Here is a 56,434-nt window from a genome sequence, read left to right on the forward strand (position 1 = left end):
TTGGCGGTGCCGTAGAACGTGCAGGTGCCAGGGCTGTGATAGGACTTCATCTCCGATTCCAGCAGCTCTTCGCGGGTCGCCTTGCCTTCGGCGTAGCGCTGACGCACATCGGCTTTCTGCTTGTTGGAGATGCCCGACACCATCGGCCCGCCCGGCACGAAAATCATCGGCAGATGACCGAAACGCAACGCGCCCATCATCAGGCCCGGCACGATCTTGTCGCAGATGCCGAGCATCAGCGCGCCGTCGAACATGTTGTGGGACAGCGCCACGGCGGTGGACAACGCGATCACTTCACGGCTCGGCAGGCTCAGTTCCATGCCTGGCTCGCCCTGGGTCACGCCATCGCACATGGCTGGGGTGCCACCGGCGAACTGGCCGACGGAGCCGATTTCGCGCAGGGCTTTTTTGATCTGTTCAGGAAAGACTTCGTACGGCTGGTGCGCCGAGAGCATGTCGTTATATGACGAAACAATTGCGATGTTGGCGGAGTTCATCATCCGCAAGCTGTGCTTGTCGTCGCTGCCACATCCGGCCACGCCGTGGGCGAAGTTGGCGCATTGCAGCTTGCCACGCATCGGGCCGTCACTGGCGGCGCCACGGATCAATGCAAGGTAAGCCTCACGTGTGGCGCGGCTGCGGGCGATAAGCCGTTCGGTGACCTCAAGGACGCGGGGATGCATGTGTAGAACTCCAGGCTAACGGATGTGGCGACCTGATTGTCTATGCTGATCAATTGCCGGTGTGATCGGGATGACAGACGGCTTTGTTGACCATTCGGACCAGTTGATTCAGGTCACTCGTTGTAGATAAAACAAAATATTGCCACTAAAAAGGCTTGTTTTCTATTTTTTTGCGAATAATCTTGTAATTCCAACAACAAAACGACGGCGGCGCTGTAAATGACTCTTCGAATCGCAATCAATGGTTTTGGCCGTATCGGCCGTAATGTCCTGCGCGCACTGTATACCCAAGGCTATCGCCAGGATCTGCAGATCGTGGCAATCAACGACCTGGGCGACAGCTCGATGAATGCTCACCTCCTGAAATACGACACCGTTCACGGCACATTCGATGCCGATGTCCAGCACGATCAGGAAAGCCTGACCGTCAACGGCGACCGTATTTCGGTCAGCGCCATTCGCAACCCGGCCGAATTGCCTTGGGCCGCGGAGAAGGTCGACGTCGTATTCGAATGCACTGGTCTGTTCACCGACCGCGCCAAAGCCGCCGCCCATATTACGGCCGGCGCACGTAAAGTGATCATCTCGGCCCCGGCCAAAGGCGCCGACGCCACTGTGGTTTATGGGGTTAACCACGACATTCTGCGCCAGTCGCACCAGATCATCTCCAACGCCTCGTGCACCACCAACTGCCTGGCCCCGGTGGCCCAGGTGCTGCACCGCGAGCTGGGCATCGAAAGCGGTCTGATGACCACCATTCACGCCTACACCAACGACCAGAACCTGACCGACGTCTACCACACCGACCCGTACCGCGCCCGTTCCGCCACCCAGAACATGATCCCGAGCAAGACCGGCGCCGCTGAAGCGGTAGGCCTGGTGCTGCCGGACCTGGCGGGCAAACTGACCGGCATGGCAGTGCGTGTTCCGGTGATCAACGTGTCGCTGGTGGACCTGACCGTGCAGCTCAAGCGCGAAGCGTCGGCCGATGAAGTGAATGCGCTGCTCAAACAAGCCAGCCAACACTCGAAGATTCTCGGCTACAACGCCCTGCCGCTGGTATCCAGCGACTTCAACCACAACCCGCTGTCGTCGATCTTCGACGCCAACCACACCAAGTCCAGCGGCAAGCTGCTCAAAGTGCTGGCCTGGTACGACAACGAGTGGGGCTTCTCCAACCGCATGCTCGATAACTGCCTGGCGCTCTGCAACGCCGAGTAAACCGTGGAGCAGCAACCGATGATCGGTATCAGCTTTACGCAAAAGACCATGGCAGCGCGCAAGCGTATCGCCCTGGTCGCCCATGACCACTGCAAAGTGTTTTTGCTGGACTGGGCCGAGCGGCAGAAAGACAAACTCGCGCAGCATGAACTGGTCGCCACCGGCACCACGGGGTTGTTGTTGCAACAACGCCTCGGCCTGTCGGTGGAAAGCATGATCAGCGGTCCACTGGGCGGCGACCAGCAACTCGGCGCGCAAATCGCCGAGCAGCGGGTCGACATGCTGGTGTTCTTCTGGGACCCGTTCGAACCGCAACCCCACGACCCGGACATCAAGGCATTACTGCGGGTCGCGGCGGTGTGGAACATCCCCGTGGCCTGCAACGAATGCAGCGCCGACTACCTGCTCAGCAGCCCGTTGATGGATCAGGCTCACGAACACCGCATCCCGGATTACGCAACCTATCTGCTGGGGCGTGGGTAAAGCTGTGGCAGCAGGCTCGCTCCTACAGGGGAATGCACATCCCTGTAGGAGCGAGGCTTGCCCGCGAAGGCATCATTTCAGGCAACACAACTCTCGAACTCAGCCAACAATTCCCCAATCCTCGGGGGATTACTCAGTCGGCACTACCTTATCCAACACCTGATTCACAGCCAGTTCGGCCAGCATCACCACCTGCGCGATACCCAGCAAGGTTTTGCGGTGAGTGCCTTCAAGCAAAGCCGCGAAGTCGTTGAGCATGACGGTGGCCGAGCCCAGGGTTTCGCTGGCGTTGACCAGCATCGGCTCGGTGGCGGCCGCCGGGTTGGCCATGTACAGCTTGTTGGGTTGGTAGGGTGAGGCCATGACCGTGGCCGCCGGCTTGAGGTAATGGTCGAGGGCGCGCTCGGCGGCTTCGTTGAGTTTTCTGGAATCGGGGGATTCGTAGGGGGAGACCGGGTCGGTGAGCGGTGGGTTTGGCGTTACTTTGAACATGGGATACTTACCTCTAGTAAGGCCGCGTCCGTCTCGCTGCTAAACGGATGGGTGGCGGCTATGCGCAAGTTAGCAGACCGGTAAGCTCCCAAAACCCGGCGCACCCGAAGGTGCCATGCGCACAGCCACCATCGAGCACAGGCGAATGCCTGACTGGATGAGACTTATGCAACCGGGAGCTAACACAGCCGGGCTGCTAAACCCGATCACTGGGAATCAGTGATGCGAATCAAGTTACCGACCGGCCCCAAGGCGCACAAGCCGGCGGATTCTGGCGCAGGCGTAGGCAACGGCGCAAGGTTTCGTGGGCTTTAGGACGTAACACAGGGTGTCGTTAAACATTCATTCTGGATCGTGTGTATTGGCGCTCGGAAATCGATGAATACCCTGACAGATCGGTCTTGCTCCCACAGGATTTCATCTGGCCGAGCCGTCTTTTTGAACTATGCTCGGGCTCTCGCTCCGGAGGGCCTTCGATGACTGATTTACTCACGTCCATTCAAGCCGCACTCGGCTTGCCCCACACCCCAATCCCGTTCACCTCGAGCGGCGCCCTGCCCTCGGCATTTGCCGTGACCGACCTGGCCTGCGCCAGCATTGCTGCCGCCGGCCAGGCCGCCAGCGAACTGCTGCATCAACAAACCGGTCGCTTGCCCAGCCTTGAAGTCGACCGCCGGCTGGCGTCGTTCTGGTTCGCCACCTCGATCCGCCCCGTGGGGTGGAGCGTCCCGCCGCTGTGGGATCCGGTCGCCGGCGACTACGCGACCAAGGACGGCTGGATCCGCCTGCACACCAACGCGCCCCATCACCGCGCCGCTGCGGAATCAGTGCTCGGCGCCTGTGCCGACCGCGCGGCGATGGCGAGCAAAGTGGCTCAGTGGGCGAAAAGCGATCTGGAACAAGCGGTGGTCGAGGCCGGTGGTTGCGCCGCCGAGATGCGCAGCTGGAAGCAATGGCAAGCTCACCCCCAAGGTCAAGCCGTGAACGCCGAACCGTTGATCCAATTCAGCGCCGATGGCAGCCAGAACGCCAAACCGTGGCAAGGCTCGGTGGCGCAACCGCTGGCCGGAATCAAGGTACTGGACCTCACGCGGGTGCTCGCCGGCCCGATCGCCAGCCGCTTCCTCGCCGGGCTCGGCGCCGATGTGCTGCGCATCGACCCACCGACCTGGAACGAACCGGGGGTGGTGCCGGAAGTCACCTTGGGCAAACGCTGTGCGCGCCTGGATCTGCACGACAAAGCCGATCGCGCGGTATTCGAAAGCCTGCTCAAGGACGCCGACATTCTGCTCCACGGCTACCGCGCCGATGCTTTGGAACGCCTGGGTTACGGCACCGCCCAACGCCAGGCACTGGCCCCCGGCCTGATCGATGTTTGCCTCAACGCTTACGGCTGGAGCGGCCCCTGGCAAAACCGCCGCGGCTTCGACAGCCTGGTGCAGATGAGCAGCGGGATTGCCGACGCGGGCATGCACTGGAAGAAGGCGGATAAACCGACACCGCTGCCGGTCCAGGCCCTTGATCACGCCACCGGGTATTTAATGGCGGCCAGTGCGATCAAGCTATTGGGGCACGGTGGTTCTGCGCGGTTGTCGCTGGCACGGACGGCGAAGCTGTTGATCGAACATGGCGCCGGAACCAACGAGCCATTGCGCGCAGAGGATGACCTCGATCAAGGGATGTTGATTGAGCAAACGCCGTGGGGACCGGCCCATCGGTTGCAGGTGCCGTTGAAGATCACCGGGACGCCACTGCAATGGGCGCTGCCGGCCGGGGAACTGGGCGCCCATCGCGCGCAGTGGTGGTGATCATCAGATAGCTTTCGCGGGCAAGTCCGCTCCCACAGGTACAGCGTGATCCTGTGGGAGCGTGGCTTGCCCGCGATGAGGCCAGAACAGTCATTGCAAACACTGTCACGTAGTTATTTTTAACTAAACAGATAAAACGAAATAACGTTTATTCATTAATTCCAGTACCGCGCACCTGATAAATCAAATCTGTCATATAAACAGTTATCAGAAAATTGGCGAAACCGCAGAAACACACTAATTTCAAAGCCCAAGCAATACCGCTTACGCCCACCTGACTTGCCCCCTCTGAACAGGGCTTCCCCGGTAATACCGCTATGTCCGAGAAAGATACATAAGTCTTTCATTAACAATGGAATGTGCCCATGCACTGATCTATGTCAGCTGATTGAACAGCCAGCAGAACTACTCTGTTGTCTCTCTTCTCCTGCACTGGAGTCATGCGATGTCTGAATCCCCCGGAAAACTGAAACTCGGTGCGCTCGTTGCTTTAGTGGTCGGTTCAATGATTGGTGGCGGAATCTTCTCTTTGCCCCAGAACATGGCCGCCAGTGCTGATGTCGGTGCTGTTCTTATTGGTTGGGTAATCACCGCAGTGGGCATGTTGACCCTCGCTTTCGTCTTCCAGACCCTGGCCAATCGCAAGCCTGAGCTGGATGGTGGTGTTTATGCCTACGCCAAGGCCGGTTTCGGCGACTACATGGGTTTCTCGTCTGCCTGGGGATACTGGATCAGTGCCTGGCTGGGCAATGTGGGTTACTTCGTTCTGTTGTTCAGCACCCTCGGTTATTTCTTTCCGATCTTCGGCGAAGGCAACACCGTTGCTGCCGTCATCGGCGCCTCGCTGCTGCTTTGGGCCGTGCACTTTCTGGTGTTACGGGGAATCAAGGAAGCGGCGTTCATCAACCTGGTGACCACCGTCGCCAAGGTCGTACCGCTGCTGCTGTTCGTGTTGATCGCCTTGTTCGCGTTCAAACTGGAGATCTTCACCGCCGACATCTGGGGCATCAAAAACCCAGACCTGGGCAGTGTGATGAACCAGGTGCGCAACATGATGCTGGTCACCGTGTGGGTGTTCATCGGCATCGAAGGCGCGAGCATCTTCTCGGCCCGTGCCGAAGTACGCAGCGACGTGGGTAAAGCCACCGTCATCGGCTTCATCACCGTGCTGCTGTTCCTGATGCTGGTGAACGTGTTGTCTCTGGGGATCATGACCCAACCTGCGTTGGCGAAACTGCAGAACCCGTCGATGGCCGCGGTGCTGGAACATGTGGTCGGTCATTGGGGCGCGGTGCTGATCAGCGTCGGCCTGATCATATCCTTGCTCGGGGCGTTGCTGTCGTGGGTGCTGCTGTGCGCGGAGATCATGTTCGCTGCCGCCAAGGACCACACCATGCCGGCGTTTTTGCGCCGTGAAAACGCCAACCTTGTACCAGCCAACGCGCTGTGGCTGACCAACGCGATGGTGCAGCTGTTTCTGATCATCACACTGTTTTCGGCCAGCACTTACCTGTCGCTGATCTACCTCGCCACTTCGATGATTCTGGTGCCGTACCTGTGGTCGGCGGCTTATGCCGTGCTGCTGGCGGTACGCGGCGAGAGCTATGAAAACGCCCTGGCCGAACGCAGAAAAGATTTGATCGTCGGTGGCATCGCGTTGATCTACGCGATCTGGCTGCTGTACGCCGGCGGCGTCAAATACCTGCTGCTCTCCGCCCTGCTGTATGCCCCCGGTGCGATCCTGTTCGCCAAGGCCAAACTTGAAGTCGACAAACCGGTTTTCACTAACGTCGAGAAGCTGATTTTCGCCGCCGTCGTCGTAGGCGCCCTGGTGGCGGCCTATGGGCTGTATGCCGGCTTTCTGACCCTTTAGCACTGTAATGAAAAGCAGCACCTGAATGTTTTGATCTGGAGGAACACGGTAATGACCACGGAAAAAGTTAAGTACGGCGTCCATTCCGAAGCCGGCAAACTGCGCAAAGTCATGGTTTGCTCCCCCGGCCTGGCCCACCAGCGGCTGACCCCGAACAACTGCGACGAACTGCTGTTCGATGATGTGCTGTGGGTCGCCCAAGCCAAACGCGACCACTTCGACTTCGTCACCAAAATGCGCGAGCGTGGTGTCGACGTGCTGGAAATGCACAACCTGCTGACCGACATCGTCGCGATGCCTGAAGCGCTGGACTGGATTCTGGAGCGCAAGATCACCGCCAATTCGGTCGGTCTCGGCCTGGTCCATGAAGTGGGGGCCTGGCTACGTAGCCTGGAGCCACGCAAGATCGCCGAATTCCTCATCGGCGGGGTTTCCGCCGATGACCTGCCGGACAGTTTCGGCGGCAAGACCATTCAAATGTTCCGCGACTTCCTCGGCCACTCCAGCTTCATTCTGCCGCCGCTGCCCAACACTCAGTTCACCCGCGACACCACGTGCTGGATCTACGGCGGCGTGACCCTGAACCCGATGTACTGGCCGGCGCGCCGTCAGGAAACCCTGCTGGCCACCGCCATTTACAAATTCCACCCGCAGTTCACCAACGCCGACTTCCAGATCTGGTACGGCGACCCCGACCAGGACCACGGCAACGCCACCCTTGAGGGCGGTGATGTGATGCCGATCGGCAACGGCGTGGTGTTGATCGGCATGGGCGAGCGCTCGTCCCGCCAGGCCATCGGCCAATTGGCGGTCAACCTGTTCAAGAACAAAGCCGTGGAACGAGTCATCGTCGCCGGCCTGCCGAAATCCCGCGCGGCGATGCACCTGGACACCGTGTTCAGCTTCTGCGACCGCGACCTGGTGACGATTTTCCCGGAAGTGGTGAAGCAGATCGTCGCCTTCAGCCTGCGCCCCGATGAAAGCAAACCGGGCGGCATCGACGTGCGCCGTGAAGAAACCAGCTTCCTCGACACCGTGGCCAAGGCCCTCAACCTCAAGGCGCTGCGTGTCGTCGAAACCGGCGGTAACGCCTTTGCCGCCGAACGCGAGCAATGGGACGACGGCAACAACGTGGTGGCGGTGGAGCCAGGCGTGGTCATCGGCTACGACCGCAACACCTACACCAACACCCTGCTGCGCAAGGCCGGCGTCGAGGTCATCACCATCAGCGCCAGTGAGCTCGGGCGCGGGCGTGGCGGTGGCCACTGCATGACCTGCCCGATCATTCGCGACCCTATCGATTATTAACTTTCGAGCCTTGGCCGATGCTTATCCAGCACGGCCGAGGGGATAACCGAAACCCAAGGAGATCCAATCATGGCTTTCAACATGCGCAACCGCAGCCTGCTCTCGCTGATGCACCACACCACTCGCGAGTTGCACTACCTGCTGGACCTGTCCCGCGACCTCAAGCGCGCCAAATACACCGGCACCGAGCGTCCGCACCTGCAAGGCAAGAACATCGCGCTGATCTTCGAAAAAACCTCGACCCGCACCCGGTGCGCCTTCGAAGTCGCGGCCCATGACCAAGGCGCCCACGTCACCTACATCGACCCGGTGTCGTCGCAGATCGGCCACAAGGAAAGCATGAAGGACACCGCCCGCGTGCTGGGGCGGATGTTCGACGCCATCGAGTACCGTGGCTTCGAACAGGAAATCGTCGAAGAGCTGGCCAAGTTCGCCGGCGTACCGGTGTTCAACGGCCTGACCGCTGAATTCCACCCGACGCAAATGATCGCCGACACCCTGACCATGCGCGAACACAGCGACAAACCGCTGCACGACATCAGCTACGCCTACCTCGGCGATGCGCGCTACAACATGGGTAATTCGTTGCTGATGATCGGCGCCAAACTCGGCATGGACGTGCGCATCGCCGCACCGAAAGCGCTGTGGCCGCATCAGGACTTCATCGATCAGTGCAAAGCCTTCGCCGAAGAGAGCGGTGCGCGCATCACCATCACCGAAGACCCGAAAGCCGCGGTCAAGGGCGTGGACTTCATCCACACTGACATCTGGGTGTCGATGGGTGAGCCGGTGGAAGCGTGGGACGAGCGCATCGAGCAACTGCTGCCGTACCAGGTCAACGCCGACATGATGAAGGCCTCGGGCAACCCGCGCGTGAAGTTCATGCATTGCCTGCCGGCGTTCCACAACAGCGAAACCAAGGTCGGCAAGGACATCGCCGCACGCTATCCGCACCTGGCCAACGGCGTCGAAGTGACTGAAGAAGTCTTCGAATCGCCGGCCAACATCGCCTTCGAGCAAGCGGAAAACCGTATGCACACCATCAAGGCTATTCTGGTATCGGCGCTAGCGGATATCTGAGGCTGAACACTGGTTGCGGTGATCGTTCCCACGCTCTGCGTGGGAATGCATCCACTGACGCTCCGCGTCACATGGGACGCGGAGCGTCCCGGGCGGCATTTCCACGGGGACCGTGGGAACGATCATCGTGTTGTACGCTCCCTCTCTGAAAGGATCTGCATTATGCGTATCGTCATTGCTCTGGGCGGTAACGCCCTGCTCCGCCGGGGTGAGCCCATGTCCGCGGACAACCAGCGCGCCAACATCCGGATCGCCACCGAACAGATCGCCAAGATTCATCCCGGCAACCAACTGGTGATTGCCCACGGCAATGGTCCGCAGATCGGCCTGTTGTCGCTGCAAGCGGCGGCCTACAGCCAGGTTTCGCCTTACCCGCTGGACGTACTCGGCGCCGAAACCGACGGCATGATCGGCTACATCATCGAACAGGAACTGGGCAACCTGCTGGACTTCGAAGTGCCGTTCGCCACCCTGCTGACCCAGGTCGAAGTCGACCCCAACGACCCGGCGTTCCAGGCCCCCAGCAAACCGATCGGCCCGGTCTATTCCAAGGCCGACGCCGAGAAACTCGCCGCCGAGAAAGGCTGGGCCATCGCCCCGGACGGCGACAAGTTCCGGCGCGTGGTCGCCAGCCCGAAACCCAAACGTATCTTCGAAATCCGCCCGATCAAGTGGCTGCTGGAAAAAGGCAGCATCGTGATCTGCGCCGGTGGTGGCGGCATCCCGACGATCTACGACGCCAACGGCAAACTGCAGGGTGTGGAAGCGGTGATCGACAAAGACCTGTGTTCGGCGTTGCTGGCCGAACAGTTGGAAAGCGATCTGTTGGTGATCGCCACTGACGTCAATGCGGCGTTCATCGATTTCGGCAAGCCCACCCAGAAAGCCATCGCCCAGGCTCACCCAGATGAAATGGACAAACTCGGCTTCGCCGCCGGCTCCATGGGACCAAAGGTCCAGGCGGCCTGTGAGTTCGCCCGCCATACTGGGAAAGTCGCGGTAATCGGTTCACTCTCTGACATCGAAGCGATCATCCAGGGCAAGGCCGGCACCCGTATCAGCACAGCGACGCCTGGCATCAGTTATCAATAGAAAGAAACGAAAGAAAGAAACGCAGGGGGGCAGGCGTGAGGTCTGCCCTGATTCAATGCCTTTGAAGGAGAGACGCCAATGGCTACGTTCGAACCCGGACACCTGCACATCGAGCGCCATGCGCTGAACAAGGACGATTACAGCTACAACCTGCACATCGAATACAAAATTGCTCAGGATCCCAAGGAAGGCCAAGGCATGCTCTTCACGCTGCGTGGTTCGGTCGAGGGCAAGGAGCTGAATGAAGCGTTTTATCTGCCCAAGGACCAGGCCTTCGACTTTGCCCGCCACGCCACGCGCATCGCGCAAAAGTACGGCATGCCCAAGACCGCCAACATCGGCGCCATGCACAAGTACTACGACGAAATGTTTGAAGACGTGCGGGCCCAACTCGACGTCAAATCCGGCGACCCGGTCAAACCTGAACACCTGGGATAAAACGGTGAACGCTGAACCTGTGGGAGCGGGGCTTGCCCGCTCCCACAGGAGATCATCGTTGTCATGAAGTCCCGTACAGGATTTCACCATTGGCCCGCCCCAAGGCATACTTGCCACCCTCCGCACTCCAGAACCAAACCGCCCCATGCGCATCCACGTCAGTTTCATCGACCGCGTCGGTATCACCCAGGAAGTCCTGGCCCTGCTCGGTGGGCGCAATCTCAATCTGGATGCGGTGGAAATGGTGCCACCCAACGTCTACATCGACGCCCCGACCTTGAGCCCGGCCGTGCTCGAAGAGCTGCGCGATGCGCTGTTCAACGTGCATGGCGTGCAAGCGGTGACGGTGGTCGACATCCTTCCCGGTCAACGCCGTCACTTGCAGCTCGATGCGCTGCTCGCCGCCATGACCGACCCGGTGCTGGCCCTGGACAGCGCCGGCAAGGTGCTGCTGGCCAACCCGGCACTGATTGCCCTGTACGGTCGCGAACCGGCGGGTGAAAGCATCAGCGAGCTGTTTGCCGACCCGGCGCTGCTCGACACATTGCTGGAAAACGGCTTCCGCCTTCCGCTGCGCGAGATCACCGTCAACGGTCAAACCCTGCTGCTGGATGCCACGCCGATCACCGACGCCGGCGCCCTGCTGACCCTGTATCAACCGAACCGCATCGGTGAACGCCTCTCGGCGCTGCACCACGATCACGCTGAAGGTTTCGATGCCCTGCTCGGCGAATCCCCTGCCATTCGTACGCTCAAGGCCCGCGCCCAACGAGTCGCAGCCCTTGATGCACCGTTGCTGATCCAGGGTGAAACCGGCACCGGCAAAGAACTGGTGGCCCGTGCCTGCCACGCCATCAGCACCCGCCACAGTTCGCCGTTCCTGGCCTTGAACTGCGCGGCACTGCCGGAAAACCTCGCCGAAAGCGAACTGTTCGGCTACGCCCCCGGTGCCTTCACCGGGGCACAGCGGGGCGGCAAGCCGGGGCTGATGGAACTGGCCAACCAGGGCACGGTATTTCTCGACGAGATCGGTGAAATGTCGCCGTATTTGCAGGCGAAACTGCTGCGTTTTCTCAACGACGGCAGCTTCCGTCGGGTTGGTGGCGATCGCGAAGTGAAGGTCAACGTGCGGATCCTCAGCGCGACCCATCGCGACCTGGAAAAAATGGTCAGCGAAGGCACTTTCCGCGAAGACCTGTTCTATCGACTCAACGTGCTGAATGTCGAAGTCCCGCCCCTGCGCGAGCGCGGCCAGGACATTCTGCTGCTGGCGCGTTACTTCATGCAGCAGGCCTGCGCGCAGATCCAGCGTCCGGTCTGTCGCCTGGCCCCCGGCACTTACCCGGCACTGCTGGGCAATCGCTGGCCAGGCAACGTACGGCAATTGCAGAACGTGATCTTCCGCGCCGCGGCGATTTGCGAAAGCAGCCTGGTGGACATCGGCGACCTCGACATCGCCGGCACCTCTGTGGCGCGCCAGAGCGACATCGAGGTCGACAGCCTCGAACAGGCCATGGAAGCGTTCGAGAAGGACCTGCTGGAAAAGCTCTACGTCAGCTACCCCTCGACCCGCCAACTGGCCAGCCGCCTGCAAACCTCCCACACCGCGATTGCCCATCGGTTGCGCAAGTACGGGATTCCCAATAAGCCGTGAGGCTTGTGGCTGAAAGGCTATCTCTCTAAACACCATAGACCGCCGCTCCCGCAGGTTTTTGCCGCCTTCAAAACCATGCCAAAAAGCGACCTCCATCTGTACTGAAAGCGCTACAGTGGAATGATATCGATACACCCTCTCCCAATCAGCGCCGTGCAAGGCTTTGATCCACCTAGGCTTTTTTCTTTGCTTCAAGCTGTAGCGATTTCGCTACAGCCGCAGAAACACAACGGTTTACGCAAACATCTAAGTTGCTGTTTTTAAACATAAAAATAACATTGGCCGCCTTTTTGCTTAGTAACCTCCTATAAAGCAGGGTTTTTGCCCCTGCATTCCATCGCGTCCACCAGACGAGTCTGGCCCCCTTAGGAGTTTCCATGAGCGAGTTGCGTTTTACTGAAGATCACGAATGGCTGCGCACCGAAGCTGACGGCACCGTTACGGTCGGCATCACCGCTTTCGCACAGAACGCACTGGGCGACGTGGTTTTCGTACAACTGCCTGAGCTGCAGTCCTACGACAAAGGCGCAGAAGCCGCCACAGTGGAATCGGTAAAAGCTGCCAGCGGTGTGTACATGCCTCTGGACGGAGAAGTGGTCGAGACCAACCCGGCCCTCGATAGCAGCCCTGAACTGGTCAACGAAGATCCGCTGGGCGAAGGCTGGTTCTTCCGCTTCAAGCCAACCGACGCCTCGGCTGTCGGCCAACTGCTGGATCAAGACGCTTACGACCGTCTGATTGCCCAAGCCTGAGGAGCGCTGACATGACTCAAGTCAATCTGACGACCGCCAACGAATTCATCACCCGCCACATCGGCCCGCGCGCAGGTGATGAGCAAGCCATGCTCAACAGCCTGGGCTTTGATTCCCTGGAAGCCCTGAGCGCCAGCGTGATTCCCGACAGTATCAAAGGCACCAGCATCCTCGGCCTTGAAGACGGCCTGAGCGAAGCCGATGCCCTGGCGTTGATCAAATCCATCGCCGGTAAAAACCAGCTGTTCAAGACTTACATCGGTCAGGGCTACTACGGCACTCACACGCCGTCGCCGATCCTGCGCAACCTGCTGGAAAATCCGGCCTGGTACACCGCCTACACCCCATACCAGCCAGAAATTTCCCAGGGCCGTCTCGAAGCGCTGTTGAACTTCCAGACCCTGATCAGCGACCTGACCGGCCTGCCGATCGCCAACGCCTCGCTGCTGGACGAAGCCACCGCTGCTGCCGAAGCCATGACCTTCTGCAAACGCCTGAGCAAGAACAAAGGCAGCCACGCCTTCTTCGCCTCCGTTCATTGCCACCCGCAAACCCTCGACGTTTTGCGCACCCGTGCCGAGCCTTTGGGCATCGACGTTGTGGTGGGCGACGAGCGTGAACTGACCGACGTGACGCCGTTCTTCGGCGCCTTGTTGCAATACCCGGCCAGCAACGGTGACGTATTCGACTACCGCGAACTGACCGAGCGCTTCCACGCGGCGAATGCGCTGGTCGCGGTCGCTGCTGACCTGCTGGCCCTGACCGTGCTGACCCCGCCGGGCGAGTTCGGCGCCGACGTGGCCATCGGCAGCGCGCAACGCTTCGGCGTTCCGCTGGGCTTCGGTGGCCCGCACGCGGCGTACTTCTCCACCAAGGATGCGTTCAAGCGCGACATGCCGGGCCGTCTGGTCGGCGTTTCCGTGGACCGTTTCGGCAAGCCGGCCCTGCGCCTGGCCATGCAGACCCGCGAGCAACATATCCGTCGCGAGAAAGCCACCAGCAACATCTGCACCGCCCAGGTTCTGTTGGCCAACATCGCCAGCATGTACGCCGTGTACCACGGCCCGAAAGGCCTGACGCAGATCGCCAATCGCATTCATCACCTGACCGCGATCCTCGCCAAAGGCTTGAGCGCACTGGGCCTGAGCGTCGAGCAAGCCAGCTTCTTCGACACCTTGACGATCAAAACCGGCGCGCAAACGGCGGCCCTGCACGACAAGGCTCATGCGCAGAAGATCAACCTGCGCGTGGTCGATGCTGAGCGTCTGGGTCTGTCCCTCGACGAAACCAGCAGCCAGGCTGACGTCGAAACCCTGTGGAACCTGCTGGCCGACGGCAAGGCACTGCCGGACTTCGCTGCATTGGCCGCTTCGGTCCAAAGCACCCTCCCGGCCGCACTGGTTCGCCAATCGCCAATCCTCAGCCACCCGGTGTTCAACCGTTATCACTCCGAAACCGAGCTGATGCGCTACCTGCGCAAACTGGCGGACAAGGACCTGGCCCTGGATCGCACCATGATCCCGCTGGGTTCCTGCACCATGAAACTCAACGCCGCCAGCGAAATGATCCCGGTGACCTGGGCTGAATTCGGTGCCCTGCACCCGTTCGCTCCGGCCGAGCAAAGCGCCGGCTATCAGCAACTGACCGATGAACTGGAAGCGATGCTCTGCGCCGCCACCGGTTACGACTCGATCTCCCTGCAACCGAACGCCGGTTCCCAGGGTGAATACGCCGGTCTGTTGGCGATTCGTGCCTACCACCAGAGCCGTGGCGAAGACCGTCGCGACATCTGCCTGATCCCGTCGTCCGCCCACGGCACCAACCCGGCCACCGCCAACATGGCCGGCATGCGTGTGGTTGTGACCGCGTGCGATGCCCGCGGCAACGTCGACATCGAAGACCTGCGTGCCAAGGCCATCGAGCACCGCGAACACCTCGCCGCGCTGATGATCACCTACCCGTCGACCCACGGCGTGTTCGAAGAAGGCATCCGTGAAATCTGCGGCATCATTCACGACAACGGCGGCCAGGTGTATATCGATGGCGCGAACATGAACGCCATGGTCGGCCTCTGCGCACCGGGCAAGTTCGGCGGCGACGTATCGCACCTGAACCTGCACAAAACCTTCTGCATCCCACACGGCGGTGGCGGCCCGGGCGTCGGCCCGATTGGCGTCAAGTCGCACCTGACGCCATTCCTGCCGGGCCACGCCCAGATGGAACGCAAGGAAGGCGCGGTCTGCGCGGCACCGTTCGGCAGCGCGAGCATTCTGCCGATCACCTGGATGTACATTCGAATGATGGGTGGCGCCGGCCTCAAGCGCGCTTCGCAATTGGCGATCCTGAATGCCAACTACATTTCCCGTCGCCTCGAAGAGCACTATCCAGTGCTGTACACCGGCAGCAACGGTCTGGTGGCGCACGAATGCATCCTCGACCTGCGTCCACTGAAAGACAGCAGCGGCATCAGCGTCGATGACGTGGCCAAGCGCCTGATCGACTTCGGCTTCCACGCCCCGACCATGTCGTTCCCGGTGGCCGGCACGTTGATGATCGAGCCGACCGAAAGCGAATCCAAGGAAGAACTGGACCGCTTCTGCGACGCCATGATCCGCATCCGCGAAGAAATCCGCGCGGTGGAAAACGGCACGCTGGACAAGGATGACAACCCGCTGAAAAACGCCCCGCACACCGCTGCGGAAATCGTCGGCGAGTGGACTCATCCGTACAGCCGCGAGCAAGCCGTTTACCCGGTAGCGTCGCTGATCGAAGCCAAGTACTGGCCGCCGGTCGGTCGCGTCGACAACGTGTTTGGCGATCGCAACCTGGTCTGCGCCTGCCCGTCGATCGAAAGCTACGCTTGATCTATAGGGGGCGAGTTACTCGCCCCCTTCAAGAACACCGCACTCCCCCTGTGGGAGCTGGCTTGCCTGCTCCCACAGGATCGCAGTTCCCCATCGGATCTGTGTCGATCCTCATAACAAGAAACCGGAGAACAACCATGTCGTTAAGCGTGTTCGACCTGTTCAAAATTGGTATCGGCCCCTCCAGCTCCCACACCGTCGGCCCGATGCGTGCCGCTGCGCGCTTCGCCGAAGGTCTGCGCCGTGAAGGGCTGCTATCGGCAACCACCTGCGTCAAAGTCGAGCTCTACGGCTCGCTCGGCGCCACCGGCAAAGGCCACGGCAGCGACAAGGCCGTATTGCTGGGCTTGGAAGGCGAACACCCGGACACCGTGGACACCGAAACCGTCACCGCCCGCCTGCAAGAGATTCGCAGCAGCGGTCGCTTGAACCTGCTCGGTGAACACAGCATCGCGTTCAACGAGAAAGAACACCTGGCAATGATTCGTAAACCGTTGGCCTATCACCCCAACGGCATGATCTTTCGCGCGTTCGACGCGGCCGGCCTGCAAGTGCGCAGCCGCGAGTATTACTCGGTCGGTGGCGGGTTCGTGGTCGATGAAGACGCGGCCGGTGCCGATCGCATCGTTGAAGACGCCACACCGCTGACCTTCCCGTTCAAAAGCGCCAAGGACCTGCTTGGTCACTGCAGCACTTACGGTTTATCGATCAGTCAGGTGATGCTGACCAACGAAAGCGCCTGGCGCCCGGAAGCGGAAACCCGCGCCGGGCTGCTGAAGATCTGGCAAGTGATGCAAGACTGCGTCGCCGCCGGTTGCCGCAACGAAGGCATCCTGCCCGGTGGGCTGAAGGTCAAACGGCGGGCGGCGGCATTGCATCGGCAACTGTGCAAAAACCCGGAATCGTCGCTGCGCGATCCACTGTCGGTGCTGGACTGGGTCAACCTGTACGCCCTGGCGGTCAACGAAGAAAACGCCAACGGCGGACGCGTGGTCACTGCGCCCACCAATGGTGCAGCCGGCATTATCCCGGCGGTGCTGCATTACTACATGCGCTTCATCCCCGGTGCCAACGAAGACGGCGTGGTGCGTTTTCTACTGACAGCTGCTGCGATTGGCATTCTGTACAAGGAAAACGCCTCGATCTCTGGCGCCGAAGTCGGCTGTCAGGGTGAAGTCGGCGTTGCATGTTCCATGGCGGCCGGCGCCTTGTGCGAAGTGCTGGGCGGTACGGTGCAGCAGGTGGAAAACGCGGCCGAAATCGGCATGGAACACAACCTCGGCCTGACCTGCGACCCGATTGGCGGACTGGTGCAAGTGCCTTGCATCGAGCGCAACGCCATGGGTTCGGTCAAGGCCATCAATGCGGTGCGCATGGCCCTGCGTGGCGACGGTCAGCACTTCGTCTCCCTCGACAAGGTCATCCGCACCATGCGCCAGACCGGCGCCGACATGAAAAGCAAATACAAGGAAACCGCCCGTGGCGGTTTGGCGGTCAACATTATCGAGTGCTGATGCGCGCATCTGCACTATTTTCAGGAGCTGTATATGTCCACCGAACAACTGTTGAAGACCCCGTTGCACGCACTGCACCTCGAACTCGGCGCCCGCATGGTGCCGTTCGCCGGTTATGACATGCCGGTGCAATACCCGTTGGGCGTGATGAAAGAACACCAGCACACCCGTGATCAGGCCGGGCTGTTCGATGTGTCGCACATGGGCCAGATCCGCCTGACCGGCGCCAACGCCGCCAAAGCCTTGGAAACCCTGGTACCGGTGGACATCATCGACCTGCCGGTGGGCATGCAGCGTTACGCGATGTTCACCAACGAGGCCGGTGGCATCCTCGACGACCTGATGGTCGCCAACCTCGGTAATGACGAACTGTTCCTGGTGGTCAACGCCGCCTGCAAGGACCAGGACTTGGCGCACCTGCGCAAGCACATCGGCGACCAGTGCACCATTGAACCGCTGTTCGAAGAGCGTGCCCTGCTCGCTCTGCAAGGCCCGGCTGCCGTCACCGTGCTCGCACGCCTGGCACCGGAAGTTGCGAAGATGACCTTCATGCAGTTCACCCGCGTGAAACTGTTGGGCGTGGACTGCTTTGTCAGCCGTTCGGGCTACACCGGTGAAGACGGTTACGAAATCTCCGTACCGGCGGCCAACGCCGAAGCGCTGGCTCGTGCCCTGCTGGCCGAACCGGAAGTGGAGGCCATCGGCCTCGGCGCCCGCGATTCCCTGCGCCTGGAAGCCGGCCTGTGCCTCTACGGCCACGACATGAACACCGAAACCACGCCGATCGAAGCAAGCCTGTTGTGGGCCATCTCCAAGGTTCGTCGTGCCGATGGTGCACGGGCCGGCGGCTTCCCTGGCGCCGAAACCGTGTTCGCCCAACAGCAAACCGGTGTCAGTCGCAAACGCGTTGGCCTGCTGCCGCAGGAACGTACACCGGTGCGTGAAGGTGCAGAGATCGTCAACGAAGCTGGCGAAATCATCGGCAGCGTCTGCAGCGGCGGCTTCGGTCCGACCTTGGGCGGTCCTTTGGCCATGGGTTACCTCGACAGCGCTTATACCGTTTTGGAAACGCCAGTTTGGGCCATTGTGCGTGGGAAAAAGGTGCCTTTGCTTGTAAGCAAAATGCCATTTGTTCCACAACGCTACTATCGTGGCTGATTGACTGTTTCTATAAGTAACGCGGTTGCGTTAACAGTGCACTAATCTGTAACGCAACCGCCATAAAATAGTGCATACGTTTCGTTTATGAACGTTACTTATAACAATCGAAAAGCAATGAACAACTCGATCGAATAAGCCCGCACTAGTGATCACTCTAATTGCCATCAACCTGAGGAAATCCGGGCCTTCGCAGGGCTTGTTTTTTCTCCCGTAGTTGGCGTAGAGTTTGTTCACTGTGTTTGCATGGGTCGCTTGGAAATCGTGACCTGGGCAGTAGCCTACAAGTTAGCTACATCCCGCTCGACGTCTTCTTACTCTCCTGCAACCAGCCCCAGTACTCTTTCACGAGAAGGAGACTGTCATTCATTTTTGCGTCAAAGGAAATAAGAAATGTCCCAACGTCAGAGCGGTACCGTCAAGTGGTTTAACGACGAGAAAGGTTTTGGTTTTATCACTCCAGAAAGCGGTCCGGATCTGTTCGTGCATTTCCGCGCTATTCAGGGCAACGGCTTCAAGAGCCTGAAAGAAGGCCAGAAAGTGACGTTCGTTGCTGTGCAAGGCCAGAAAGGCATGCAGGCTGACGAAGTACAAGCAGAAGGCTAATCTTCTGTTACGAAAAAGCCCCTGATGGTGACATCAGGGGCTTTTTTGTGCGCGCAAATCCGTAAAATGGCTTCTTTTTCCGTTCAGAGGCAGCCATGTCGAAACACCTGCTCAAACCCCAAGGCGACTTCCCCGCCGTCGGCCTGGGTCGTCGCCTGGCAGCGATGTTCTACGACTTCCTGCTGTGCACTGCCCTGCTGATCGTCACCAGCGGCATTTACAAGATGATCCAGATGGCGATCATCGGCGAAGACCGAATGCGCACCCTGACCGAAGCCGGCGCGCTGGACGGTGACCCTCTGCTGTCGACGGTGCTGCTGTTTGTGCTGTTCGGCTTCTTCGCCAAGTTCTGGACCTGGTCGGGCCAGACCCTGGGCATGCAGGTGTGGTGCATCCGCGTACAAAACGCCGACGGCTCATCCATCAGCCTGTGGCAGGCGCTGCTGCGCTTTGTGGTGTCGATCGCGTCCTGGTTATGCCTCGGGCTGGGCTTCTTCTGGTCGCTGTTCGACAAACAGAAGCGCAGCTGGCATGACATCTACTCCAACACCCAGTTGGTGCGGATTCCGAAGAAGACCAAATAATCCTCAGATGCAAAAACGCCCCGATCAAACCGGGGCGCTTTTTTGGCTCACTGCCAACGAATCAGGCGTTACCCGCCAGCTTCATCCGCGCCGCCTGCGTGAAATCGAGCATCCGCTTCAACGGCCGAATCGCCTGCGGAATCAACGCCGGGTCGACGAAGATCTCGTTGGTCCCCTCCTTCAAGCTCTTCAGCGTGCGTTCAAGGGTGTTCATCGCCATCCACGGGCAATGCGCACAACTGCGGCAAGCCGCGCCATTACCAGCCGTTGGCGCTTCGATAAAGACCTTGTCCGGGCACAACTGCTGCATCTTGTAGAAGATGCCGCGGTCGGTGGCAACGATCAGGGTCTTGTTCGGCAGGCTTTGCGCAGCAGCGATCAGCTGACTGGTGGAACCCACCGCATCGGCCAATTCGATCACGGCGGTCGGCGACTCCGGATGCACCAGAATGGCCGCGTCCGGGTACAGCGCTTTCATGTCTTCGAGCTGCTTGGCCTTGAACTCTTCGTGAACGATGCAGGCACCGTCCCACAGCAGCATGTCGGCGCCGGTCTGGCGCTGGATGTAAGTGCCCAGGTGCTTGTCCGGGCCCCAGATAATGGTTTCGCCGTTATCCATCAGGCTTTCGACGATTTCCAGCGCGCAACTGGAAGTCACCACCCAATCCGCCCGGGCTTTGACTGCCGCCGAGGTGTTGGCATACACCACCACCGTGCGTTCCGGGTGCTGATCGCAGAACGCCGAGAACTCGTCCACCGGGCAACCCAGGTCCAGCGAGCAGGTCGCTTCCAGGGTCGGCATCAGCACACGTTTTTCAGGGTTGAGGATCTTGGCGGTTTCACCCATGAATTTCACACCGGCGACCACTACGGTCTTGGCCGGGTGAGCATTGCCGAAGCGGGCCATCTCCAGAGAGTCGGAGACGCAGCCACCGGTTTCTTCGGCCAGGGCCTGAATGACCGGATCGCAATAGAAGTGGGCAACCAGCACCGCGTCCTGAGCTTTGAGCTCGGCTGCGATGGCTGTGCGGTAATAAGCCTCTTCCTCGGCCGTCAGCGGCTTGGGCTGCTTGGCGTCGAGGTGGGCTTGAACCAGAAGGCGTTCGGAAATCTGCGTCATGTTCGCAAGACCTGCAGGCGCTTTCGCGCGAAAGTCGAGTATACACCCGGCTCCGGACCCTTCGGGGTACCGCCGGGAGAGTGAGTATTCATCAGGCACGGACAGCGTTGAAGCTGCGCAAGGCTACAGAATATCCGGTGGATGCAAAAGATGATTCTGACCTGCGTCACTCGGTGCGATCCCGAACCAGGACAACCTCAAATCGCGGGCAAAAAAAAACCCGGAAATCCTCACTTACGTGGGCCTTCCAGATTTTTTAAAATGGTGGGTCGTGTGGGATTCGAACCTACGACCAATTGGTTAAAAGCCAACTGCTCTACCAACTGAGCTAACGACCCGCTGTGTGGTGGCGCGTATAATACTGATTTTTAAGGACTATTCAACACCTAATTTGAAATAAATCAAAAATAAGGTGTCGGGTCGCTGATTCCGGCCGCCGCAAAGCCTTCTGCACGCAGACGGCAGCTGTCGCATTTACCGCAAGCACGGCCGTTATCGTCCGCTTGATAGCAGGAAACGGTCAGCCCGTAATCGACGCCAAGCTTCACGCCCGCCTGAACGATCTGCGCCTTGCTCAGGTTCTGCAGGGGCGCCTGGATACGGAAGCCATTCCCTTCTACACCGGCTTTGGTCGCCAAATTAGCCATGCGCTCGAAGGCTTCGATGAACTCGGGACGGCAATCCGGGTAACCGGAGTAATCCACCGCGTTGACACCGATAAAGATGTCACGCGCACCCAGCACTTCGGCCCATCCCAACGCCAGGGACAGAAACACCGTGTTGCGCGCCGGCACATAAGTCACCGGAATGCCTTCGCTCGGCGCCTCCGGTACGTCGATGGAACTGTCGGTCAGGGCCGAGCCGCCGATACCGTTCAGGTTCAGGCCGATCACCTTGTGCTCGACCACACCCAAGTCGCGGGCAACACGCTCGGCGGCCTGCAGTTCGGCACGGTGGCGCTGACCGTAATCGAAGCTCATGGTGTAGCAGCTATAGCCTTCGGCACGGGCCATGGCCACGACCGTCGCCGAGTCCAGGCCACCGGACAGCAGGATGACCGCACGTTTTTCAGCAGTGTTCAGTTGTTCAGTCATTTCAGCGCCCCGGCTCGTCATTCCAAAGATATTTATGCAGCTGCAATTGCAGACGCACAGGCAGATTGTCCGCCACCACCCAGTCCGCCAGATCACGTGCATTCAGGTCATGGTGGCTCGGCGAGAACAGGACTTCGCCGGCACGCTCGTTCAAACCGTATTGAATCAGCTTGGACACGGCCCAGTCATAGTCTTCCCGCGAGCAGATGACAAACTTCACCTGATCGTTGGGCGTGAGCAGTTCGATGTTCTCGTAGCGGTTGCGGTGGGCTTCTTTCGAACCCGGGGTTTTCAGGTCGACGACGCGACTGACCCGTGGATCGACCGCCGAGATGTCCAGCGCGCCACTGGTTTCCAGCGACACTTCGTAACCGGCGTCACACAACTGCTTGAGCAAGGGAATGGCATTGGGTTGCGCCAGGGGCTCACCGCCCGTGACACAGACGTAACGCGGGCGAAAACCGGCCACTTGCTCGAGGATGTCGTCGAGCGTGCGGAGGGTGCCGCCAGTGAACGCGTAGGCGCTGTCGCAGTATTGGCAACGCAATGGGCAACCGGTCAGGCGCACAAAAACAGTGGGCAGCCCGGCAGTCCGCGTTTCACCCTGCAACGAGTAGAAAACTTCGGTGATTCTCAATGTGTCTTGCATAGTCGCCACGGGCGTAACAGCTAAACAGGCTGTCCGCCTCCGTCAGGCACTTCAAGGAACCCCGCCAACGCGCAGATCCCAAAAAGCGTGTTTCATAAAAAGGGCATGAATTCTAACGAAAAAACCCGCGACAAGCGCGGGTTTCTTCAGAACGGGCCAAACAGGCTTACATGCGCTGCAAGTCCCGTTGCGCCAGCTGAGCGGCGGAAGTGCCCGGATATTGGGACACGACCTGTTGCAGAATGCCTTTGACCCGGTCGGTATGACCGAGACGACGCTCTACATCAGCGAGCTTGTACAGCGAATCAGGCACTTTGGGGTGCTTGGGGTACAACTGCGAAACCTTGGCAAATGCCTGACCCGCACCTTGCAGATCGCCTTTGGCCAGGTTCACTTCACCCAACCAGTACTGGGCATTGCCCGCGTATTGGCTGTTCGGGTATTTGCGCAGGAATGCGGCGAAAGCCTGGCTGGCCTTGTCGAAATCCTTGGCTTTGATCAGGTCGAAGGCTGCATCGTAATACAGTTTTTCCTTCGCCGGGTCAGCCGGTTCGCCACCCGCGGCCGGGGCTTGAGCGGCAGCCGCTCCCGCACCTGCGCCGGCTGCTGCACCGGGGGCATTCAAATTGCCACCGGTGGAAGAATTATCAGGAGTCGCGGCTGGTGCAACGCCGGTTCCTATGCGCCGATCAAGATCCTGATATCGCTCCAGGTTCTCTTGCTTCATGCGCGCTACATCATTTTGCAGAACTTCGATGATGCCTTGTTGGCGCGAGATCTGCTCCTGCATCGATTGCAGTTGGTTGAACAGCTCGCCCTGTGCCGAGACAGGGGCCGAAACCCCTCCCCCGGCATAGGCGCCGTTCGTACCGTAACCTGCAGGCGGATAACTGCTCCCGCTATTGTTATAGCCGGAGTTGTCCTCGACCACAGGAACCGCAGCCCACACCGCAAGCGGTGCGAGACTGAGAGCCAAAACAGTTACAGCACGACGGCACGTTCGCATGACGAATTACTTACGCAGTTCGACGCGACGGTTTTGAGCCCAGGACTGCTCGTCGTTGCCGGTAGCAACTGGACGCTCTTCGCCGTAGGAAACCAGTTCCAGCTGAGCTGGGGAAACACCTTGCAGTACCAGGTAGCGCTGAACGGCTTTCGCACGACGCTCGCCCAGTGCCATGTTGTACTCACGAGTACCACGTTCGTCGGTGTTGCCTTCCAGAACAACGCGAGCGCCGTTTGCTTTCAGGTCTTTGGCGTGAACGTCCAGAGCGCGCATGGCTTCTGGCTTCAGGTCCGAGCTGTCGTATTCGAAGTAGAAGGTGGTGATTGCGCGCAGAGCAGCTTCTTCGCTCAGGGAGCCGTCAACTGCACCAGTGTTAGCGCCGTAACCAGCGTTTGGATCTACAGCGCCTTCACCGGCGTTGTCGCCGCCTTTGGACGAGCAACCTACAGCTACAGCCATGGCCAGAGCCAGCGCAGCAAATTTACCAAACTTCAGCATTTCCATCGTGAAACTCCTAATGAACCCCAGTGTGTTAAGTAAAACGTATAGCGCCGCGTCAGTTCAGGTAAGGGGACCAGGACGGTTCTCTGACTTCGCCTTGTGCGGTAGGAAGCGGGAGCCTCACGCGTCCATTAATAGACACGAGCATCAAGACTCCCCGGCCCTGCTGGCGGGTGGCGTAGATTACCATGGTGCCGTTGGGCGCAACAGTAGGAGACTCGTCCAGAGTGCTATCAGTGAGGATCTTTACACTACCGCGCTGCAAATCCTGGGCCGCCACCTTGAAGTTGGTGAAACCGTCCTGGCGGTGAATCATCACCAGGGTCTTTTCATCGGCCGACAGTTTAGGGTTGGCGTTGTAGTTACCAATGAAGGTTACACGCTCCGCACCACCACCGCCTGCGCTGGTTTTATAGATCTGAGGCTTGCCGCCACGGTCGGAGGTGAAGTAGATGGTCGAACCATCCTTACCCCAGAACGGTTCGGTGTTGATGCCAGGACCATTGGTGACACGGGTGATCTGACGCGACCCCAGGTTCATCACGTAGATGTCCGGGTTACCGTCTTTCGACAATACGAATGCCAGGCGATTGCCATCCGGCGACCAGGCTGGCGCGCCATTCAGGCCTTCGAAGTTGGTGATCTGCTCACGGCGACCAGTGTCGATGTTCTGCATGAAAATGCGCGGACGCTTCTGCTCGAACGACACGTAGGCAATGCGCTTGCCATCCGGTGCGAAACGCGGCGACAGGATTGGCTCGCGCGATTGCAGCAGCGTCACGGCACGGGCACCGTCGTAGTCCGAACGTTGCAGTGTGTAGCGAGTGTTCTTCTCGGAGAAACGCTCGGCCGTCACGTACAGCAGACGCGTCGAGAACGCGCCTTTGATACCGGTGAGTTTTTCGAACGACTGGTCGGAGATGTAGTGCGCCATGTCGCGCAGTTGATCGACGCCGCCCGACACGCTGCCGGTCAGCACTTGCTGCTCGGTGGCGACGTTGAACAGTGCGTACTGCACCTGCAGGCGACCGCCCGCCGGAACAATGCTGCCGACCATGACGTACTGGGCACCCACCGCCTTGAAGTCACGGTAGATGATTTCGCTGGCCTGGCTTGGCTGGCTGATCATGTTCTGCTTTGGAATCGGCGCGTAGTAACCCGAATTGCGCAGGTCGTTACCGATAATCTCAGCCATGTCGTCCGGCAGCACGCTACCGCCCTGGAAGCCGAAAGGCACAACGGCAATTGGAGTTGCCTGGGAGCTGCCACTGCTGACCAGGATATTTTTTTCATCTGCCGTGGCCAGTCCTGCAAAGCAGAACATGACTACAAGCAGTCCTCGAAGAAGGTTTCTCACAAGGCTAGATCCTCAGGTGTGAATGTCATCTTGAATGAACGATAGGGTGCGAAATCAGCTGGCTTCAGACCCTGCATTTCGGTCAATCGACCAATATTTTTTACAGCCGCGACTGCAGAACTGTCGAACGGCGCGTCACCGCTGGAATGAGCAACCGAAACACCGGAGATCGTTCCGTCAGGGAGCATGTTGATTTGCAGAATCACCTTCATGCCCTTGCGGGCCGACGGTGGCTGCGCCCAACCTTCAGATGCTCGCGAACGAATCAGATCATCAAAGTTGCCCGCGGTTTCATCGCCTTGCTCATCCGCCAAAGCCTGCTGACGCTCGGTCTTATCGGACAGCAAGTCAGCCAGAGCCTGAGCCTTCTTGTCCTCTACCGACTTGCGAGCCGCATCCTGCGCTTTCTTCTTCGCAGCATCGGCAGTCGCTTTCTTCTTCGCGTCTTCGGCGATTTTCTTCTTCGCCTCTTCCGCTTCAGCTTTCTTCTTGGCGTCTTCCGCAGCTTTCTTCTTCGCGTCTTCGACGATCTTTTTCTTCGCTTCTTCAGCGGCCGCTTTCTTGGCCTCTTCTTCAGCAGCTTTTTTGGCTTCTTCTTCGGCTTTCTTCTTGGCTATATCAGCCAATTGTTTCTCTTCGGCCTTTTTGGCTTCGGCGGTCTTCTTCGCTTCGTCGGCCTTCTTGGCTTCATCAGCCTTTTTCGCCTCTTCCGCTTTCTTCGACTCGTCGGCCTTCTTGGCTTCCTCGGCCTTTTGAGCCGCTTCTTCTTTCTTTTGTTCCGCAGCCTTCACCGCTTCCTGCTCGACCTTCTTCTGTTCCATCTGCTCGACTTCGGTCTGACGCGCAGCAGATTTCTGCGCCTCACCCGCGATCTTCTGATTGGTCTGGGTGGTCGCCCGACTTTTCGATTTCAGCTGGTACAGGGTTGCCTGGACAATCGGCTTGGCCGGCGGCAGCTCCGGTGTGAAGGCGAAACTGACGAACAGCATGCCGAACACCAGCACGTGCAAGACAATCGCCCAGACACTAGGCCAGAAGTAGCTTTCCGAGGCGGACGGCTCTCGCAGTTGCTGCATCAGGGCGCCTCGGTAATCAAGCCAACATTACCGACCCCGGCCTTCTGCAACCCGCCCATGGCCCCCATGACGGCGCCATAATCGACGGTTTTGTCGCCACGAATGAACACCTGCGTGCGCTTGCCGTTACCGTTGCCAACGCGAATGATCTTGGTCACGGCGTCGGTCATTTGCGGCAAGGTCATGGCCTTGTCCTGCTGCTTTTCGGTGTCGACTTCGCTGCCAAGGTTCCAGTAGTAGGTCTTGTCAGCCTTGATCGAAATGGTCAGGACCTGAGTGTTGTTGTCCTGCGGCAAGGCTTCGCTGGAAACCTTGGGCAGATCAACTTTCACGCCCTGATTGAGCATCGGCGCGGTCACCATGAAGATGACCAGCAGTACCAGCATCACGTCGATGTAAGGCACCACGTTCATCTCGGCAACCGGCTTGCGCTTTTTGCGAGCTCGAGCGATTAAAGCCATTGGAAATTACCTGCTTATTCTTCGCTGGTGTGCACTTTACGGTGCAGGATCGCCTGGAATTCGTCGGCGAAGGTGTAATAGCGGCCCAGCAGGGTTTCGCTGCGGGCAGCAAAACGGTTGTAGGCGATAACGGCCGGGATGGCGGCGAACAGACCGATCGCAGTAGCAACCAGTGCTTCGGCGATACCTGGAGCCACAGTGGCCAGGGTCGCTTGCTGGGCGGTCGCCAGACCACGGAAGGAGTTCATGATGCCCCAGACTGTACCGAACAGACCGATGTACGGGCTGACGGAACCGACGGTGGCGAGGAACGGCAGGCTCTGCTCGAGCTTCTCTTCCTCACGGGAGATGGCTACGCGCATGGCACGCGCCACGCCTTCCATGACCGCTTCCGGATCAACGCCCGACTGCTGGCGCAGACGGGAGAATTCCTTGAAGCCGGCACGGAAGATCTGCTCGACGCCGGAATCCGGATCAGGGTTGCTGCCAGCCTGACGGTAGAGTTTGGACAGGTCGATACCGGACCAGAAGCGCTCTTCAAAGCTCTCCAGGGCACGTCGACCGGCGCGCAGCAAGTTGCTGCGCTGAAAGATCATGATCCACGAGGTCACCGATGCGGCTACCAGGATCAGCATTACCAGTTGCACCACGACACTGGCATTGCTGACCAGGCTCCACATGGAGGAATGGTCGACGACGTTAGCTTCCACGCTTTATCTCCTGCTTTGAGTGTGTACCCGCGCCGCTCACGTCGGCAAAGGCCGCACGTAGAGCTTCGGGAATGGCCCGGGGTTTCAAACTGTTAGTGCGCACACAGGCCACCAGAAACTGCCCTTCGCAGAGCAGCACGTTATCCGTAGCCCGCCTGACCTGCTGTTTGAAGCGCAGGCTGACCCGGTTCAATTCAATTACTTCGGCGCTTACCAGCAGCTCGTCGTCCAGTCGCGCCGGCGCGTGATAACGCGCTTCGCTGGAATGCACGACGAACAACAGGTCCTCCCCTGCCAGCGCCGACTGGGCAAAGCCCAGCTCTCGGAGCCGCTCGGTTCGAGCCCGTTCCATAAACTTGAGGTAATTGACGTAATACACGATGCCGCCGGCATCGGTGTCCTCGTAATAAACGCGACAACGATGTGCGAACGGCTCAAGCCCGTTTTGCGCGCGCATACTCTAGTGCTTACTCCTCAGGTTGCCAATCCGGCCAGGCAACTGTTTTTCATTGATTCGCGGCTTTCTGGCGAAAGTACCGTCCTGGGACAGCACAAACCCTGAATAAATCAGCGCGCAAAGGTGATTAATCGTCCACGGCATCGAGGAACTCGTCTACCACGGGCATCTCGCCCAATCGTGACGGAATGTTTAAGCCGAAGTGCAAATACGCATGCCGGGTCACTACCCGCCCCCGCGGCGTGCGCATGATATAGCCCTGCTGGATCAGGTACGGCTCCAGCACGTCTTCAATGGTGTGGCGTTCTTCGCTGATCGCAGCGGCCAGACTGTCCACCCCCACCGGCCCACCGTCGAACTTCTCGATCATGGTCAACAGCAGGCGTCGGTCCTGATGGTCGAAGCCACGCTCATCGACATCCAGCAGGTTCAAGGCCAGGTCGGCGATTGGTTTGGTGATGTGACCCTTGGCACGAACCTCGGCAAAATCCCGGACCCGGCGCAGCAAGCGGTTGGCGATTCGCGGTGTGCCACGGGCACGCCGGGCGATTTCAAAGGCGCCTTCCGGGTCCAGCGGCAAACCGAGAATGTTCGCCGAACGGCTGACAATCGTTGCCAGGTCGGCGGTGCTGTAGAACTCCAGGCGCTGGACGATCCCGAAACGGTCGCGCAACGGGTTGGTCAGCATACCGGCACGGGTCGTTGCGCCAACCAGGGTAAACGGTGGCAGATCGAGCTTGATCGAGCGCGCGGCCGGCCCTTCGCCGATCATGATGTCGAGCTGGAAATCTTCCATGGCCGGGTACAGCACTTCTTCGACGATCGGCGACAACCGATGGATCTCGTCGATAAACAGCACGTCATGGGGCTCAAGGTTGGTCAGCAATGCAGCCAGATCACCAGGACGCTCGAGGACCGGCCCCGAGGTGCTTTTGATCGACACGCCCATTTCCTGGGCAATGATGTTGGCCAGGGTGGTTTTACCCAGACCCGGCGGGCCGAAAATCAGGGTGTGATCCAGCGATTCATTGCGCCCGCGCGCGGCCTGGATGAACAACTCCATTTGCTCGCGAACGGTCGGCTGGCCAATGTATTCGGCCAGGCTGACGGGACGAATCGCCCGGTCCTGGACTTCTTCACGCTCACGGGGGCCACCCGTGGCGGCGATCAGACGATCAGCTTCAATCACTTAGATCATTCCCTTCAGGGCACGACGAATCATGTCTTCACTGCTCAAACCTTTCTCCTTGATCGCGGAAATCGCCTTGCTGGCTTCCTGCGGCTTGTAGCCCAGGGAAATCAGCGCGCTGACCGCGTCATTTTCGGCGGCAGCGACTTGTTGCGCTGGCGCATCCGGCTGGTTCGGCACCAACGCAAACATGCTCGGTACGGTTTCCCAGGCTTTGAAGCGATCCTTGAGTTCCACCAGCAAACGCTCGGCAGTCTTCTTGCCAACGCCCGGCACCTTGGTCAGTGCCGAGGTGTCCTGGGACTGCACGCAACGGATCAACTCGTCGACTTCCAGGCTCGACATCAGGGCCAGCGCCAGTTTCGGCCCTACCCCATTGAGACGGATCAGTTCGCGAAAAAAGTCTCGCTCACGCTTGCCGAAGAAGCCATAGAGTAACTGCGCGTCTTCGCGTACGACCAAATGGGTGTGCAGGGTCAGCGGTTCACCGACCGACGGCAAGCGATAAAGCGTGGTCATGGGCACTTCCAGCTCATACCCCAGACCGTTTACATCCAGAATCAGGTGCGGCGGCTGTTTCTCAGCCAAAGTGCCGCGCAAGCGTCCAATCACGTTTCAGATCCTTGAGCGTTGGCCAGATCAGTGCTGGCGACTGACAGAACAAGGGTTTTGCACCGACTACACAGGCGCAAAACCCTCATCCCACAAAAAATGATTGCTGATGCTATCAGAGACGCAGGCGCCCGCCACGACTGCGTGCCGCGCCCAGGCCATGGGGCAACAGGCTGGAACGGGTGTGAGCGTGGCAAATCGCGATGGCCAGGGCATCCGAGGCATCGATTTGCGGCTTGCTGGTCAGTTTCAGCATGTGCATGACCATCATTTGCACTTGTTCTTTATTGGCGGCGCCGGTGCCGACCACGGCCTGCTTGACCTGGGTTGCGGTGTACTCGGCAATTTCCAGGCTCTCTTCGGCGCCGGCGACAATCGCCGCGCCACGGGCCTGCCCCAGTTTCAGCGCGGAGTCAGCATTGCGCGCCATGAACACCTTTTCGATGCCCATGGTGACCGGACCATAAGTCTGAATGATTTCACGCACACCGCGATAGACGATCTGCAGACGCTCATGCAACTCGCCGGCACCGGTGCGGATACAGCCCGATGCCACGTAAACACAACCACGGCCAGTATCGCGAACAATGCCGTAACCGGTGATACGCGAGCCGGGGTCGATACCAAGAATTAAAGTCATAACGCCTGCGAAGCTAGTGCGAATATCTGAGAGTAACCGTAGGAGCTGCCGAAGGCTCGGGCCGCGTTCGGACGATCTTTAAAATAAATAGCTGAAAATCAAAAGATCGCAGGCTTCGCCAGCGCCTGCAGGGCTGATAAAGGCTGCGATCTTTATAAAGGCATCAACCGAGCTGTGCGGCCACCGCCTCTGGAATGTCCGCGTTGGAATACACGTTCTGCACGTCATCCAGGTCTTCGAGCATGTCGATCAGCTTGAGAACCTTCTCGGCGCCTTCCAGATCCAGTTCGGCACTGGTGGTCGGCAACATGACGATTTCCGCATCGCTGCCCTTGAAGCCTGCGGCCTCCAAGGCGTTACGCACGGAATAGAAGCCGGCGAACGAGGTGAACACGTCGATGGAGCCGTCTTCGTTGGTCACTACGTCATCGGCGTCGGCTTCCATGGCTGCTTCCATCAGCGCGTCCTCATCAACCCCTGGCGCGAAGGAAATCTGCCCTTTGCGTTCGAACAGATAAGCCACCGAACCGTCGGTACCGAGGTTGCCGCCGCACTTGCTGAACGCATGGCGAACAGCGGCTGCGGTACGGTTGCGATTATCGGTCATGCATTCGACCATCACCGCCACGCCGCCCGGGCCATAGCCTTCGTAGGTCAGCTCGACCATGTCATCGGTGTCGGCAGCGCCGGCACCACGGGCCACCGCGCGGTCGATGATGTCACGGCTCATGTTTGCGCCCAGCGCTTTATCCAGCGCCAGACGCAGACGCGGGTTGGAGCCCGGATCAGCGCCGCCCTGACGGGCAGCGACCGTCAGTTCACGAATCCACTTGGTGAAAATCTTGCCCTTCTTGGCATCCTGACGTTCTTTGCGGTGCTTGATGTTCGCCCACTTGGAATGACCCGCCATAACTCGCTCCGAATTTCTCTTTGAAACATCGCCCGCCACACAGGGAGTGTCGGCCAGCAACAAAAAATCTCGACCTAAAGAAAAGGCGCATCCCACAGGATGCGCCTTTGCGGTCAGCCTTACTCTGCCTTTGGCGCTTCGCGCAGACGAATGTGCAGCTCACGCAACGCCTTGGCATCTACCACGCCCGGAGCCTGCGTCATCACGTCCGCAGCACTCTGGGTTTTCGGGAAGGCGATCACTTCACGGATCGACTGGGCACCGGTCATCAGCATCACCAGACGGTCCAGACCGAAGGCCAGACCACCGTGCGGCGGCGCGCCATATTTCAGGGCGTCGAGCAGGAAGCCGAATTTCTCTTCCTGTTCCGCTTCGTTGATACCCAACAGACGGAACACCGACTGTTGCATTTCCTTGCGGTGGATACGGATCGAACCGCCACCCAGCTCGGTGCCGTTCAGAACCATGTCGTAGGCACGGGACAAAGCGCCAGCCGGGTTGGCTTCCAGCTCTTCAGGAGTGCACTTCGGCGCGGTGAACGGGTGGTGCAAGGCGCTGAAGCTGCCGTCGTCGTTCTCTTCGAACATCGGGAAGTCGACGACCCACATTGGCGCCCACTTGCAGGTCAGCAGCTCGAGGTCATGACCCAGCTTGATCCGCAGCGCGCCCAGGGCTTCGCTGACGATCTTGGCTTTGTCGGCGCCAAAGAACACGATGTCACCATCGACCGCACCCACGCGATCGAGGATCACGTTCAGGTTGGCTTCCGGGATGTTTTTCACGATCGGCGACTGCAGACCTTCAACACCGGCAGCACGCTCGTTGACCTTGATGTACGCCAGACCCTTGGCACCGTAGATGCCGACGAACTTGGTGTAATCGTCGATCTGCTTGCGCGGCATGCTCGCCCCGCCTGGAACGCGCAAGGCGGCGATACGGCATTTCGGGTCATTGGCCGGGCCACTGAACACCTTGAAATCGACTTCCTTGAGCTGATCGGCAACATCCACCAGTTCCAGCGGGTTACGCAGGTCTGGCTTGTCGGAACCGTAGCGGCGCATGGCCTCTTCGAAGGTCATGTGCGGGAATTCGCCGAATTCCAGACCCAGCACTTCCTTGAACAGGTTGCGGATCATGCCTTCGGTCAGGCCCATGATGTCTTTTTCATCGAGGAAGCTGGTCTCGATGTCGATCTGAGTGAATTCCGGCTGACGGTCGGCACGCAGGTCTTCGTCGCGGAAGCACTTGGCGATCTGGTAGTAACGGTCGAAGCCGGCCACCATCAACAGCTGCTTGAACAGCTGAGGCGATTGCGGCAAGGCGAAGAACGAACCGGCGTGAGTACGGCTCGGCACCAGATAGTCACGCGCGCCTTCCGGCGTTGCACGGGTCAGGATCGGCGTCTCGACGTCGAGGAAACCGTTCTCGTCCAGATAGCGGCGGATGCTGGTAGTCATGCGCGAACGCAGACGCAGCTTCTCGGCCATTTCAGGGCGACGCAGATCAAGGAAGCGATAACGCAGGCGGGTTTCTTCGCCAACGTCAGAGAACTCGTTCAGCGGGAACGGCGGGGTTTCCGATTCGTTCAGCACTTCCAGCTCGTAGCCCAGGACCTCGATCATGCCCGACGCCATGTTGGCGTTGGTTGCACCGGCCGGACGCAGGCGAACCTTGCCGGTGATCTTCACGACGTACTCGCTGCGCACGCGATCGGCGGCGGCGAAGCTCTCGGCACGGTCCGGATCGAACACCACCTGGGCCAGACCGTCACGATCACGGATATCGAGGAAAATCACCCCGCCATGGTCACGGCGACGGTGAACCCATCCGCAAAGGGTAATTTCCTGGCCTTCCAGGCTTTCGTTCAGTTGGCCGCAATAATGGCTGCGCATCATGGTAGTGGTTTCACTTCTCGTAATTCGAAATTCGGGTGGAGGTCTTGCCGCACCACCGCACTTGAATAAGGTGCCAGATGATGCAAGAGCTCGCGCGTGTCGTTCAACCCGGGCGCTAGACCCTAGTCAGCTTTGTCGCCACCGGCCAGATTTTTCTTGGAACCGGTCTTGAAGTCGGTTTCGTACCAGCCGGTGCCACTGAGGCGGAAACCGGGCATGGACAGCATCTTTTTAAGCTCTGGCGCCTGGCAGGCAGGGCAGTCGACCAGCGGTGCTGCGCTGATCTTTTGAATGGCTTCCAACTGATGACCACAGGAAGCACATTGGTAATCGTACATCGGCATGGGGGTTGTCTCGGCGATCAGATTGCTACCGCGCATGCAGGGCTTTGCGGCAAAGAGCGGGATTATATCCATTAAATGCTGCCTGTGCAGCCGTAAGACTGCACAGACCGACACTCGACTCATTCAGCTGCTCTCGCTAAGCCATGACGGGGCAACTGCCCTCCTTCAGGCTGTGCACGACACAGACAACCCGCACCAGCCCGGTGAAGTTTTTCACCCCGCCATGGCGCAAGTGCACCTCACGATCCACATGGGACAACAGCGCGCTGACCGAGCAGCAATTAACCTTGGCCATGTCGCCCAAAATATCCCAATAGACCTGCTCAAGCCGCAAACAGGTCGCAAAACCATTCAAACGCACTGACCGGGATAAGGGCTGGACCAGCCCCATATCGAATTCGCTGACAAGTGAATCAATCCTTATATCCTTGAGTGGACCGATCCTCCCCTCGCCTTGTCTGTCTTCATGAACCATACCGTTGACACTCCTTTGTCATCCTTGCTGCTTGTAAAGGCCATATTCCGTTTCCTTATAAAAGCGCAGGCGCTACGGTATATCCAGATGACTTTATGACCATCAACGTAGGATAAGCCAACAACGGAGGCGCGATCATGGAGCTCGTCCTAGGCCGGACGATTTCCTACGAAAACTGACGCAACATCACTCAACGAAAAGGCGAAAGATCCGAGAAACACAGCGCACGAATCACACTCGGCAGCGTCATCCGCGCACCATGCCAATGGAAACGCCGCCGGACCGCCTGATTTGAGTAGCCGCAGGCTTTGCTGTTAAATAGGCAGTGTGTCGCTACCACCTATTTTCCGGGGGCTGCGCATAGGCTGATATCAGGTACGTGCCCAACGCCTCTTATTGTTCTGAAGCGAACCGTGCTCTATCAGCTCTTCCTTGTGATCCGTCTTAACGTGAGTTAATCAAAATGTTGAAAATCGTCCACCTGCTAATGGGCGCAGCAGCCCTGCTGCTGTCCTTCATCCCTAGCCTGCGATCCGAAGCGGCACCTTACCTGCAACAACCCGATGCGCTGTACCTGGCCTTTTTCGGCCTGCTCAACCTCACCCTCGCGCCTGTTATCCCTTACTGGAACAAAGGCCCGCGTCATCAATTGCAAAACCTGGTCAGCGCCTTGCTGGTTCTGGCTGTCGTGCTGCAAACCCTGACGCTGATCGCCCCGATGCCTGTCATCGCCGGTCAACCTGCCGTTCTGTTCAGCCTGGTCGCTGCCCTGATCGCCGTATTCCTGCACTTGGCCATCAGTTTCTACAAATCTTCACCGACCGCCGCCGCGCCAAGCTATGACATGAGCAACCGCGATACTGGCACCGTCAAATGGTTCAACACCTCCAAAGGCTTCGGCTTTATTTCCCGTGACTCCGGCGATGATATTTTCGTGCATTTCCGGGCGATTCGCGGTGAAGGCCACCGCGTTCTGGTGGAAGGCCAGCGCGTGGAGTTCTCTGTCATGAATCGTGACAAAGGCCTGCAAGCCGAAGATGTGATCGCCGCACTGCCGCGCCGCTGATTCAAGGCTAAAAAAACCGCGAACAGCTTGGCTGTTCGCGGTTTTTTATTGCCTGTTTCCTAGTAATGGGGCGGTGGCGCCTCTTCTTCTTCAAGCGTCGCAAACTGGCCGGCCATTTCCTCCTGCCGCTTGAGCAACGCCGACATTTGCAATTGCAGACGCTCGACCACCCGCTGCTGCGCCACCAGCACATCATTCAATGCCTGGATGGTGTCATCCTGAAACGCCAGCCGGCTTTCCAGATCGGTAACGCGGTCGTCCAGGCTCATGATTCAGCCCTCCAGAAACTTGAAATCGTCGGTCAATACCAGACGCAGTCGCTCGCGAATCGTCGCGATCTGCTCTGAACTGTATGGCTTGGCCTCCTGTTTGCCCCAGATCGGAGCTGGCCAGGCGGCGTCCTCACGCTTGCGCACAATCACATGCATGTGCAACTGATTGACGACGTTACCCAAGGCCGCGACGTTCAACTTGTCCGCGTCGAAAGAGTCCTTGAGGATTTCCGCCAGCTCAGTCGTTTCCCGCCACAGCTGCTGTTGATCTGCGCCATCCAGCTGAAATATTTCACTGATATCCTCGCGGCGTGGCACGAGGATGAACCAGGGGTAATTCGAATCGTTGGACAGCAGTAACCGGCAGAGCGGGAAATCGCCGATTGGCAACGTGTCTTGTTGAAGTCGTGGATCTAAAGCGAACACAGCGCACACTCCCCTCTGGTCATCTTTTTTCAGCTTAGCGCCCCCACCGAAAGACGGCGCACCAAGCGACAGGACGGCAGCATACCTGCGAACGCCACACGCTTCACGACGAACTGCCGCCAGCACCGTCCTGCGGGCGCGTCGTGATGCGCCATTTTGATTCGGGACGCACCATGACGGAACCGGCCATCACGGAAAAAACGCCGAAACAGCCCATAAACAACGCACCGTTCGAACCCACGGCAAAGCCACCATGTGTGAATTCAGTACAGGAAATAAAATTTTTTGCACCAAAACCGCACAACGCGTCTACGCTCAGTGCGTCAGCATCCGCCAATTACTCACTGGCGGGGTGAACCGGTAACGCTTTTGGTTGTCACCCCCGCAGCTTCGATGTGGTAACCACGATGCAAAGCATGGCGTCAAGCCCACATAAAATGAGCTTGAACCCCCCGGTTTTATGAGGTTTTTACGGCAACAGGCAGGTTTTCGGAAAAAAACAGCAACAGAATTCCGATTTGTGCACGCTTGTTGCATCAACACTCGTATCGTCTATAAGCGCTCCACTGGAAGTGGAAGCCTGAAGACCAATAAAAACAGTGGCAGGGTTGCCCGATGGAGATTCAAGTGCAGGACAAGGGACTCTTTTTTACCGATGCTCAAGCCCTGGAAAACAGCGCTGAAGTTGTCAGTCCGATTGTGTCGGGATTGTGAATTTGCGACATTGATCAAGCCATTTGCGACAGGGTCGTAAAGAAGCTGAAAGGTTAGATGCGCAAGTATCGCCAATAGGGTCGGCGTGATATAAGTTTGCGCCGACACAAAAAGAAAGAGCCGCCCAGATAATAAAACAGGTGGGACGGCAGTACTCTTCTAAAAACCAAAGGAGCAAATCACGATGCGCGTGATGAAGTGGAGCATGATCGCACTGGCAGTTGCTGCAGCAGCCAGTACTCAATTGGCTACGGCCGCACCTTTCGTAAGTGACCAGGCTGAAGCCAAAGGTTTTGTTGAAGACGCCAAGCTAAACTTGCTGCTTCGCAACTATTACTTCAACCGTGACCGGAAAGACGGCGCAAACGACCAGAAAGACTGGACACAGGGTTTCTGGGGCAACTTCAGCTCCGGTTACACCCAAGGTACCGTAGGCGTCGGTGTTGATGCGTTCGGTTATCTGGCAATCAAACTGGACGGCGGCGACGGCACAGGCGGCACGGGCAACATGAGCCGCGACGCCGATGGCCACGTCAACGACAGCCAGGGCAAAGCCGGTGCAGCGGTTAAATTCCGCGTATCCAAAACCGAGCTGAAAATCGGTGACATGCAGCCAAGCACTGCTCCAGTGTTCGCTGTTGGCGGTTCCCGCGTCCTTCCTCAAACTGCCAGTGGTATCCAACTGCAGAGCAGCGAAGTCAAAGACCTTGATCTCGAAGCTGGTCATTTCTACTCGTCGACCAGCCAGGACAAAAACGCTCGTGATGGCGAGCTGTGGGCGACTTACGCTGGCGTACAAGCCAATTCCATCGATTACTTCGGTGGCAAGTACGGCATCACCGACAACCTGAGTGCATCGCTGTACGGCGCCAAGCTTGAAGATATCTGGAACCAGTACTACGCCAACCTGAACTACACCATCCCGATGGGTGGCGATCAGTCGCTGAACTTGGACGGTAATATTTATCGTACTACCGATACCGGCGATGCCAAGGCTGGCGATATCAGCAACACTGCCTACTCCCTGGCAGCCGCTTTCTCGTTCCTGAAAGCGCACACCGTCACCGTCGCCTTCCAGAAAATCAATGGTGATACTCCGTTCGACTACATCGGTGTAGGTGGTCACAATCCTGGCACCAACCGTGGCGGCGACTCGATTTTCCTCGCCAACTCCATCCAGTACTCTGACTTCAACGCCCCTGGCGAGAAGTCTGCCCAGATCCGTTACGACCTGAAAATGGCCGAGTACGGCATTCCTGGTCTGAGCTTCATGACCCGTTACGTTAAAGGCTGGGATATTGATGGCACCGGTCTGGCTGCTAACAGTGTGTACCGCACCTCTACCGGTGACCCACTGTACGGTGAAGACGGCAAGCACCACGAAACCAACCTGGAAGCCAAGTATGTTGTTCAAACTGGCCCAGCTAAAGATCTGTCCTTCCGCATCCGTCAAGCATGGCACCGCGCCAACGCCGACGAGGGTGAAGGCGATATCAACGAGTTCCGTCTGATCGTCGACTACCCTCTGTCGATCTTGTAATTGCGGCTCGTTAGTTCGCGGTAATCAAAAAGGCCCATCTTCGGATGGGCCTTTTTTATTGGCTACAGCATTGTGCTTAAAGGATCGGGGGCTTGCGAAATGTCTGACCAGAAGGTCAGACATTAGTTGAAATACTGATCCTTATACCGCCGCCGATTCCTGCACCACGCGAATAACCCGCTGCGGAAATGGAATATCGATGCCGGCAGTCTTCAAGCGATCGCGCGATTGCTCGTTAAACATGAACATCACATTCCAATAGTCAGCGGTTTTCACCCACACGCGCAGGGAAACTGTAATCGAACTATCGCCCAGTGTGGAAATCACCGCTTCCGGTGCCGGCTCAGCCAATACTCGCGGATCCTTGGCCAGGTCCAGCAACACTTCACGGGCCTTCTGCAAGTCCGCTTCGTAGTCCACACCCACATCAAATACTACTTTGCGGGTCGGCTGACGGTTAGTGTTGGTGATAATGCCGTTCGACAGATTACCGTTAGGCACGATGATGGTTTTGTTATCGCCAGTGCGCAGTACGGTGTGGAAGATCTGGATGCTGTCGACAGTACCGGCAACACCTTGGGCTTCGATCCAGTCTCCGATACGGAACGGACGGAACAACAGGATCAGCACGCCGCCGGCAAAGTTCGCCAGGCTGCCCTGCAGGGCCAGACCGATGGCCAGGCCGGCCGCACCGATCGCCGCGACGAAGGAGGTGGTTTCCACACCGATCATCGACGCTACGCTGACGATCAACAGAACCTTGAGGATGATGTTCGCCAGGCTGCTGATGAAGCCTTGCAGCGCCAGGTCGGCGTTGCGCAACGCCAACAGACCGCCCAGTTTTTGCGTGACTTTGTTGATCAGCCACCAGCCAATGGCCAGGGTAATCACCGCCAGCAACACGCGGCTGCCGTATTCCATGATCATCGGAATCCAGGCTTGAGACGCCTTGACCAGGTTGTCCACTTCAGTATTCAAATCCATCTACTTTCTCCTGATTTCCGGCTACCCGGCACGCAAAAAATGAGCGGCAGAAAGACCGAACCCATAAGGCTCGATCGTTTCTGCCGTTGCTTGGGCCTCGGACGTCGAAATCGCCGAGAGGTTCCCGCTTGAAAGATCAGTCGCGGAAGTTATTGAACTGCAGCGGCATGTCGAAAGTTTTGGCGCGCAGGGCGGCGATGGCTTCCTGCAGATCGTCACGCTTTTTACCGGTGATACGCACCTGCTCACCCTGAATGGCAGCCTGGACCTTGAGCTTGGCATCTTTGACGTGGGCGACGATTTTCTTCGCCAGCTCTTTGTCGATGCCTTCCTTGAGGACCGCCTCCTGCTTCATCAGCTTGCCCGACGCGTAGGCATCCTTGACTTCAAGGCATTGCACGTCGATCTTGCGCTTGACCAGGGCCAGCTTGAGGATCTCGATCATCGCTTCGAGCTGGAAATCGGCTTCAGCGGTCAGGTTGACGGTCAGGTCTTTTTCCTTGAACTCGAAGCTGCCCTTGCCTTTCAGGTCATAACGACGATCGAGTTCCTTGACGGCGTTCTCGACCGCGTTGGTGACTTCGTGTTTGTCCAGTTCGGATACCACGTCGAACGACGGCATGTAATTTCTCCAATAAAAAGGCGCGCTCGATAACGATGGAGCGCGCTTGGCTTGCGGTTAAAATCGGGCTCATTATAACGGGTCTTTTCCAACCGATACTGCGAGCCTCACATGCCAGCATCAAACCGAGCAAAAAGCTGATGTCGACCCCTTGGCATGTTCTGGGCGCCGGCAGCCTCGGCACGTTGTGGGCCACCCGTCTGGCACGGGCCTCAGTGCCGGTCAGGCTGATCGTACGGGACGCGGCACGCCTGCAGGCCTATCAGGCGGCGGGCGGGCTGACGCTGGTCGAGCACGGCGAAGCGCGGGTGTACCCGGTGCCCGGCGAAACAGCCGACAGCGACGGACCGATCAGCCGTCTGCTGGTGGCCTGTAAAGCCTATGACGCCGTAACAGCCGTGGCCCGGCTCGCCCACCGCCTGACCCCGGACGCCGAACTGATCCTGTTGCAAAACGGCCTTGGCAGCCAGGACGCCGTCGCCGCGCAAGTCCCGCATGCCCGATGCATCTTCGCTTCCAGTACCGAAGGCGCGTTTCGCGATGGCGACTGGCGCGTGGTGTTTGCCGGTCATGGTTACACCTGGCTGGGAGATGCCGGCCATCCGGTGGCACCGTTCTGGCTGGAGGACTTGAGCGACGCCGGCATTCCCCATGAGTGGAGCACCGACATTCTCACAAGGCTGTGGCGCAAGCTGGCGCTCAATTGTGCGATCAACCCGTTGACCGTCCTGCACGAATGCCGCAACGGCGGTTTGCAGCAACATCAGTGCGAAGTGGCAACCCTGTGCGCCGAACTCACCGAACTGCTGGAGCGCTGCGGCCAGCCGGCGGCAGCCGAAAACCTCCGGGAGGAAGTCGAACGAGTGATCAAGGCGACCGCGACCAATTTCTCCTCGATGTACCAGGATGTCGCCAATCAGCGCCGCACCGAAATCAGCTACCTGTTGGGCCATGCCTGCAAAGTTGCGTCGCGGCATCAGTTGAACCTGCCCCACCTCAATCAATTGCAGCAGCGCTTGATCGCTCATCTGCACAGCCTTGGATTGCCCAGCGACTGAGCAGCGGCTACGCTGGCCACTTGTTCCTTTTCAGCGATGAACCTGATGCCATTGCGCCAGCGCCTTGAAAACCTTCCGGTCGGCCAGAAACTGCTGGCCGCCCTGCTGGTGCTGTTGACCACCGTTTTGCTGGTCGCCAACCTGACCTTTATCAGTGCCGCGTATTACATCTCCCAGGAAAGCATGGCCCCCCAGGCCCTGCAGACCATCGGCCGACTGGTGTCCAACCCGAGCCTGGTGTCCGACGCCCTGAAGTCGCCGCAAAACGCCGAACGCCTGCTCAACGAACTCAACAGTTATTCACCACTGCGTGCGGCAGCCCTTTACGACGGCACGGGTACGCGTCTGGCGCAGCTGCAACACGGCGACACGCTGAACCTGCCAGAACACTACCGACACCTCGAAGCCTGGCAAGCCACGGAGTTTCGCAGCAATCAAGTGATCACCCTGCCCCGCCCCGGCACCGCTCCCGGGCATTTGCTGCTGGTGGCCAGCAGCGAATTGCCGATGGCGTTCTACACCGGGACCCTGACCGCCAGCCTGGGGATTCTGATCTTCAGCGTGCTGTTGTGGCTGGTGATCGCCCGGCAAATCAAACGCCTGATTACCCGCCCCATCCATCAGCTCGAAGAGCTGTCCCGGCAAGTCACCCGGGAAGAGAACTACGCCCTGCGCGCCTCTCGCGGCAACCACGACGAAATCGGCAGCCTCGCCGAAGCGTTCAACACCATGCTCTCGCGCATCGAGGCCCGGGAGCAGCAGCTCAAGCGTGCCCGCGACGATTCCCAGGCGGCTTACGACCAGGCCCAGGGGCTAGCCGAAGAAACCCGTCACACCAACCGCAAGCTGGAACTGGAAGTTCAGGTGCGGAGCAAGATCGAGAAAAAACTCACCGGTTTCCAAAACTACCTCAATAGCATCATCGACTCCATGCCATCGGCGCTGATCGCCCTCGACGAGCAGCTTTACGTGACCCAGTGGAATCAGGAGGCCAGCGCACTGTCCGGCACGCGCCTGGACGAAGCCTTGAACCAGCCGATCTTTCTCGCCTTCAAACCCCTCAAGCCATTCCTGCCGCAGCTCAAGCAAACCGTCGAGCAGCATACGGTGGCCAAGATCGAACGCGTTACCTGGCCCAAGGACGACGAACCCCGGCATTACGCCCTGACGTTCTACCCGTTGATGGGCGGCGCCGGGCGTGGCGTGGTCATCCGGATCGACGACATCACCCAGCGTCTGTCCCTGGAAGAGATGATGGTGCAGTCGGAAAAAATGCTCTCGGTCGGCGGCCTCGCCGCCGGTATGGCCCATGAGATCAACAACCCGCTGGGCGCAATCCTGCACAACGTGCAGAACATTCGTCGACGTCTGTCCCCCGACCTGCCGAAGAACCTCGAACAGGCCGAGCAAATGGGCATCGAACTGGAAACGGTCAATAAGTACCTGAAAGCGCGTGAAGTACCGCAGCTGCTCGACGGCATTCAGCAGGCCGGCGCCCGGGCGGCGAAGATCGTGACCCACATGCTCAGCTTCAGCCGCCGCAGCACTCGGCAAATGGCGCCATGCGACCTGCCGGCACTGATCGATCAAGCGGTGGAAATCGCCGGCAACGACTTCGACCTGGCCATTGGCTTCGACTTCAAGGGCCAGGCAATCATTCGCCAGTTCGATCCGGCGCTGGGCCCGGTACCCGGCACCGCCAACGAACTGGAACAGGTGCTGCTCAACCTGCTGAAAAACGCTGCGCAAGCCATTCACCAGCGTACAGACGACCGCGAACCGGGGCGGATCATTCTGCGTACAAAACTGAATCCGCCGTGGGCGGAAATCCAGGTCGAGGACAACGGCATCGGCATGAGCGAAAGCGTGCGCAAACGCACGTTCGAGCCGTTCTTCACCACCAAGGAAATCGGTCAAGGCACCGGCCTTGGGCTCTCGGTTTCGTATTTCATCATCACCAACAACCACAAGGGCCAGATGGAAGTGCAATCGACGCCGGGCCAAGGCACTTGCTTCACCTTGCGCCTGCCCTTGTCGGGCACTGCGGTGAACTCTCAAGAACTCAATCAGCTGTCGAGGTAACCATGGGCTTTCGTTTGTCGAAGATTTACACCCGCACCGGCGACAAAGGCGAAACCGGGCTTGGCGACGGCCGCCGGGTGCCCAAGGACCATCCGCGAATCGAGGCCATTGGCGAGGTCGATACGCTGAACAGCCAGGTGGGCGTGCTGTTGGCCGGGTTGGCGGCGCAAAGTGGCGAGTTTCCCGGACTTGGCGAAGTGATCGAGGTATTGGCGCCCTGCCAGCATCGGTTGTTCGACCTCGGTGGCGAACTGGCCATGCCGGTGTATCAGGCACTGAACACGGCAGAAATCGAACGGCTGGAAGCGGCCATTGATGTGTGGAATGAAGAACTGGGGCCGCTGGAGAATTTCATTCTGCCCGGCGGTTCGGCGCTGATTGCCCAGGCCCACGTGTGCCGCAGCCTGGCGCGCAGTGCCGAACGCCGTTGTCAGCAGTTGAATGCGATCGAACCGTTGGCCGGGGTGGGCCTGGCGTATATCAATCGGTTGTCGGATTTGTTGTTTGTGGCGGCACGGTTGATTGCCAAGCGCCAGGGGATTGCCGAGATTTTATGGCAGCCTGCGGCGAAACCTTCAAACTGATCGACTGATCATTCCCACGCGGAGCGTGGGAATGATCACAGCACTGCAAATCAAGCCTCAGGCCAGAACGCCCGAATCCCCGCCACACCTTGTGCGCCCGCTTCCCAGGCTTTCTGCCGCTCTACCGGGCCAACACCACCCAACAAGAACACCGGTTTGCTGAAGCCTTCGATCAAAGTCGACGCCAGCTCCCAACCCAGCGGCTGAGCATCCGGGTGCGTCTGGGTCGGCTGCACCGGCGACAGGGTCACAAAGTCCACGCCCATCTGCTCGGCCAGCGCCAGTTCTTCAGCGTTGTGGCAGGACGCCGCCAACCAGCGCGACGCTGGTAGCGGTCGGCCGGCCGCCGCGTACTTGCGCAACTGCGCGGCAGTGATGTGCCAACCAGCGGAGGGGAAGTCCCCCAGCCATTCAAACGGCCCCTTGATCATCAACTGCGCCTTGCCAGCACACAATCCCGCCGCGTCCACCGCCAGATCGCGGTATTGCGGGTCATAGCCATTGGGCGCACGCAACTGAATCAGCTTGATGCCGCCCGCGATGGCTTTCTGGATACCGCGCAGCAAGGCCGGGGTTTCCAGACCGTCCGGGGTGATCAGGTACTCGCCGGGCAAGCGTGCAGCCGCGACGATCGGCTGGTTCGCGGCCGGAAACTCGTAGTCCAGCAGTTCCCGCGCCGTCACCCAGGCCAAAGGCTGACCTTCGGCACCATGGGGTTCGCCGGTAAACGCCGAGACTTCCCAGACATCCAGCAACACCTGCTTGTCCGGGTAGTCGTGGTGAACCTTGATCAACGGTCGCGCGGTATTGACCACGATGCCCAACTCTTCGTGAAGCTCGCGGGCCAGGGCAGTTTCGACGGATTCGTTATCCTCGACCTTGCCACCGGGGAACTCCCACAAGCCGCCCTGATGCTGGGTGTCGGCACGCCGGGCGATGAGGATCTTGCCGTTGCTATCGCGGATAACCGCCGCGGCCACGTGTACTCGTTTCACTGCCCGACCTCCTCCAGACCTGCCTTCTGCCAGGCCTTGAAAGCTGGCCATTGGTAAATGGTTTCGACATAGGCTGCATCGACCTCGGGCAGCTTCACTTGATAGGTGCGCAGGCGGACGGCGATCGGTGCGAAAAACGCATCGGCCAGGGTCGCGCCACCAAACAGGAATGGGCCAGCTTCAGTCGCGGCCGCACGACACTCAGCCCACAACGCCAGCATGCGCTCGATCTCGGCCTGAACGTCAGGCGGAGTCGGCAACAACGGCGCATTGTGGCTCAGGTCGAACGGCATGTTGCCGCGCATGGCGAAGAAACCGCTGTGCATCTGCGCGCAGGCCGAACGCGCCTGAGCACGGGCGGCGGTGTCTTTGGGCCAGAGGCCGGCATCGGGGAATTGCTCGGCCAGGTACTCGGCAATCGCCAGCGAATCGGCGATGGTGCCGTGTTCGCTTTTCAGCAGTGGGACTTTCCCGGTCGGCGAATGCTTGAGCACGCGTGCGCGGGTATCCGGCTGGTTCAGCTTGATCAGTTCTTCGGTGTAGGACGCGCCGGTCAGGTCGAGGGCCAGCGCGGCGCGCAGGGACCAGGAAGAATACAGTTTGTCGCCGATGATCAGGTGGAGGCTCATGTTCGGGCGCCTTTTGGTAAGAGTACAAGCCAGAATCTTTAGCGTCTGGTGGTCGGTCTTCGCGGGCAAGCCTCGCTCCTACAGGTCACACCACCTGTAGGAGCAAGGCTTGCCCGCGAAAGCGATCTTTCTTACGTGCGGTACTCGGCGTTGATCTTCACGTATTCGTGGGACAGGTCGGTGGTCCAGATGGTTTCGCTGCAATCGCCGCGACCCAGCTCGATGCGGATGGTGATTTCTTCCTGCTGCATCACCGCCGCGCCCTGGGCTTCGGTGTAGGTGGCAGAACGCGCGCCACGGCTGGCGATGCACACCTCGCCCAGGAACACGTCGATCTTGCTCACGTCCAGGTTCGGTACACCGGCACGGCCTACAGCGGCCAGGATGCGGCCCCAGTTCGGATCGGAGGCGAACAGCGCAGTCTTGATCAGCGGCGAGTGGGCCACGGTGTAACCGACGTCCAGGCATTCCTGGTGATTGCCGCCGCCGTTGACTTCAACAGTGACGAACTTGGTCGCGCCTTCGCCGTCACGCACGATAGCCTGGGCCACGTCCATGCACACTTCGAATACCGCTTGTTTCAACTTGGCGAACAGCTCGCCTTCGGCACGGGTGATTTCCGGCAGTGCAGCCTTGCCGGTGGCGATCAACATGCAGCAGTCGTTGGTCGAGGTGTCGCCGTCGATGGTGATGCGGTTGAACGACTTGTTGGCGCCGTCCAGAAGCAGGTTTTGCAGCACCTCGCGAGAGACTTTGGCGTCGGTGGCGATGTAACCGAGCATGGTCGCCATGTTCGGGCGAATCATGCCCGCGCCTTTGCTGATGCCGGTGACGGTGATGGTCACGCCGTCATGCTGGAACTGGCGGCTCGCGCCCTTGGGCAGGGTGTCGGTGGTCATGATGCCGGTGGCGGCAGCTTCCCAGTTGTTTTCCGACAAGTCATCGAGGGCGGCTTGCAACGCGCCTTCGATTTTCTCGACCGGCAGCGGTTCGCCGATCACACCGGTGGAATACGGCAGCACCAGGCTGGCATCGACGCCGGTCAGCTCGGCCAGCTTGGCGCAGGTGCGCTCGGCGGCGGCCAGGCCTGGTTCGCCGGTGCCGGCGTTGGCATTGCCGGTGTTGGTCAGCAGGTAACGTACCGGGCCTTGCACGCGTTGCTTGGCCAGGATCACGGGAGCGGCGCAAAAGGCGTTCAGGGTGAACACGCCCGCCACGGTGGAACCTTCGGCACAGCGCATGACCACGACATCCTTGCGCCCCGGGCGCTTGATACCGGCCGAGGCGATACCGAGTTCAAAACCGGCAACCGGGTGCAACGTTGGCAAAGGACCAAGACCAACAGCCATGAATGCGCTCCTTAAAAAATGTTGTCTGCACCGTCATTGCGATAGACGGTGGTTTGAATGGCAAAACGCCGCGACGGCATAAGCCGGTCGCGGCGCGGGTATTTCAGCGTTTGAAACGGGTTTTACTGGATCTGCCCGTGGCAATGCTTGAACTTCTTGCCCGAGCCGCAGTAGCACAGCTCGTTGCGGCCCAGTTTCTGCTCGTTGCGTACCGGTGCGGTGGCGAGAGCTACATCGATCTCTTCACCCAACACTTCCGGTTGCTCCAGGCCAGGCGCTTCGTCGTGCTGGAACTGCATGCGCGCAGCCAGCGCCTCGGCTTCCTGACGCAGACGTTGCTCTTCGGCTTCCGGATCTTCGCGGCGCACCTGAACGTGCGACAGCACACGAATCGAGTCGCGCTTGATCGAATCCAGCAGCTCGGAGAACAAGGTGAAGGACTCGCGCTTGTACTCTTGCTTCGGGTTCTTCTGCGCATAACCACGCAAGTGGATGCCGTGACGCAGGTGATCCATGGTCGACAGGTGGTCTTTCCACAGGTCGTCGAGCACGCGCAGTACGATTTGCTTCTCGAAGGAGCGCAGTGCTTCGGCACCGGCCTGGTCTTCTTTCTCGTTGTACGCGGCGATCAGTTCGTTGAGCAGCTTCTCACGCAGGGTTTCTTCGTACAGGTGGTCGTCTTCGTCGAGCCATTGCTGGATCGGCAGCGCCACACCGAAGTCGCTCTGCAACGCCGCTTCCAGACCGGACACGTCCCACTGCTCAGGCAGCGATTGTGGCGGAATGTGTGCGCTGACGGTTGCGTTGAGCACGTCCTGACGGAAATCGGCAATGGTTTCGCCAATGTTGTCGGCGGCCAACAAACTGTTACGCATGTGATAGATCACTTTACGTTGTTCGTTGTTGACGTCGTCGAACTCAAGCAGCTGCTTACGGATGTCGAAGTTGCGGCCTTCAACCTTGCGCTGAGCCTTCTCGATGGCGTTGGTCACCATGCGGTGTTCAATCGCTTCACCGGACTGCATACCCAGCGCCTTCATGAAGTTCTTCACCCGGTCAGAGGCGAAGATGCGCATCAGGCTGTCTTCCAGCGAGAGGTAGAAACGGCTGGAACCGGCGTCGCCCTGACGACCGGCACGACCGCGCAACTGGTTATCGATACGACGCGATTCGTGACGCTCGGAAGCGATCACCTGCAAGCCGCCCGACTCCAGCACTTGCTGGTGACGTTTCTGCCAGTCGGCCTTGATCTGGGCAATCTGCTCAGGAGTCGGGTCTTCCAAGGACGCCACTTCCACTTCCCAGTTACCGCCCAACAGGATGTCGGTACCACGACCGGCCATGTTGGTGGCGATGGTCAGTGCACCCGGACGACCGGCCTGAGCGATGATTTCGGCTTCTTTTTCGTGGAACTTGGCGTTCAGAACCTTGTGTTCGATGCCTTCCTTCTGAAGCAGGCCGGACATGTGCTCGGACGTTTCGATGGTGGCGGTACCCACCAGCACCGGACGGCCCTGAGCCATGCACTCCTTGATGTCGCCGATGATCGCCGCGTATTTCTCTTCGGCGGTCAGGAACACCAGGTCGTTGTAGTCTTTACGCGCCAACGGCTTGTTCGGCGGGATGACCATGACCTGCAGGCCATAGATCTGATGGAATTCGAACGCTTCGGTGTCCGCGGTACCGGTCATGCCGGACAGCTTGTTGTACAGACGGAAGTAGTTCTGGAACGTGGTCGACGCCAGGGTCTGGCTCTCGGCCTGGATGTTCAGGTTTTCCTTGGCTTCGATGGCCTGGTGCAGACCTTCGGACAAACGGCGACCCGGCATGGTACGGCCGGTGTGTTCGTCGACCAGCACCACCTGACCGTCCTGCACGATGTACTCGACATTGCGATGGAACAGTTTGTGCGCACGCAGGCCGGCATAGACGTGAGTCAGCAAGCCCAGGTTATGCGCCGAATACAGGCTCTCGCCTTCAGCCAGCAGGCCGACGCGGGTGAGCATTTCTTCGATGAACTGGTGACCGGCTTCGTTGAGTTCGACCTGACGGGTCTTCTCGTCCACGGTGTAATGGCCGGCCTTGGTGACTTCGCCTTCGACTTCCTCGATGTGCAATTCAAGCTGCGGGATCAGTTTGTTGATCTCGATGTACAGCTTGGAGCTGTCCTCGGCCTGACCGGAGATGATCAGCGGGGTACGGGCTTCGTCGATGAGGATGGAGTCGACTTCGTCGATCACGGCAAAATTGAGTTCGCGCTGGAATTTTTCTTCCATGCTGAACGCCATGTTGTCGCGCAGGTAGTCGAAACCGAATTCGTTGTTGGTGCCGTAGGTGATGTCGGCGGCGTAAGCGGCGCGCTTCTCTTCCGGCGGCTGGAATGGCGTGACCACGCCGACCGTCATGCCGAGGAATTCGTAGAGCGGACGCATCCAGTTGGCGTCACGACGGGCCAGGTAGTCGTTCACCGTCACAACGTGCACGCCCTTGCCGGACAGCGCGTTGAGGTAAACGCCCAGTGTTGCCACCAGGGTCTTGCCTTCACCGGTACGCATTTCCGCGATCATGCCTTCATGCAAGGTCATGCCGCCGATCAGCTGGACATCGAAGTGGCGCATACCCATGACGCGCTTACCGGCTTCGCGGGCGACCGCAAAGGCTTCTGGCAGCAGCTTGTCGAGGGTTTCCCCTTTGGCGAGGCGGGCCTTGAACTCGTTGGTCTTGGCACGCAATTGATCGTCCGAAAGGGCCACCATTTGCTCTTCGAAGGCATTGACGAGCTGCACCGTCTTGAGCATGCGTTTGACTTCACGCTCGTTCTTGCTTCCAAAAAGTTTCTTTAACAAAGGCGCAAACATATCGGCAGGATCTTCCACACTAAAGGGATGGAGGGCGGCCCCGTGAGTCGCCCGTGCAGCCCTCATGGCCGCATGCGAACGAGCATTCTACCCGGAAACGATGGTGAGGAAAGTGGCGTTATTCCACGATGCATGCACTGCGCTGTGACGGGGCTCACTTAAAATAAGGGCTTTTTGCTGAACTTCAACCCATTGAGGGTACAAGTTACTCGTTGATTTAATGGGTAAAGCGCTCGTAAAGCAATGGGTCAGGACCAGCGGGTGCTTTCTGTTACCATGGCCGTTCTGTTACTTCAGGTGTTCGATCATGGCATTTCGCCCTCTCACGGCCAGAGCACCCGCCGTTCTGCTTCGCGAAGCCAAACCGCTGAAAGCCATCTTTGGCCACGCTCAACGCCTGGGTCATTTACAACGTCTGGTGGAAAGCCAGCTGCAACCGGCCGCCCGCGAGCATTGCCATGTGGCGTCGTGGCGCGAAGGCAGTTTATTGCTGATTGTCACCGACGGTCACTGGGCCACCCGCCTGCGTTATCAACAAAAGCGTCTGCAACGCCAGTTACAGCTGTTCGACGAGTTCGCCAGCCTGACGCGGATCCTGTTCAAGGTGCAACCACCGACCGTTCAGCAAGGAGCGGCTGGGCATACCATGGATTTGTCGACGGATGCCGCGGCGACCATTCAGGCGACGGCTGACGGGATTACCGACCCGAATTTAAGGGCGGCGCTGGAGCGCCTTGCGGCGCACGCAAAACCTAAATCCTGAACCCCTGTAGGAGCGAGGCTTGCCCGCGAAGAGGCCCCCGAGGGCGCCAAAAGCTTCGCGGGCAAGCCTCGCTCCTACAGGTGATTGCATTCCAATTCATTCAGCGGCGTTTGCTACCGCCGAGCAATGAACCCATCAACCCGCGTACCAGTTGTCGGCCCAATTGATTGGCCGCCTGTCGCATCGCCGATTTAAGCGCCTGTCCTGCCGCCGTACCGAGGAATTCCCCGGCCTGTTCGGTGAAGCTCGGCTCTTCGGGGGCAGGTTTGCCCGGCGCGGTTTCAGGCTCCGGCGCCAACCCCTTGCGCCCCATCAGCACTTCATAGGCCGATTCGCGATCGACCGGTTTGTCATATCGCCCTTTAAACGGCGAACCGGCAATCAGCACCGTGCGCTCAGTCTCGGTCAGCGGCCCGATCCGCGACTGCGGCGGTGCGACCAGTACACGCTGGACCATCTCCGGCGTGCCCTTGTCCTGCAAGGTGCCGACCAACGCCTCGCCGATGCCCAGCTCAGTCAACACCGACAAGGCATCAAATGCCGGGTTCGGCCGAAAGCCCTCGGCCACTGCCCGCAGGGATTTCTGCTCTTTGGCGGTGAACGCGCGCAAGCCATGCTGAACACGCAGGCCCAACTGAGCCAGCACATCATCCGGCAAGTCCCCCGGCGATTGGGTGACGAAATACACGCCCACGCCTTTCGAACGGATCAGCCGCACCACTTGTTCCAGACGATCCTGCAACGCCTTGGGCGTACCGGCGAACAACAAGTGCGCCTCGTCGAAAAACAGCGCCAGCAGCGGTTTATCGGCATCGCCGCGTTCCGGCAGTTGCTCGAACAATTCAGCCAGCAACCACAGCAGGAACGTCGCGTAGACCTTCGGTGCTTCGTGCACCAGACGGCTGGCGTCGAGCAAGTGGATGCGCCCGCGACCGTCCATCGCCGGCTGCAAAATATCTTCCAGTTGCAGTGCCGGTTCACCGAACAACGCTTCGGCGCCCTGCTGTTCCAGCGTCGCCAAACGGCGCAACAGTGCCTGGCTGGAACCGGTGGTCATCAGCGCCGCGTCATCGCCTAGTAATACGGGGTTATCACGCAGGTGATTGAGCAGCGCCTTCAAATCTTTCAAATCCAGCAGTAACAGCCCTTCGCGGTCGGCCACCTTGAACGCGGCATAAAGTGCCGACTGCTGACTGTCGGTCAGCTCCAGCAGGCTGCCGAGCAGCAACGGCCCCATTTCGCTCAAGGTGGTGCGCAATGGATGACCGGACTGACCGTGAATATCCCACAGGGTTACCGGATACGCCTGAGGCTTATGGTTCAGCCAGGGCATGCCGGCGATCCGCTCCGCGACCTTGCCTTGAGGGTTACCGGCGGCGCCCAGGCCGCACAAGTCGCCTTTGATATCCGCCGCGAACACCGCCACACCTGCATCGCTGAACGCTTCGGCCAGGCGCTGCAACGTAACGGTTTTACCGGTCCCGGTAGCGCCCGCTACCAAACCGTGACGGTTCGCCAGGCGCATGGCCTGGGCGATTGGCTGGCCAGCGAGGTCAGCGCCGATAACGAGTTGCGATGAGTCAGGCATTTTGTCACCCATGGTTAATCTTTGATCCTTCATGGCCGATAACAACCGAGAGACCAGACTGGAAACAGCGTCGGTAATTCCCTAAGGAGAGACGGAAATATCAGCTTACTTTCATCACTGCCCATTCTGCGCGCCTTTATAAAAGCACGCCCTGGACATTAAGACCTAGCGGACCCCCAAGCCATGAACAAAAACCTGCGCTTCAGCCATAAAATACTGCTTGCCGCCGCCCTGATCGTTATCGCCGCATTCGCTTCGTTCACACTGTACAACGACTATTTGCAGCGCAATGCGATACGCCGCGACCTGGACAACTACCTGCAAGAAATGGGTAACGTCACCGCCAAGAATATTCAGACCTGGCTGGCGGGTCGTAGCCTGTTGATCGAAAACCTCTCGCAGACCGTTGCCCTGAACGCCGAGACCGACAACGTCGCCAAACTGCTGGAACAGAAGGCTGTCACATCGACCTTCATGGGTGCCTACCTGGGCAACAAGGATGGCACCTTCATTATCCGCCCGGACAGCAAGATGCCCGACGGCTATGACCCTCGCGCCCGCCCCTGGTATAAGAGCGCGCAGAGCACCAGCGGTTCTGCCTTGACCGAACCTTACATCGATCTGGCGTCTGGCCAGTTGGTGATTTCCATCGTCGACAGCGTCCTCAAGGACGGTCAGAACATCGGCGTGGTCGGTGGCGACCTGAGCCTGCAAGCGATCACCGACAGCCTCAACGCGCTGGACTTCGACGGCATGGGCTATGCGTTCCTGGTCAGCGCCGACGGCAAGATCCTGGTTCACCCGGACAAAGCGCTGGCGATGAAAAACCTCAAGGACGTCTACCCACAAGACACGCCCGTCATCGGTAACAAGCCGAGCGAGATCGAAGTCGACGGCAAAACCCGCATCGTAACCTTCACCCCGATCAAGGGACTGTCCTCGGTCAACTGGTACATCGGCCTGTCGGTGGACAAGGACAAAGCCTTCTCCATGCTCAGCGAATTCCGCACCTCGGCGATCATCGCGACCCTGATTGCCGTGGCCATCATCATTGGCTTGTTGGGCATGCTGATCCGCCTGCTGATCCAGCCGCTGCACGTGATGACCCGCGCCATGGAAGACATCGCCGACGGTGAAGGCGACCTGACCAAACGCCTGACCATCCAGAATCAGGACGAATTCGGCATCCTTGGCACGGCATTCAACCGTTTCGTGGAGCGAATTCATACATCGATCCGCGAAGTGTCCTCAGCCACCGGCCAGGTCAACGAAGTGGCCTTGCGGGTGGTGGCGGCCTCGAACTCGTCGATGTTCAATTCCGACCAGCAAGCTTCGCGCACCAGCAGCGTCGCCGCGGCCATCAACCAGCTCGGCGCCGCTGCTCAGGAAATCGCCCGTAACGCAGCCCAAGCATCGAATCAGGCCAGCGATGCCCGCAGCCTGGCCGAAGACGGCCAGCAAGTGGTGGATCGCAGCATTGCCGCGATGAATCAGCTGTCGAGCATGCTCAGCGCTTCGAGCACCAACATCGAATCGCTGAACAGCAAAACCGTGAACATCGGGCAGATTCTCGAAGTGATCACCAGCATTTCCCAGCAAACCAACCTGCTGGCGCTCAACGCCGCCATCGAAGCGGCGCGGGCCGGTGAAGCCGGGCGCGGTTTTGCCGTGGTGGCCGACGAGGTACGCAACCTGGCGCACCGCACGCAGGAGTCGGCGCAACAGGTGCAGACCATGATCGAGGAGCTGCAAGTCGGCGCCCGTGAATCCGTCAGCACCATGAGCGACAGCCAGCGCCACAGCCAGGACAGCGTGGAAATCGCCAACCTGGCTGGCGAGCGCCTGAACAGCGTGACGTTGCGCATCGGCGAAATCGACGGCATGAACCAGTCGGTGGCCACGGCGACCGAGGAACAGACGGCGGTGGTGGAGTCGATCAACGTGGACATCACCGAGATCAACACGCTGAACCAGGAAGGCGTGGAAAACCTGCAATCGACCCTGCGGGCATGCTCGGATCTTGAGCAACAGGCTTCTCGATTGAAGCAATTGGTAGGCAGTTTCCGTATCTAGTGTCTGAACTGGTCTCTTCGCGGGCGGCGATCCGACTTGCCCGCGAAGGCGTCCATCCAGACACCGCAAATCCCGCTGCACCCCCCCCACCGCAAAACCCCAACCGAACATCTATCCTTCATATAGGTCAACCAAAGGGAGCACATCGAACCCGGAGGGATGTTCATCGTGCATATCGCTGACATAACCATGTTCTACGCCCCTGCCAGCGGTGGCGTGCGCACGTATCTGGATGCCAAGCACCGTCGTTTGGGCATCAAACCCGGCATTTGCCATAGCCTGCTGATCCCAGGGGCGCATTTGAGTGAACAGGATGGTGTCTATACGGTTCCGGCCCCCGCCCTGCCCTTCGGCAAGGGTTATCGCTTCCCCCTCCGTCTCGGGCCGTGGCGCAATGTTCTGCGAGATTTACAACCCGATCTGATTGAAGTCGGCGACCCTTACCTGACCGCCTGGGCCGCTTTGGACGCCAAGCGACAACTCGATGTGCCGGTAATCGGTTTTTATCACTCCGACCTGCCGATGCTGGTCAGCAATCGCATGGGCAACTGGGTTACACCCAATGTCGAGGCTTATGTCAGCAAGCTCTACGGCAACTTCGACCGGGTTCTGGCGCCAAGCCAGGTCATGGCCGACAAACTGATCGGGTTAGGGGTGAAGAACGTTTTCGTACAGCCCCTGGGCGTCGACCTGCAAACGTTCAACCCCAGCGTTCGGGATCCAGGCCTGCGGGCCGAATTGGGCATCGATGAAAACACTCACCTGCTGATCTTCGCCGGCCGTGGCTCCAAGGAAAAAAACCTGCCGGTGCTGCTCAACTGCATGAAACGCCTGGGTCGTCGCTACCACCTGCTGCTGGTGGGCTCGTCGATGCCGACCCTGGTGCCGCGCAATGTCACCGTCCTCGATGAATTCTGCCCGGCAGCGCAAGTCGCGCGCCTGATGGCCAGCGCCGACGCGCTGGTGCATGCCGGCGACCAGGAAACCTTTGGCCTGGTGGTTCTCGAAGCCATGGCCAGTGGCATTCCCGTGGTGGCCGTGGCGGCCGGGGCTTTTCAAGAGATTGTTACCGATCAATGCGGCCTGCTCTGCGCGCCGAACAATCCAGTGGCGATGGCCAACACCGTTCGCGAACTGTTCAGCCAAGGCAGCGCCGCGTTGGGCAAACAGGCCCGCCGACATGTCGAGCAACATTACGCCTGGGACACCGTGGTCCACAGCCTGCTGGGGCACTATCACGCCGTACTCGGTACGCAATGGCCGCTGATCGCCAATGGCTGAGCCCATGAACACACCCAGCCTGTTGTTGGTGCTACACGACGTTGCACCGCAGACCTGGCCCGATTACCAGGCCTTCGTCGAAGCCGTCGACGCATTGGGTACAGTGCCAATGACCTGGCTGGTGGTGCCGAATTTCCATAAACATAACGACCTTGACGCATATCCGGAGTTTCGACGTTTGCTAAGCCGTCGCGTCGCTCGCGGCGACGAACTGGTACTGCACGGTTACTACCATTGCGATGAAGGGCCGATTCCCACCACTCCCCGAGACTGGTTCATGCGCCGGATCTATACCCATGAAGGCGAGTTCTATGACCTGCCTCTAGACGCCGCCCTCACCCGCCTGCGCGCCGGAATCGAGGTATTCCATCGCTACAACTGGCCGCTCGAAGGCTTTGTCGCCCCCGCCTGGCTGATGAGCGAAGGCACCCGTCAGGCGTTGCGTCAGTTACCGCTGCGCTACACCAGCGATTCGCAGCACCTGATTCGTCTGCCGGATTTCACTGCGATCGATGCCCCAGGCCTGGTCTGGAGCGCACGCAGCGCCTGGCGCCGTGGCCTGTCGAAAATCGTCAGCGATCAACGCGAACAGCGCTGGCGCCAGGCGCCGGTGATTCGTCTCGGCCTGCACCCGGTGGACATGCGCCATGAGTTCTCGCGTCAGTATTGGCTGCAAACTCTCAAGCGCTTGCTCGACGAGGGCCGTGTGCCGATGACCAAGGCCGGTTGGTTGAAACTGCAACGCGCCCCCGTCGGTCGCGCAGCATGAGCCGGGGGATTCTGCTGGTCATCGCGCTGCTCGCTGCGGTGCTCATCCCGTCGTTGCTGGGCGGCGGCGAGACATGGTCGCGGCTGCAAAGTTTTCCGTTGGAATGGCTGCTGATCATGTTCGGCATGATCCTGCTGTGCTGGGTGATCAACACCTTGCGCTTGCGCCTGTTGATGGGTGATCAGTGCATCAAGGTGAGCCGCCTGAAAAGCCTCGGGGTGGTGATGTCCGCCGAGTTCGCCTATTGCGCCACTCCCGGTGGCAGCGGCGGCCCGCTGACCATCATGGCCCTGTTGGCGCGCCACGGCGTGCGGCCGGCCAGGGGCAGCGCCGTGTTCGCCATGGACCAGTTGAGCGACTTGCTGTTTTTTCTCTGCGCGCTGAGCGCGATTCTGATTTATGCACTGTTCCAGCACCTCAGTCAGCGCCTGGAATGGATGCTGACGGTCAGCGCCATCTCGTTGTTCGGCGGGCTGTTCAGTTGTGTGTTGATGGCTCGCTGCCACCGTTCGCTGATTCGCCTGAGTGGTCGGTTGCTCGCCCGTTTCAATGTCAAGGAAGCGACCCGGCTTCGTTGGGCGCGAAAGCTCCTGCACTTCCTGGCGGCGTTCACCGACACACTGAAGTTACCCTTTCAAACATTGATCACGGTGTTTGCCCTGACCTGCCTGCATT

General features: G+C 59.3%; 55 protein-coding genes and 1 tRNA gene (2 of these 56 cut by a window edge). 25 read left to right on the forward strand and 31 right to left on the reverse strand.

Annotated elements, in window-relative coordinates:
* Positions 1-683, reverse strand: partial view of a phosphogluconate dehydratase gene (gene edd / locus AF70_RS14925; protein ID WP_028939408.1) — the 5' end (the start) only. The gene continues 1,144 nt to the left of window position 1, outside the view; only the first 683 of its 1,827 coding nucleotides appear in the window; its start codon is at positions 681-683; its stop codon lies off the left edge, out of view.
* A gap of 219 nt (positions 684-902) precedes the next feature.
* Here edd and gap point away from each other — a divergent pair, with 219 nt between their 5' ends.
* Together gap and AF70_RS14935 are read left to right on the forward strand one after the other, a co-directional pair.
* Positions 903-1,904, forward strand: coding sequence for a type I glyceraldehyde-3-phosphate dehydrogenase (gene gap / locus AF70_RS14930; RefSeq protein WP_018926476.1), 1,002 nt, complete (start codon positions 903-905; stop codon positions 1,902-1,904).
* 18 nt (positions 1,905-1,922) lie between these two features.
* Positions 1,923-2,387, forward strand: coding sequence for a methylglyoxal synthase (locus tag AF70_RS14935; protein WP_007934704.1), 465 nt, complete (start codon positions 1,923-1,925; stop codon positions 2,385-2,387).
* Positions 2,388-2,516: 129 nt separating this feature from the next.
* On the opposite strand, the gene AF70_RS14940 is transcribed toward AF70_RS14935, so the two are convergent.
* The gene (locus AF70_RS14940; protein WP_019581469.1) at positions 2,517-2,879 is read right to left on the reverse strand and encodes a DUF6124 family protein; all 363 of its coding nucleotides are present in this window, start codon (positions 2,877-2,879) and stop codon (positions 2,517-2,519) included.
* Between the two features lie 476 nt (positions 2,880-3,355).
* On the opposite strand from AF70_RS14940, the gene AF70_RS14945 reads away from it, so the two are divergent.
* From AF70_RS14945 to AF70_RS14975, 7 genes are all read left to right on the forward strand, one after another.
* A complete protein-coding gene (locus AF70_RS14945; RefSeq protein WP_028939409.1) occupies positions 3,356-4,687 on the forward strand; it encodes a CoA transferase in 1,332 nt (443 codons plus the stop codon).
* A 445-nt stretch (positions 4,688-5,132) separates the two neighbouring features.
* Entirely contained in the window at positions 5,133-6,560 is a 1,428-nt protein-coding gene (arcD, locus tag AF70_RS14950; protein ID WP_028939410.1) for an arginine-ornithine antiporter, read from the forward strand.
* Between the two features lie 51 nt (positions 6,561-6,611).
* Positions 6,612-7,868 carry an arginine deiminase gene (gene arcA, locus AF70_RS14955; protein ID WP_018926480.1) on the forward strand — a complete coding sequence of 419 codons (1,257 nt, stop codon included), beginning with the start codon at positions 6,612-6,614 and terminating at the stop codon, positions 7,866-7,868.
* A 69-nt stretch (positions 7,869-7,937) separates the two neighbouring features.
* Positions 7,938-8,948, forward strand: a complete 1,011-nt coding sequence (locus AF70_RS14960; protein WP_018926481.1) for an ornithine carbamoyltransferase — start codon at positions 7,938-7,940, stop codon at positions 8,946-8,948.
* 162 nt (positions 8,949-9,110) lie between these two features.
* A complete protein-coding gene (arcC, locus tag AF70_RS14965; RefSeq protein ID WP_028939411.1) occupies positions 9,111-10,040 on the forward strand; it encodes a carbamate kinase in 930 nt (309 codons plus the stop codon).
* A gap of 78 nt (positions 10,041-10,118) precedes the next feature.
* Positions 10,119-10,478 (forward strand): DUF5064 family protein, encoded by a 360-nt coding sequence (locus AF70_RS14970; protein ID WP_018926483.1) that lies wholly within the window; start codon positions 10,119-10,121, stop codon positions 10,476-10,478.
* A gap of 145 nt (positions 10,479-10,623) precedes the next feature.
* Positions 10,624-12,132, forward strand: a complete 1,509-nt coding sequence (locus AF70_RS14975) for a sigma-54-dependent transcriptional regulator (protein ID WP_028939412.1) — start codon at positions 10,624-10,626, stop codon at positions 12,130-12,132.
* Between the two features lie 172 nt (positions 12,133-12,304).
* Here AF70_RS14975 and AF70_RS14980 read toward each other — a convergent pair whose 3' ends face one another.
* Positions 12,305-12,511: a hypothetical protein gene (locus AF70_RS14980; protein WP_155954627.1), complete on the reverse strand. Its 207-nt coding sequence runs from the start codon at positions 12,509-12,511 to the stop codon at positions 12,305-12,307.
* Here AF70_RS14980 and gcvH point away from each other — a divergent pair.
* From gcvH to AF70_RS15010, 6 genes are all read left to right on the forward strand, one after another.
* Complete coding sequence (gcvH, locus tag AF70_RS14985; protein WP_018926486.1) at positions 12,510-12,884, forward strand: glycine cleavage system protein GcvH; 375 nt, start codon at positions 12,510-12,512, stop codon at positions 12,882-12,884. The genes AF70_RS14980 and gcvH overlap by 2 nt on opposite strands.
* A gap of 11 nt (positions 12,885-12,895) precedes the next feature.
* Positions 12,896-15,748 carry an aminomethyl-transferring glycine dehydrogenase gene (gcvP, locus tag AF70_RS14990; protein ID WP_019581475.1) on the forward strand — a complete coding sequence of 951 codons (2,853 nt, stop codon included), beginning with the start codon at positions 12,896-12,898 and terminating at the stop codon, positions 15,746-15,748.
* Positions 15,749-15,885: 137 nt separating this feature from the next.
* The gene (locus tag AF70_RS14995; protein WP_018926488.1) at positions 15,886-17,262 is read left to right on the forward strand and encodes an L-serine ammonia-lyase; all 1,377 of its coding nucleotides are present in this window, start codon (positions 15,886-15,888) and stop codon (positions 17,260-17,262) included.
* 33 nt (positions 17,263-17,295) lie between these two features.
* Entirely contained in the window at positions 17,296-18,420 is a 1,125-nt protein-coding gene (gcvT, locus tag AF70_RS15000; protein ID WP_019581476.1) for a glycine cleavage system aminomethyltransferase GcvT, read from the forward strand.
* Positions 18,421-18,813: 393 nt separating this feature from the next.
* Entirely contained in the window at positions 18,814-19,026 is a 213-nt protein-coding gene (locus AF70_RS15005) for a cold-shock protein (RefSeq protein ID WP_007934683.1), read from the forward strand.
* Between the two features lie 95 nt (positions 19,027-19,121).
* On the forward strand, positions 19,122-19,610 hold the full coding sequence (locus tag AF70_RS15010) for an RDD family protein (RefSeq protein ID WP_028939413.1): 489 nt from the start codon (positions 19,122-19,124) through the stop codon (positions 19,608-19,610).
* 61 nt (positions 19,611-19,671) lie between these two features.
* Here the strand turns inward: AF70_RS15010 and nadA are convergent, their stop codons facing one another.
* The 18 genes from nadA to AF70_RS15100 all read right to left on the reverse strand — a co-directional run bounded on the left by nadA (position 19,672) and on the right by AF70_RS15100 (position 34,106).
* A complete protein-coding gene (gene nadA / locus AF70_RS15015; RefSeq protein WP_018926491.1) occupies positions 19,672-20,730 on the reverse strand; it encodes a quinolinate synthase NadA in 1,059 nt (352 codons plus the stop codon).
* A 262-nt stretch (positions 20,731-20,992) separates the two neighbouring features.
* Positions 20,993-21,068 (reverse strand) — tRNA-Lys (locus AF70_RS15020).
* Positions 21,069-21,131: 63 nt separating this feature from the next.
* Positions 21,132-21,824, reverse strand: coding sequence for a 7-cyano-7-deazaguanine synthase QueC (gene queC, locus AF70_RS15025; RefSeq protein WP_019581478.1), 693 nt, complete (start codon positions 21,822-21,824; stop codon positions 21,132-21,134).
* Position 21,825: 1 nt separating this feature from the next.
* Positions 21,826-22,473 carry a 7-carboxy-7-deazaguanine synthase QueE gene (gene queE / locus AF70_RS15030; RefSeq protein ID WP_018926493.1) on the reverse strand — a complete coding sequence of 216 codons (648 nt, stop codon included), beginning with the start codon at positions 22,471-22,473 and terminating at the stop codon, positions 21,826-21,828.
* 166 nt (positions 22,474-22,639) lie between these two features.
* Complete coding sequence (gene ybgF, locus AF70_RS15035) at positions 22,640-23,479, reverse strand: tol-pal system protein YbgF (protein ID WP_026331869.1); 840 nt, start codon at positions 23,477-23,479, stop codon at positions 22,640-22,642.
* Between the two features lie 6 nt (positions 23,480-23,485).
* A complete protein-coding gene (gene pal / locus AF70_RS15040; RefSeq protein ID WP_003178634.1) occupies positions 23,486-23,983 on the reverse strand; it encodes a peptidoglycan-associated lipoprotein Pal in 498 nt (165 codons plus the stop codon).
* Between the two features lie 52 nt (positions 23,984-24,035).
* Positions 24,036-25,304 carry a Tol-Pal system beta propeller repeat protein TolB gene (tolB, locus tag AF70_RS15045; protein ID WP_018926495.1) on the reverse strand — a complete coding sequence of 423 codons (1,269 nt, stop codon included), beginning with the start codon at positions 25,302-25,304 and terminating at the stop codon, positions 24,036-24,038.
* Positions 25,305-25,333: 29 nt separating this feature from the next.
* Positions 25,334-26,413, reverse strand: a complete 1,080-nt coding sequence (tolA, locus tag AF70_RS15050; RefSeq protein WP_018926496.1) for a cell envelope integrity protein TolA — start codon at positions 26,411-26,413, stop codon at positions 25,334-25,336.
* Positions 26,413-26,865 carry a protein TolR gene (tolR, locus tag AF70_RS15055; RefSeq protein WP_169342487.1) on the reverse strand — a complete coding sequence of 151 codons (453 nt, stop codon included), beginning with the start codon at positions 26,863-26,865 and terminating at the stop codon, positions 26,413-26,415. The genes tolA and tolR overlap by 1 nt, the downstream gene beginning before the upstream one ends.
* 23 nt (positions 26,866-26,888) lie before the next feature.
* Entirely contained in the window at positions 26,889-27,584 is a 696-nt protein-coding gene (gene tolQ, locus AF70_RS15060; protein ID WP_018926498.1) for a protein TolQ, read from the reverse strand.
* A complete protein-coding gene (gene ybgC, locus AF70_RS15065) occupies positions 27,574-28,041 on the reverse strand; it encodes a tol-pal system-associated acyl-CoA thioesterase (RefSeq protein WP_007933231.1) in 468 nt (155 codons plus the stop codon). Before ybgC ends, tolQ begins: the two co-directional genes overlap by 11 nt.
* Before the next feature lie 127 nt (positions 28,042-28,168).
* Positions 28,169-29,230, reverse strand: a complete 1,062-nt coding sequence (gene ruvB / locus AF70_RS15070) for a Holliday junction branch migration DNA helicase RuvB (RefSeq protein WP_018926499.1) — start codon at positions 29,228-29,230, stop codon at positions 28,169-28,171.
* The gene (gene ruvA / locus AF70_RS15075) at positions 29,231-29,842 is read right to left on the reverse strand and encodes a Holliday junction branch migration protein RuvA (protein WP_007933256.1); all 612 of its coding nucleotides are present in this window, start codon (positions 29,840-29,842) and stop codon (positions 29,231-29,233) included.
* Between the two features lie 115 nt (positions 29,843-29,957).
* Positions 29,958-30,482, reverse strand: a complete 525-nt coding sequence (ruvC, locus tag AF70_RS15080) for a crossover junction endodeoxyribonuclease RuvC (protein WP_018926500.1) — start codon at positions 30,480-30,482, stop codon at positions 29,958-29,960.
* A 163-nt stretch (positions 30,483-30,645) separates the two neighbouring features.
* Positions 30,646-31,392, reverse strand: coding sequence for a YebC/PmpR family DNA-binding transcriptional regulator (locus AF70_RS15085; protein WP_018926501.1), 747 nt, complete (start codon positions 31,390-31,392; stop codon positions 30,646-30,648).
* Between the two features lie 119 nt (positions 31,393-31,511).
* Positions 31,512-33,287: an aspartate--tRNA ligase gene (gene aspS, locus AF70_RS15090; RefSeq protein WP_028939414.1), complete on the reverse strand. Its 1,776-nt coding sequence runs from the start codon at positions 33,285-33,287 to the stop codon at positions 31,512-31,514.
* A gap of 122 nt (positions 33,288-33,409) precedes the next feature.
* Positions 33,410-33,631, reverse strand: coding sequence for an FmdB family zinc ribbon protein (locus tag AF70_RS15095; RefSeq protein ID WP_010457489.1), 222 nt, complete (start codon positions 33,629-33,631; stop codon positions 33,410-33,412).
* A 136-nt stretch (positions 33,632-33,767) separates the two neighbouring features.
* The gene (locus AF70_RS15100) at positions 33,768-34,106 is read right to left on the reverse strand and encodes a ribbon-helix-helix domain-containing protein (protein ID WP_019581482.1); all 339 of its coding nucleotides are present in this window, start codon (positions 34,104-34,106) and stop codon (positions 33,768-33,770) included.
* Positions 34,107-34,569: 463 nt separating this feature from the next.
* Here AF70_RS15100 and AF70_RS29960 point away from each other — a divergent pair, with 463 nt between their 5' ends.
* Positions 34,570-35,172, forward strand: coding sequence for a cold-shock protein (locus AF70_RS29960; protein ID WP_028939415.1), 603 nt, complete (start codon positions 34,570-34,572; stop codon positions 35,170-35,172).
* Positions 35,173-35,231: 59 nt separating this feature from the next.
* On the opposite strand, the gene AF70_RS15110 is transcribed toward AF70_RS29960, so the two are convergent.
* The 3 genes from AF70_RS15110 to AF70_RS15120 all read right to left on the reverse strand — a co-directional run bounded on the left by AF70_RS15110 (position 35,232) and on the right by AF70_RS15120 (position 36,207).
* Positions 35,232-35,441 (reverse strand): SlyX family protein, encoded by a 210-nt coding sequence (locus tag AF70_RS15110; protein ID WP_019581483.1) that lies wholly within the window; start codon positions 35,439-35,441, stop codon positions 35,232-35,234.
* A 3-nt stretch (positions 35,442-35,444) separates the two neighbouring features.
* Positions 35,445-35,870, reverse strand: coding sequence for an HIT domain-containing protein (locus tag AF70_RS15115; protein WP_007933275.1), 426 nt, complete (start codon positions 35,868-35,870; stop codon positions 35,445-35,447).
* 103 nt (positions 35,871-35,973) lie between these two features.
* Positions 35,974-36,207 (reverse strand): hypothetical protein, encoded by a 234-nt coding sequence (locus tag AF70_RS15120; RefSeq protein WP_155954628.1) that lies wholly within the window; start codon positions 36,205-36,207, stop codon positions 35,974-35,976.
* 561 nt (positions 36,208-36,768) lie between these two features.
* Here AF70_RS15120 and AF70_RS15125 point away from each other — a divergent pair.
* Positions 36,769-38,124 (forward strand): OprD family porin, encoded by a 1,356-nt coding sequence (locus AF70_RS15125; RefSeq protein ID WP_019581485.1) that lies wholly within the window; start codon positions 36,769-36,771, stop codon positions 38,122-38,124.
* Positions 38,125-38,265: 141 nt separating this feature from the next.
* Here the strand turns inward: AF70_RS15125 and AF70_RS15130 are convergent, their stop codons facing one another.
* Positions 38,266-39,108, reverse strand: a complete 843-nt coding sequence (locus tag AF70_RS15130; RefSeq protein ID WP_019581486.1) for a mechanosensitive ion channel family protein — start codon at positions 39,106-39,108, stop codon at positions 38,266-38,268.
* Positions 39,109-39,244: 136 nt separating this feature from the next.
* Entirely contained in the window at positions 39,245-39,730 is a 486-nt protein-coding gene (locus AF70_RS15135; protein ID WP_018926510.1) for a YajQ family cyclic di-GMP-binding protein, read from the reverse strand.
* A gap of 140 nt (positions 39,731-39,870) precedes the next feature.
* Here AF70_RS15135 and AF70_RS15140 point away from each other — a divergent pair, with 140 nt between their 5' ends.
* Genes AF70_RS15140 through AF70_RS15150 form a run of 3 tightly spaced genes read left to right on the forward strand, consistent with a single transcriptional unit; the run spans position 39,871 to position 43,454 of the window.
* Positions 39,871-40,788: a putative 2-dehydropantoate 2-reductase gene (locus AF70_RS15140; RefSeq protein ID WP_028939416.1), complete on the forward strand. Its 918-nt coding sequence runs from the start codon at positions 39,871-39,873 to the stop codon at positions 40,786-40,788.
* Positions 40,789-40,833: 45 nt separating this feature from the next.
* The gene (locus AF70_RS15145) at positions 40,834-42,870 is read left to right on the forward strand and encodes a HAMP domain-containing sensor histidine kinase (RefSeq protein ID WP_028939417.1); all 2,037 of its coding nucleotides are present in this window, start codon (positions 40,834-40,836) and stop codon (positions 42,868-42,870) included.
* A gap of 2 nt (positions 42,871-42,872) precedes the next feature.
* The gene (locus AF70_RS15150; RefSeq protein ID WP_019581489.1) at positions 42,873-43,454 is read left to right on the forward strand and encodes a cob(I)yrinic acid a,c-diamide adenosyltransferase; all 582 of its coding nucleotides are present in this window, start codon (positions 42,873-42,875) and stop codon (positions 43,452-43,454) included.
* Between the two features lie 50 nt (positions 43,455-43,504).
* On the opposite strand, the gene AF70_RS15155 is transcribed toward AF70_RS15150, so the two are convergent.
* The 4 genes from AF70_RS15155 to secA all read right to left on the reverse strand — a co-directional run bounded on the left by AF70_RS15155 (position 43,505) and on the right by secA (position 49,285).
* Positions 43,505-44,449 (reverse strand): Nudix family hydrolase, encoded by a 945-nt coding sequence (locus AF70_RS15155; RefSeq protein ID WP_019581490.1) that lies wholly within the window; start codon positions 44,447-44,449, stop codon positions 43,505-43,507.
* Positions 44,446-45,078 carry a glutathione S-transferase family protein gene (locus AF70_RS15160; protein ID WP_019581491.1) on the reverse strand — a complete coding sequence of 211 codons (633 nt, stop codon included), beginning with the start codon at positions 45,076-45,078 and terminating at the stop codon, positions 44,446-44,448. The genes AF70_RS15155 and AF70_RS15160 overlap by 4 nt, the downstream gene beginning before the upstream one ends.
* Before the next feature lie 131 nt (positions 45,079-45,209).
* Complete coding sequence (gene argJ / locus AF70_RS15165; protein WP_019581492.1) at positions 45,210-46,427, reverse strand: bifunctional glutamate N-acetyltransferase/amino-acid acetyltransferase ArgJ; 1,218 nt, start codon at positions 46,425-46,427, stop codon at positions 45,210-45,212.
* A gap of 122 nt (positions 46,428-46,549) precedes the next feature.
* Positions 46,550-49,285: a preprotein translocase subunit SecA gene (secA, locus tag AF70_RS15170; RefSeq protein ID WP_019581493.1), complete on the reverse strand. Its 2,736-nt coding sequence runs from the start codon at positions 49,283-49,285 to the stop codon at positions 46,550-46,552.
* 307 nt (positions 49,286-49,592) lie between these two features.
* On the opposite strand from secA, the gene AF70_RS15175 reads away from it, so the two are divergent.
* A complete protein-coding gene (locus AF70_RS15175) occupies positions 49,593-50,048 on the forward strand; it encodes a DUF721 domain-containing protein (RefSeq protein ID WP_018926518.1) in 456 nt (151 codons plus the stop codon).
* A 100-nt stretch (positions 50,049-50,148) separates the two neighbouring features.
* On the opposite strand, the gene AF70_RS15180 is transcribed toward AF70_RS15175, so the two are convergent.
* Positions 50,149-51,636 (reverse strand): helicase HerA-like domain-containing protein, encoded by a 1,488-nt coding sequence (locus AF70_RS15180; RefSeq protein ID WP_026286451.1) that lies wholly within the window; start codon positions 51,634-51,636, stop codon positions 50,149-50,151.
* A 183-nt stretch (positions 51,637-51,819) separates the two neighbouring features.
* Between AF70_RS15180 and AF70_RS15185 the strand changes: the two genes are divergently transcribed.
* From AF70_RS15185 to AF70_RS15200, 4 genes are all read left to right on the forward strand, one after another.
* A complete protein-coding gene (locus AF70_RS15185; protein ID WP_028939418.1) occupies positions 51,820-53,709 on the forward strand; it encodes a methyl-accepting chemotaxis protein in 1,890 nt (629 codons plus the stop codon).
* 159 nt (positions 53,710-53,868) lie between these two features.
* Positions 53,869-54,990 (forward strand): glycosyltransferase family 1 protein, encoded by a 1,122-nt coding sequence (locus tag AF70_RS15190; protein WP_018926521.1) that lies wholly within the window; start codon positions 53,869-53,871, stop codon positions 54,988-54,990.
* Complete coding sequence (locus AF70_RS15195; RefSeq protein ID WP_026331871.1) at positions 54,983-55,759, forward strand: DUF2334 domain-containing protein; 777 nt, start codon at positions 54,983-54,985, stop codon at positions 55,757-55,759. Before AF70_RS15190 ends, AF70_RS15195 begins: the two co-directional genes overlap by 8 nt.
* A protein-coding gene (locus AF70_RS15200) for a lysylphosphatidylglycerol synthase transmembrane domain-containing protein (protein WP_019581496.1) crosses the window boundary here: on the forward strand, positions 55,756-56,434 show its 5' portion. The gene runs 317 nt beyond the window's last position; the window shows 679 of its 996 coding nt (coding positions 1-679); it begins with the start codon at positions 55,756-55,758; the stop codon falls past the right edge of the window. Before AF70_RS15195 ends, AF70_RS15200 begins: the two co-directional genes overlap by 4 nt.

Origin of the sequence: Pseudomonas sp. KD5 (genome assembly GCF_012932895.1) — a bacterium.
Taxonomy (GTDB): domain Bacteria; phylum Pseudomonadota; class Gammaproteobacteria; order Pseudomonadales; family Pseudomonadaceae; genus Aquipseudomonas.

Excerpts from the sequence above, each read along its gene's own strand:
- AF70_RS15175 (WP_018926518.1), top strand. The coding sequence starts at position 49,593 with ATGGCATTTCGCCCTCTCACGGCCAGAGCACCCGCCGTTCTGCTTCGC.
- AF70_RS15125 (WP_019581485.1), top strand. The coding sequence starts at position 36,769 with ATGCGCGTGATGAAGTGGAGCATGATCGCACTGGCAGTTGCTGCAGCA.
- AF70_RS15085 (WP_018926501.1), bottom strand. The coding sequence starts at position 31,392 with ATGGCGGGTCATTCCAAGTGGGCGAACATCAAGCACCGCAAAGAACGT.
- AF70_RS15195 (WP_026331871.1), top strand. The coding sequence starts at position 54,983 with ATGGCTGAGCCCATGAACACACCCAGCCTGTTGTTGGTGCTACACGAC.
- ybgC (WP_007933231.1), bottom strand. The coding sequence starts at position 28,041 with ATGCGCGCGCAAAACGGGCTTGAGCCGTTCGCACATCGTTGTCGCGTT.
- tolB (WP_018926495.1), bottom strand. The coding sequence starts at position 25,304 with ATGTTCTGCTTTGCAGGACTGGCCACGGCAGATGAAAAAAATATCCTG.
- secA (WP_019581493.1), bottom strand. The coding sequence starts at position 49,285 with ATGTTTGCGCCTTTGTTAAAGAAACTTTTTGGAAGCAAGAACGAGCGT.
- AF70_RS29960 (WP_028939415.1), top strand. The coding sequence starts at position 34,570 with ATGTTGAAAATCGTCCACCTGCTAATGGGCGCAGCAGCCCTGCTGCTG.
- AF70_RS14995 (WP_018926488.1), top strand. The coding sequence starts at position 15,886 with ATGTCGTTAAGCGTGTTCGACCTGTTCAAAATTGGTATCGGCCCCTCC.
- arcD (WP_028939410.1), top strand. The coding sequence starts at position 5,133 with ATGTCTGAATCCCCCGGAAAACTGAAACTCGGTGCGCTCGTTGCTTTA.
- arcC (WP_028939411.1), top strand. The coding sequence starts at position 9,111 with ATGCGTATCGTCATTGCTCTGGGCGGTAACGCCCTGCTCCGCCGGGGT.
- AF70_RS15110 (WP_019581483.1), bottom strand. The coding sequence starts at position 35,441 with ATGAGCCTGGACGACCGCGTTACCGATCTGGAAAGCCGGCTGGCGTTT.
- AF70_RS14945 (WP_028939409.1), top strand. The coding sequence starts at position 3,356 with ATGACTGATTTACTCACGTCCATTCAAGCCGCACTCGGCTTGCCCCAC.
- gcvT (WP_019581476.1), top strand. The coding sequence starts at position 17,296 with ATGTCCACCGAACAACTGTTGAAGACCCCGTTGCACGCACTGCACCTC.
- nadA (WP_018926491.1), bottom strand. The coding sequence starts at position 20,730 with ATGACGCAGATTTCCGAACGCCTTCTGGTTCAAGCCCACCTCGACGCC.
- pal (WP_003178634.1), bottom strand. The coding sequence starts at position 23,983 with ATGGAAATGCTGAAGTTTGGTAAATTTGCTGCGCTGGCTCTGGCCATG.
- queC (WP_019581478.1), bottom strand. The coding sequence starts at position 21,824 with ATGACTGAACAACTGAACACTGCTGAAAAACGTGCGGTCATCCTGCTG.
- AF70_RS15180 (WP_026286451.1), bottom strand. The coding sequence starts at position 51,636 with ATGCCTGACTCATCGCAACTCGTTATCGGCGCTGACCTCGCTGGCCAG.
- AF70_RS15185 (WP_028939418.1), top strand. The coding sequence starts at position 51,820 with ATGAACAAAAACCTGCGCTTCAGCCATAAAATACTGCTTGCCGCCGCC.
- AF70_RS15160 (WP_019581491.1), bottom strand. The coding sequence starts at position 45,078 with ATGAGCCTCCACCTGATCATCGGCGACAAACTGTATTCTTCCTGGTCC.
- AF70_RS14960 (WP_018926481.1), top strand. The coding sequence starts at position 7,938 with ATGGCTTTCAACATGCGCAACCGCAGCCTGCTCTCGCTGATGCACCAC.
- AF70_RS15190 (WP_018926521.1), top strand. The coding sequence starts at position 53,869 with ATGTTCATCGTGCATATCGCTGACATAACCATGTTCTACGCCCCTGCC.
- AF70_RS15010 (WP_028939413.1), top strand. The coding sequence starts at position 19,122 with ATGTCGAAACACCTGCTCAAACCCCAAGGCGACTTCCCCGCCGTCGGC.
- ybgF (WP_026331869.1), bottom strand. The coding sequence starts at position 23,479 with ATGCGAACGTGCCGTCGTGCTGTAACTGTTTTGGCTCTCAGTCTCGCA.
- argJ (WP_019581492.1), bottom strand. The coding sequence starts at position 46,427 with ATGGCTGTTGGTCTTGGTCCTTTGCCAACGTTGCACCCGGTTGCCGGT.
- aspS (WP_028939414.1), bottom strand. The coding sequence starts at position 33,287 with ATGATGCGCAGCCATTATTGCGGCCAACTGAACGAAAGCCTGGAAGGC.
- AF70_RS15150 (WP_019581489.1), top strand. The coding sequence starts at position 42,873 with ATGGGCTTTCGTTTGTCGAAGATTTACACCCGCACCGGCGACAAAGGC.
- AF70_RS15145 (WP_028939417.1), top strand. The coding sequence starts at position 40,834 with ATGCCATTGCGCCAGCGCCTTGAAAACCTTCCGGTCGGCCAGAAACTG.
- gap (WP_018926476.1), top strand. The coding sequence starts at position 903 with ATGACTCTTCGAATCGCAATCAATGGTTTTGGCCGTATCGGCCGTAAT.
- AF70_RS15140 (WP_028939416.1), top strand. The coding sequence starts at position 39,871 with ATGTCGACCCCTTGGCATGTTCTGGGCGCCGGCAGCCTCGGCACGTTG.
- AF70_RS14935 (WP_007934704.1), top strand. The coding sequence starts at position 1,923 with ATGATCGGTATCAGCTTTACGCAAAAGACCATGGCAGCGCGCAAGCGT.
- AF70_RS14970 (WP_018926483.1), top strand. The coding sequence starts at position 10,119 with ATGGCTACGTTCGAACCCGGACACCTGCACATCGAGCGCCATGCGCTG.
- AF70_RS15130 (WP_019581486.1), bottom strand. The coding sequence starts at position 39,108 with ATGGATTTGAATACTGAAGTGGACAACCTGGTCAAGGCGTCTCAAGCC.
- AF70_RS15135 (WP_018926510.1), bottom strand. The coding sequence starts at position 39,730 with ATGCCGTCGTTCGACGTGGTATCCGAACTGGACAAACACGAAGTCACC.
- AF70_RS15005 (WP_007934683.1), top strand. The coding sequence starts at position 18,814 with ATGTCCCAACGTCAGAGCGGTACCGTCAAGTGGTTTAACGACGAGAAA.
- AF70_RS14975 (WP_028939412.1), top strand. The coding sequence starts at position 10,624 with ATGCGCATCCACGTCAGTTTCATCGACCGCGTCGGTATCACCCAGGAA.
- gcvH (WP_018926486.1), top strand. The coding sequence starts at position 12,510 with ATGAGCGAGTTGCGTTTTACTGAAGATCACGAATGGCTGCGCACCGAA.
- AF70_RS15100 (WP_019581482.1), bottom strand. The coding sequence starts at position 34,106 with ATGGTTCATGAAGACAGACAAGGCGAGGGGAGGATCGGTCCACTCAAG.
- tolA (WP_018926496.1), bottom strand. The coding sequence starts at position 26,413 with ATGCAGCAACTGCGAGAGCCGTCCGCCTCGGAAAGCTACTTCTGGCCT.
- AF70_RS14980 (WP_155954627.1), bottom strand. The coding sequence starts at position 12,511 with ATGGAAACTCCTAAGGGGGCCAGACTCGTCTGGTGGACGCGATGGAAT.
- gcvP (WP_019581475.1), top strand. The coding sequence starts at position 12,896 with ATGACTCAAGTCAATCTGACGACCGCCAACGAATTCATCACCCGCCAC.
- AF70_RS15095 (WP_010457489.1), bottom strand. The coding sequence starts at position 33,631 with ATGCCGATGTACGATTACCAATGTGCTTCCTGTGGTCATCAGTTGGAA.
- arcA (WP_018926480.1), top strand. The coding sequence starts at position 6,612 with ATGACCACGGAAAAAGTTAAGTACGGCGTCCATTCCGAAGCCGGCAAA.
- ruvC (WP_018926500.1), bottom strand. The coding sequence starts at position 30,482 with ATGACTTTAATTCTTGGTATCGACCCCGGCTCGCGTATCACCGGTTAC.
- queE (WP_018926493.1), bottom strand. The coding sequence starts at position 22,473 with ATGCAAGACACATTGAGAATCACCGAAGTTTTCTACTCGTTGCAGGGT.
- AF70_RS14940 (WP_019581469.1), bottom strand. The coding sequence starts at position 2,879 with ATGTTCAAAGTAACGCCAAACCCACCGCTCACCGACCCGGTCTCCCCC.